Annotated in this window: 55 protein-coding genes and 1 other RNA gene; 13 read left to right on the plus strand and 43 right to left on the minus strand. The window is 72.8% G+C overall.

Features of this window, described 5'->3' with window-relative positions; genetic code table 11:
* Positions 1-136: 136 nt before the first annotated feature.
* The 4 genes from GV155_RS13930 to GV155_RS13945 all read right to left on the minus strand — a co-directional run bounded on the left by GV155_RS13930 (position 137) and on the right by GV155_RS13945 (position 4043).
* Positions 137-907: an SDR family NAD(P)-dependent oxidoreductase gene (locus GV155_RS13930; RefSeq protein ID WP_160008857.1), complete on the minus strand. Its 771-nt coding sequence runs from the start codon at positions 905-907 to the stop codon at positions 137-139.
* A gap of 91 nt (positions 908-998) precedes the next feature.
* Positions 999-1433, minus strand: a complete 435-nt coding sequence (locus GV155_RS13935; protein WP_160008859.1) for an HIT family protein — start codon at positions 1431-1433, stop codon at positions 999-1001.
* Positions 1430-2842 (minus strand): M15 family metallopeptidase, encoded by a 1413-nt coding sequence (locus tag GV155_RS13940; protein WP_160008861.1) that lies wholly within the window; start codon positions 2840-2842, stop codon positions 1430-1432. Before GV155_RS13940 ends, GV155_RS13935 begins: the two co-directional genes overlap by 4 nt.
* Positions 2843-2882: 40 nt before the next feature.
* Complete coding sequence (locus tag GV155_RS13945; RefSeq protein WP_160008863.1) at positions 2883-4043, minus strand: glycerophosphodiester phosphodiesterase; 1161 nt, start codon at positions 4041-4043, stop codon at positions 2883-2885.
* A gap of 66 nt (positions 4044-4109) precedes the next feature.
* On the opposite strand from GV155_RS13945, the gene GV155_RS13950 reads away from it, so the two are divergent.
* Positions 4110-4424, plus strand: a complete 315-nt coding sequence (locus GV155_RS13950) for a putative quinol monooxygenase (RefSeq protein ID WP_160008865.1) — start codon at positions 4110-4112, stop codon at positions 4422-4424.
* A 17-nt stretch (positions 4425-4441) separates the two neighbouring features.
* Here the strand turns inward: GV155_RS13950 and GV155_RS13955 are convergent, their stop codons facing one another.
* The 6 genes from GV155_RS13955 to GV155_RS13980 all read right to left on the minus strand — a co-directional run bounded on the left by GV155_RS13955 (position 4442) and on the right by GV155_RS13980 (position 10647).
* Entirely contained in the window at positions 4442-4870 is a 429-nt protein-coding gene (locus tag GV155_RS13955) for a VOC family protein (RefSeq protein WP_160008867.1), read from the minus strand.
* 35 nt (positions 4871-4905) lie between these two features.
* The gene (locus GV155_RS13960; protein WP_160008869.1) at positions 4906-5226 is read right to left on the minus strand and encodes a hypothetical protein; all 321 of its coding nucleotides are present in this window, start codon (positions 5224-5226) and stop codon (positions 4906-4908) included.
* A gap of 65 nt (positions 5227-5291) precedes the next feature.
* Complete coding sequence (locus GV155_RS13965; protein WP_201300172.1) at positions 5292-6584, minus strand: acyl-CoA dehydrogenase family protein; 1293 nt, start codon at positions 6582-6584, stop codon at positions 5292-5294.
* Positions 6577-7443, minus strand: coding sequence for a poly(3-hydroxyalkanoate) depolymerase (gene phaZ / locus GV155_RS13970; RefSeq protein WP_160008873.1), 867 nt, complete (start codon positions 7441-7443; stop codon positions 6577-6579). The genes GV155_RS13965 and phaZ overlap by 8 nt, the downstream gene beginning before the upstream one ends.
* Positions 7433-9151 carry a PHA/PHB synthase family protein gene (locus GV155_RS13975; protein WP_160008875.1) on the minus strand — a complete coding sequence of 573 codons (1719 nt, stop codon included), beginning with the start codon at positions 9149-9151 and terminating at the stop codon, positions 7433-7435. The genes phaZ and GV155_RS13975 overlap by 11 nt, the downstream gene beginning before the upstream one ends.
* Positions 9148-10647, minus strand: coding sequence for a long-chain-fatty-acid--CoA ligase (locus GV155_RS13980; RefSeq protein WP_160008877.1), 1500 nt, complete (start codon positions 10645-10647; stop codon positions 9148-9150). The genes GV155_RS13975 and GV155_RS13980 overlap by 4 nt, the downstream gene beginning before the upstream one ends.
* Before the next feature lie 111 nt (positions 10648-10758).
* On the opposite strand from GV155_RS13980, the gene GV155_RS13985 reads away from it, so the two are divergent.
* Genes GV155_RS13985 through GV155_RS14000 form a run of 4 tightly spaced genes read left to right on the plus strand, consistent with a single transcriptional unit; the run spans position 10759 to position 13781 of the window.
* Positions 10759-11589, plus strand: coding sequence for a class I SAM-dependent methyltransferase (locus GV155_RS13985; RefSeq protein WP_160008879.1), 831 nt, complete (start codon positions 10759-10761; stop codon positions 11587-11589).
* A complete protein-coding gene (locus GV155_RS13990) occupies positions 11586-12485 on the plus strand; it encodes a DUF3626 domain-containing protein (protein ID WP_160008881.1) in 900 nt (299 codons plus the stop codon). Before GV155_RS13985 ends, GV155_RS13990 begins: the two co-directional genes overlap by 4 nt.
* 7 nt (positions 12486-12492) lie before the next feature.
* Positions 12493-13218, plus strand: a complete 726-nt coding sequence (locus GV155_RS13995) for a transporter substrate-binding domain-containing protein (protein WP_160008883.1) — start codon at positions 12493-12495, stop codon at positions 13216-13218.
* Positions 13215-13781 carry an AAA family ATPase gene (locus GV155_RS14000; protein ID WP_160008885.1) on the plus strand — a complete coding sequence of 189 codons (567 nt, stop codon included), beginning with the start codon at positions 13215-13217 and terminating at the stop codon, positions 13779-13781. The genes GV155_RS13995 and GV155_RS14000 overlap by 4 nt, the downstream gene beginning before the upstream one ends.
* Positions 13782-13916: 135 nt before the next feature.
* On the opposite strand, the gene ssrA is transcribed toward GV155_RS14000, so the two are convergent.
* From ssrA to ftsE, 6 genes are all read right to left on the minus strand, one after another.
* Positions 13917-14286, minus strand: a transfer-messenger RNA (tmRNA) gene (gene ssrA, locus GV155_RS14005).
* 69 nt (positions 14287-14355) lie between these two features.
* Positions 14356-15411, minus strand: a complete 1056-nt coding sequence (locus tag GV155_RS14010) for an amidohydrolase family protein (RefSeq protein ID WP_236554329.1) — start codon at positions 15409-15411, stop codon at positions 14356-14358.
* 5 nt (positions 15412-15416) lie between these two features.
* Entirely contained in the window at positions 15417-15896 is a 480-nt protein-coding gene (gene smpB, locus GV155_RS14015; RefSeq protein ID WP_160008887.1) for an SsrA-binding protein SmpB, read from the minus strand.
* 48 nt (positions 15897-15944) lie between these two features.
* Positions 15945-17219: a M23 family metallopeptidase gene (locus tag GV155_RS14020; protein WP_160008889.1), complete on the minus strand. Its 1275-nt coding sequence runs from the start codon at positions 17217-17219 to the stop codon at positions 15945-15947.
* A gap of 57 nt (positions 17220-17276) precedes the next feature.
* Positions 17277-18188, minus strand: coding sequence for a permease-like cell division protein FtsX (ftsX, locus tag GV155_RS14025; protein WP_160008891.1), 912 nt, complete (start codon positions 18186-18188; stop codon positions 17277-17279).
* Between the two features lie 65 nt (positions 18189-18253).
* On the minus strand, positions 18254-18943 hold the full coding sequence (ftsE, locus tag GV155_RS14030; protein ID WP_160008893.1) for a cell division ATP-binding protein FtsE: 690 nt from the start codon (positions 18941-18943) through the stop codon (positions 18254-18256).
* An 86-nt stretch (positions 18944-19029) separates the two neighbouring features.
* On the opposite strand from ftsE, the gene GV155_RS14035 reads away from it, so the two are divergent.
* On the plus strand, positions 19030-19728 hold the full coding sequence (locus tag GV155_RS14035) for a hypothetical protein (protein ID WP_160008895.1): 699 nt from the start codon (positions 19030-19032) through the stop codon (positions 19726-19728).
* 1 nt (position 19729) lies between these two features.
* Here GV155_RS14035 and prfB read toward each other — a convergent pair whose 3' ends face one another.
* From prfB to GV155_RS14085, 10 genes are read right to left on the minus strand one after another with little or no spacing between them, the layout of a single operon-like run.
* Positions 19730-20845 carry a peptide chain release factor 2 gene (gene prfB, locus GV155_RS14040; RefSeq protein ID WP_160008897.1) on the minus strand — a complete coding sequence of 372 codons (1116 nt, stop codon included), beginning with the start codon at positions 20843-20845 and terminating at the stop codon, positions 19730-19732.
* Positions 20846-20880: 35 nt separating this feature from the next.
* Positions 20881-21984, minus strand: a complete 1104-nt coding sequence (locus tag GV155_RS14045) for an NAD(P)H-binding protein (RefSeq protein WP_160008899.1) — start codon at positions 21982-21984, stop codon at positions 20881-20883.
* Positions 21985-22024: 40 nt separating this feature from the next.
* Positions 22025-22561 (minus strand): CAP domain-containing protein, encoded by a 537-nt coding sequence (locus tag GV155_RS14050; protein WP_160008901.1) that lies wholly within the window; start codon positions 22559-22561, stop codon positions 22025-22027.
* A 10-nt stretch (positions 22562-22571) separates the two neighbouring features.
* Entirely contained in the window at positions 22572-23033 is a 462-nt protein-coding gene (locus tag GV155_RS14055; RefSeq protein WP_160008903.1) for a pilus assembly protein TadG-related protein, read from the minus strand.
* Positions 23030-23482, minus strand: a complete 453-nt coding sequence (locus GV155_RS14060) for a hypothetical protein (protein ID WP_160008905.1) — start codon at positions 23480-23482, stop codon at positions 23030-23032. The genes GV155_RS14055 and GV155_RS14060 overlap by 4 nt, the downstream gene beginning before the upstream one ends.
* Positions 23479-23871 (minus strand): TadE/TadG family type IV pilus assembly protein, encoded by a 393-nt coding sequence (locus GV155_RS14065; RefSeq protein ID WP_236554330.1) that lies wholly within the window; start codon positions 23869-23871, stop codon positions 23479-23481. The genes GV155_RS14060 and GV155_RS14065 overlap by 4 nt, the downstream gene beginning before the upstream one ends.
* 10 nt (positions 23872-23881) lie before the next feature.
* Complete coding sequence (locus GV155_RS14070) at positions 23882-24085, minus strand: hypothetical protein (RefSeq protein ID WP_160008907.1); 204 nt, start codon at positions 24083-24085, stop codon at positions 23882-23884.
* A gap of 47 nt (positions 24086-24132) precedes the next feature.
* Positions 24133-25074, minus strand: a complete 942-nt coding sequence (locus tag GV155_RS14075; RefSeq protein WP_160008909.1) for a type II secretion system F family protein — start codon at positions 25072-25074, stop codon at positions 24133-24135.
* On the minus strand, positions 25071-25925 hold the full coding sequence (locus GV155_RS14080) for a type II secretion system F family protein (protein ID WP_160008911.1): 855 nt from the start codon (positions 25923-25925) through the stop codon (positions 25071-25073). The genes GV155_RS14075 and GV155_RS14080 overlap by 4 nt, the downstream gene beginning before the upstream one ends.
* A gap of 33 nt (positions 25926-25958) precedes the next feature.
* Complete coding sequence (locus GV155_RS14085) at positions 25959-26570, minus strand: CpaF/VirB11 family protein (protein WP_236554331.1); 612 nt, start codon at positions 26568-26570, stop codon at positions 25959-25961.
* A gap of 19 nt (positions 26571-26589) precedes the next feature.
* Between GV155_RS14085 and GV155_RS14090 the strand changes: the two genes are divergently transcribed.
* Positions 26590-27993 carry a recombinase family protein gene (locus GV155_RS14090; RefSeq protein WP_160008913.1) on the plus strand — a complete coding sequence of 468 codons (1404 nt, stop codon included), beginning with the start codon at positions 26590-26592 and terminating at the stop codon, positions 27991-27993.
* Positions 27994-28178: 185 nt separating this feature from the next.
* On the opposite strand, the gene GV155_RS14095 is transcribed toward GV155_RS14090, so the two are convergent.
* The gene (locus GV155_RS14095; RefSeq protein ID WP_160008915.1) at positions 28179-28889 is read right to left on the minus strand and encodes a rolling circle replication-associated protein; all 711 of its coding nucleotides are present in this window, start codon (positions 28887-28889) and stop codon (positions 28179-28181) included.
* A gap of 496 nt (positions 28890-29385) precedes the next feature.
* Here GV155_RS14095 and GV155_RS14100 point away from each other — a divergent pair, with 496 nt between their 5' ends.
* The gene (locus GV155_RS14100; RefSeq protein ID WP_160008917.1) at positions 29386-30972 is read left to right on the plus strand and encodes a hypothetical protein; all 1587 of its coding nucleotides are present in this window, start codon (positions 29386-29388) and stop codon (positions 30970-30972) included.
* 45 nt (positions 30973-31017) lie between these two features.
* On the opposite strand, the gene GV155_RS14105 is transcribed toward GV155_RS14100, so the two are convergent.
* Positions 31018-31713, minus strand: coding sequence for an ATPase, T2SS/T4P/T4SS family (locus GV155_RS14105; protein ID WP_160008920.1), 696 nt, complete (start codon positions 31711-31713; stop codon positions 31018-31020).
* 182 nt (positions 31714-31895) lie between these two features.
* Between GV155_RS14105 and GV155_RS14110 the strand changes: the two genes are divergently transcribed.
* The gene (locus tag GV155_RS14110) at positions 31896-32675 is read left to right on the plus strand and encodes an isocitrate lyase/PEP mutase family protein (protein ID WP_160008922.1); all 780 of its coding nucleotides are present in this window, start codon (positions 31896-31898) and stop codon (positions 32673-32675) included.
* 67 nt (positions 32676-32742) lie between these two features.
* On the opposite strand, the gene GV155_RS14115 is transcribed toward GV155_RS14110, so the two are convergent.
* Positions 32743-32949, minus strand: coding sequence for a hypothetical protein (locus tag GV155_RS14115; RefSeq protein WP_160008924.1), 207 nt, complete (start codon positions 32947-32949; stop codon positions 32743-32745).
* A 111-nt stretch (positions 32950-33060) separates the two neighbouring features.
* Between GV155_RS14115 and GV155_RS14120 the strand changes: the two genes are divergently transcribed.
* Both GV155_RS14120 and GV155_RS14125 read left to right on the plus strand, forming a co-directional pair.
* Entirely contained in the window at positions 33061-34491 is a 1431-nt protein-coding gene (locus GV155_RS14120; protein ID WP_160008926.1) for a hypothetical protein, read from the plus strand.
* A gap of 22 nt (positions 34492-34513) precedes the next feature.
* Positions 34514-34882 carry a VOC family protein gene (locus tag GV155_RS14125; RefSeq protein ID WP_160008928.1) on the plus strand — a complete coding sequence of 123 codons (369 nt, stop codon included), beginning with the start codon at positions 34514-34516 and terminating at the stop codon, positions 34880-34882.
* Between the two features lie 19 nt (positions 34883-34901).
* Here GV155_RS14125 and GV155_RS14130 read toward each other — a convergent pair whose 3' ends face one another.
* From GV155_RS14130 to ligD (GV155_RS14160), 7 genes are all read right to left on the minus strand, one after another.
* Positions 34902-36278 carry an MFS transporter gene (locus GV155_RS14130; RefSeq protein WP_160008930.1) on the minus strand — a complete coding sequence of 459 codons (1377 nt, stop codon included), beginning with the start codon at positions 36276-36278 and terminating at the stop codon, positions 34902-34904.
* 19 nt (positions 36279-36297) lie between these two features.
* Positions 36298-37092 (minus strand): crotonase/enoyl-CoA hydratase family protein, encoded by a 795-nt coding sequence (locus GV155_RS14135; RefSeq protein WP_160008932.1) that lies wholly within the window; start codon positions 37090-37092, stop codon positions 36298-36300.
* Between the two features lie 38 nt (positions 37093-37130).
* Complete coding sequence (locus tag GV155_RS14140; RefSeq protein ID WP_160008934.1) at positions 37131-38363, minus strand: histidine kinase dimerization/phospho-acceptor domain-containing protein; 1233 nt, start codon at positions 38361-38363, stop codon at positions 37131-37133.
* Positions 38364-38375: 12 nt separating this feature from the next.
* The gene (locus tag GV155_RS14145) at positions 38376-39068 is read right to left on the minus strand and encodes a response regulator transcription factor (protein ID WP_160008936.1); all 693 of its coding nucleotides are present in this window, start codon (positions 39066-39068) and stop codon (positions 38376-38378) included.
* 42 nt (positions 39069-39110) lie between these two features.
* A complete protein-coding gene (locus GV155_RS14150; RefSeq protein ID WP_160008938.1) occupies positions 39111-39650 on the minus strand; it encodes a hypothetical protein in 540 nt (179 codons plus the stop codon).
* 187 nt (positions 39651-39837) lie between these two features.
* Positions 39838-40761: a non-homologous end-joining DNA ligase gene (gene ligD / locus GV155_RS14155; protein ID WP_236554332.1), complete on the minus strand. Its 924-nt coding sequence runs from the start codon at positions 40759-40761 to the stop codon at positions 39838-39840.
* Positions 40758-41732: a non-homologous end-joining DNA ligase gene (gene ligD / locus GV155_RS14160; protein WP_160008940.1), complete on the minus strand. Its 975-nt coding sequence runs from the start codon at positions 41730-41732 to the stop codon at positions 40758-40760. Before ligD (GV155_RS14160) ends, ligD (GV155_RS14155) begins: the two co-directional genes overlap by 4 nt.
* Positions 41733-41750: 18 nt before the next feature.
* Between ligD (GV155_RS14160) and ku the strand changes: the two genes are divergently transcribed.
* On the plus strand, positions 41751-42659 hold the full coding sequence (gene ku, locus GV155_RS14165) for a non-homologous end joining protein Ku (RefSeq protein ID WP_160008942.1): 909 nt from the start codon (positions 41751-41753) through the stop codon (positions 42657-42659).
* Between the two features lie 8 nt (positions 42660-42667).
* Here the strand turns inward: ku and GV155_RS14170 are convergent, their stop codons facing one another.
* Genes GV155_RS14170 through GV155_RS14180 form a run of 3 tightly spaced genes read right to left on the minus strand, consistent with a single transcriptional unit; the run spans position 42668 to position 51249 of the window.
* On the minus strand, positions 42668-44497 hold the full coding sequence (locus GV155_RS14170) for an ABC transporter ATP-binding protein (protein ID WP_160008944.1): 1830 nt from the start codon (positions 44495-44497) through the stop codon (positions 42668-42670).
* Entirely contained in the window at positions 44494-46296 is a 1803-nt protein-coding gene (locus GV155_RS14175) for an ABC transporter ATP-binding protein (RefSeq protein ID WP_160008946.1), read from the minus strand. The genes GV155_RS14170 and GV155_RS14175 overlap by 4 nt, the downstream gene beginning before the upstream one ends.
* A 54-nt stretch (positions 46297-46350) precedes the next feature.
* Positions 46351-51249 (minus strand): NAD-glutamate dehydrogenase, encoded by a 4899-nt coding sequence (locus GV155_RS14180; protein ID WP_160008948.1) that lies wholly within the window; start codon positions 51247-51249, stop codon positions 46351-46353.
* A 54-nt stretch (positions 51250-51303) separates the two neighbouring features.
* Between GV155_RS14180 and GV155_RS14185 the strand changes: the two genes are divergently transcribed.
* The gene (locus GV155_RS14185; protein WP_160008950.1) at positions 51304-51789 is read left to right on the plus strand and encodes a DUF2505 domain-containing protein; all 486 of its coding nucleotides are present in this window, start codon (positions 51304-51306) and stop codon (positions 51787-51789) included.
* Here GV155_RS14185 and GV155_RS14190 read toward each other — a convergent pair.
* Genes GV155_RS14190 through GV155_RS14205 form a run of 4 tightly spaced genes read right to left on the minus strand, consistent with a single transcriptional unit; the run spans position 51774 to position 55562 of the window.
* A complete protein-coding gene (locus GV155_RS14190; protein WP_160008952.1) occupies positions 51774-51986 on the minus strand; it encodes a hypothetical protein in 213 nt (70 codons plus the stop codon). The two genes, GV155_RS14185 and GV155_RS14190, sit on opposite strands and share 16 nt — an antisense overlap.
* Positions 51987-52039: 53 nt before the next feature.
* The gene (pruA, locus tag GV155_RS14195) at positions 52040-53668 is read right to left on the minus strand and encodes an L-glutamate gamma-semialdehyde dehydrogenase (protein ID WP_160008954.1); all 1629 of its coding nucleotides are present in this window, start codon (positions 53666-53668) and stop codon (positions 52040-52042) included.
* A 43-nt stretch (positions 53669-53711) separates the two neighbouring features.
* Positions 53712-54065, minus strand: coding sequence for a DUF6912 family protein (locus tag GV155_RS14200; RefSeq protein WP_160008956.1), 354 nt, complete (start codon positions 54063-54065; stop codon positions 53712-53714).
* A 3-nt stretch (positions 54066-54068) separates the two neighbouring features.
* The gene (locus tag GV155_RS14205) at positions 54069-55562 is read right to left on the minus strand and encodes a WS/DGAT/MGAT family O-acyltransferase (protein WP_160008958.1); all 1494 of its coding nucleotides are present in this window, start codon (positions 55560-55562) and stop codon (positions 54069-54071) included.
* Positions 55563-55634: the final 72 nt, after the last annotated feature.

The raw sequence follows: 55634 nt of genomic DNA on the forward strand, positions 1-55634 counted from the left end.
CGGGGGGCTCCGATCGGGTGGGGCGGGTCAGCCACCCCAGTGTGACCCGGCACCGGCCGAGCGCGCGCAGGCGCGCCCGGGCCGGTGCCAGGTGGGGCCGGGACGGGGGCCCGGCAGGCCCGACGACCGGTCGGGGTCAGCTGACGAGCTTGGCGCCGCCGTCGACGTAGATCGTCTGGCCGGTGATGTAGGAGGACTCGTCGCTGCACAGGAAGGCGACGGCCGCGGCGATGTCCTCGGGGAACCCGACGCGCTTGACCGGGTTGCGGTCGGCCGCGGCGGCGCGGAAGTCCTCGACGCTCATGCCGACGCGCGTGGCCGTGGCGTCGGTCATCTCCGAGGCGATGAAGCCGGGGGCGACGGCGTTGGCGTTCACGCCGTAGCGGCCGAGCTCGATGCCGAGGGTGCGCACGAAGCCCTGGATGCCCATCTTGGCGGCCGAGTAGTTGGCCTGGCCCCGGTTGCCGAGCGCCGAGACGCTGGACAGGCAGACGACCTTGCCGTACTTCTGCTCCACGAAGTGCGCCTGGGCGGCCTTCGTCATCAGGAACGCGCCCTTGAGGTGCACGTTCATCACCAGGTCCCAGTCCAGCTCGGACATCTTGAACAGCAGGTTGTCGCGGGTGATGCCGGCGTTGTTGACCAGGATGTGCAGCCCGCCGAGCTCGGCGACCGTCCGGGCCACCGCGGCGTCGACGGCGGCGGCGTCGCTGACGTCGCACCCGATCCCGACCGCGCTGGCGCCCTCGACCAGCGGCAGCCGGCCGGCCGCCTCGACGGCGGCGGCCTCGTCGAGGTCGACGATCGCGACCGAGGCGCCCTCCTCGGCGAAGCGGACGGCGGTGCCGAACCCGATCCCGCGGGCGGCTCCGGTGACGACGGCGACGCGCCCGTCGAATCGACCCATGATGTTCTCCTCCTGGTGCTGGGGGGCCCAGCTGGTGCTCCAGCCGGTGACGGGCGAGGTGACTGATCGGTAACCTCGACCGCGTCCGACCCTAGTCCCCGGCCCCGACCGGGCCGGCGAGGGTCTCGCGGAGCCGGGCGGCGTACGTCGGGGCCTCGCCGTCCTCGTACCGGGTCCGGGGCCAGAAGAACCCCCGCAGCCCGTCGCCCTTCGTGCGGGGCACGACGTGCAGGTGCAGGTGGGGCACCGACTGGCTGACGGTGTTGTTCATCGCCACGAAGCTGCCCTGCGCCCCGAGCCCGTCGACGACCGCGGTCGCCAGCCGCTGGGCGGCCTCCAGGAACGGGTCCCGCAGCGCCGCCGGCAGGTCGGGCAGCGTCGCGACGTGCGTGCGGGGCACCAGCAGCACGTGGCCCTTGAACACCGGGCGCCGGTCGAGGAAGCCGACCAGGTGGGGCTCGTCGAGCACCACGTCGGCCGGGGACTCCCCCGCCACCACCGCGCAGAAGACGCAGCCAGGGGTCACTCGCAGGCCACCGGTCCGCAGTCCGGCGTCGGCAGCGGCCGCGCCATCCCGGCCGGGCGGGCGTCGAAGTGGTGGTTGTCGCTGGTGCCGTAGGTCCAGCCCAGGCCGTGGGCCGCCAGCGTCGAGACCACCGGGTGCCGCGAGGAGCGCCAGGCCACCCGCGGGTGGGTGCGCGACTGCCACCAGGTGTTGGGCACGAGCCCGGTCGCCGAGCGGTACGGGTTCTCCCACGGGTTGATGTCGACCGACCGTCCGTACGAGTGCGGCGAGCGGACGCCGGGGCGGTTGACCACGTCGCGGCAGTTGAACGCGGAGGTGTTGTCGGCCGCCATCGAGGCGTGGTCGTCGGCACCGCGCACGCGCGCGGACCAGCCGAACCGGTCGACGCGGTACATCGCGCGAATCGGCAGCTTCTTGGCGTACATCGCGCCCAGGGCGCCCGCGACCCGGCCGGCGACGTCGGCGTTGAGGACCATCTCGCCGCGGCGGCGGTAGCCGGTGAAGTCCCAGTAGTTGACCCGCAGCAGCCGCAGCGAGGCCCGGCCGACGGGGCAGCCGGCGTGCCAGCTGCGACCGGTCATCTGGCCCCACACGCCGTCGGGGATGCGGGTCACGACCGGGTTGGCGCCGTCGCCCACGGCGCGGGGCTGCGACGGCAGGTCGATCCGCGGCCGGGGAGCCCCGGCCGGCAGGCGGACCGGCTCGCCCGGCGGCAGGTTGTCGACGGCGAGGACCCCGCTGCGGTCGGCACGCACCCAGACCTGGCCCGCGCCGCGCGCCTTCCACCGGGTGTCGACGCGCGGGGCGATCTCCAGCGAGACGTTGCCGTTCTCGCCCGTCGTGAGACGGCGGGCCGTGCGCCACGTCCCGCCGGCGTCGCGGCGCATCAGCACCACGCGGCCGGGGACGCCCTCGCCCTGCCGGGTGCGCCACTGGACCTGCAGGGTGGCGCTGCGCTCGTCGACCACGGAGTCCGGACCGAGGACCCGGAGCACGCTGTGCCGCCTGCGCAGCGTCACCTCCGTGGGCCCGGAGGCGGCCGCGGCCCGGACGGCGTCGCCGGCGTACGACGCCCGGAAGGCGTTGGTGCGCGGGGTGCGGTCCAGCACCTCCTCCAGCACGGCCTCCCCGCCCGCACCGGTGGTCAGCGTGGCGACCTCGCGCCAGTCGTCGGCGGTGCGGCGCTCCACGACGACGGGGGCGTCGGCGACCGGGGCGCCGGCGTCGTCGAGGAGGGTCGCCCGCAGCGTCGTGGCGGTGCCGGCGTAGGCCCGGCTGCCGCTCAGCGTGAGCGTCGTCGGCACCGGGTCCGCTGCGGCGGCCGGTGCGGCGGCGGCGCCCAGGGGGCCGGCGAGGGCCGCGACCAGCGCGGCGACGAGCAGGGACGTGCGGCGGGGGCGGGTCGTCACCGCAGCAGTGTGCCGCGTGCGACCCGCCCCCGGGGGGAGATCAGCGTGCGGCGACCCAGTTGTCGCGGGCGAAGACCGCGGAGTCCGGGTGGTCGGCGAAGACCGCGTCCACGCCGGCGTCGAGGAAGTCGGCCACCTCGGCGAAGACGTCGCCCTTGGCGTCCGGGCCCTCACCGCTGCGGTACTCGGTGGCCATGAACTGGTTCTCGTCGCGGATCGTGTAGACCACCACGCGCAGGCCCTGGCGGTGCGCCTTGCGCGGCAGCGCGGTCGGCTCGGCGCTCGAGCCGTCCTCCTGCCGCGGGATGACCATGGTCTTCTCCGGGCCGATCCAGTCGGCGTACGCCGCGACGCCGCGCAGCCCGGCGCGGGTGGTGAGGTCGGCGTAGGTCACGCCGGTCTCCTTCACCTGCTGGTCCCAGGGCGCACCGGTGGGGCTCATCAGCTGCTCGAGCGGGAGCTCGGTACGCCGGTCGAGCTGGCGTAGGTTGCTGACCTCGAAGGACTGGATCAAGATCCTTGACCGCTTGCCGTCCAGCCCGGCCTGGCGCAGGTCGCGCAGCATCGGCTCCTCGGGCGACAGGTCGAGGGAGTCGAAGTAGGTCGGGTGCTTGGTCTCGGGCGCGACACCGATCGTGCGGCCGGTCTCGCGGGAGAGCTTCTTGGCCAGGGCGAGGACCTCGTCGAAGGTCGGCACCCGGAAGCGACCGTCGTAGCGGGTGTTGTCGGGACGCACCGCCGGCAGCCGCTCGGTGGCGCGCAGGGTGCGCAGCTCGGCGAGGGTGAAGTCCTCGGTGAACCAGCCGTCGTACTCCACCCCGTCGATGGACTTGACCGTGCGCCGGTCGGCGAACTCCGGGTGCTCCTCGACGTCGGTGGTCTCGTTGATGAAGCTCTCGTGCCGGGCCACCAGGACACCGTCCTTGGTGGGCACGAGGTCGGGCTCGATGTAGTCGGCGCCGAGCTGCACGGCCAGGCGGTAAGCCGCCAGCGTGTGCTCGGGGCGGTAGCCCGAGGCGCCGCGGTGGCCGACGACCAGCGGCCGGGAGAGCTGCTCGATCCCGCGGCCGGGGCCCTCGGAGGGCGCCTGGCTGGCGGCGGGCGCCGCCGCCTGGGCCGGCGGGGCCAGCAGCGTGGCTGCCAGGGACAGCGGGACGAGCGGGAGCAGGAGCGCGCCGAGCGCACGGGTCCGAGAGGTCATGGTCCGATGAAACCTCGTCGAGGTGGACACGTGATGAACGACACGCACCCGGCGTACCCTCCGCACATGACCGAGAGCAGCGCGACCTCCGCCACCCTGCACGTGGTGGCCACCATCCCGATCCGCGCCGACGGCGTGGAGCTGGCCCGCACGGCCCTGGCCGAGCTGGCCACCGCGACGCAGGCCGAGGAGGGCTGCCTGTCCTATGCCGCGTACGAGTCCGGCGCGGCGCCGGGCCTGTTCGTCACCGTCGAGGAGTGGCGCGCCCAGGCCGACCTGGACCAGCACATGACCACGCCGCACATCGCGCGGGCGTTCGAGGTGCTGGGCCCGCACCTGGAGGGGGAGGTCGCGATCCACCCCCTCCAGCCGCTGGGCTGAGACTCAGATCCGGGCGGTCAGATCGGGGCGGTGAGCTCGAGGTTGATGTCGTCGGGGTCCTGGAAGGACAGGATCGCCAGGCCGGCGCCCTCCATGTCGATGATGTCGCCGTGCGCGATGCCGAGCTCGTCGAGGCCCTTGACGGCCGCCTCGAGGTCGTCGCGGGAGTCGACGGTGAAGCTGACGTGGTCGAGGCCGGTGGTGGTCGAGTCGAAGGTCTGCCCGCCGACCGGGCGCAGCCCGAAGAGGGCGCCGGACGGCGTGAGGTAGATGGTGCCGGCGTAGAACTTCTGCGGGTCCTCGGTGGCACCGGGCTCGTTGACCTCGTGGGACATGTCGATCTGCGCCGGCCACCCGAAGACGTCGTCGTAGAACTTCTTCGAGCGGGCGATGTCGGTGACGGTGAGCCGCACGTGGGCGTACCCGTTGCTGTTGATGATGGCCATGGCCCCATGCCTACCCGCACCGCCCGGGTGAGCGCTCACCCCGAGCGCAGCCGCGCGAGCACCACGTCGGCGTCGACCTCGCCGGGGTCCAGCACGACGGTGCGCCCGGCGCCGACCGCCGCGACCAGCGTGGTCGTGGCCGCTCCCCCGCCGGCGACGACGAGCAGGTCGGCCCCGCCGAGGTCGCGAGCACGCGCCGCCAGCAGCGCCACGTCGACCTCGTCGTCGACGGCACCCTGGACCGCCCAGGCAGCCACCCGGCCCTGCCGCACCAGCGTGGCGGTGCGCTCGGCGGCGGCGAGGTCCGGGTCGGCGCACAGCACCGCGGCGCCGGCCCGCGACAGCGCGACGGCCACCTCGTGGCCGGGCGACCCGCCGGCCCCGGTGACCAGGGCCAGCAGGTAGCGCAGCTCGAGCCGGCTCAGACGAAGGCGCTCTCGCCGGTGATCGCGCGGCCCACGATGAGGGTGTTGATCTCGCGGGTGCCCTCGTAGGAGTAGATCGCCTCGGCGTCCGCGACGAACCGGCCGACGTGGTGCTCGAGCAGGATGCCGTTGCCGCCGAGGACCTCGCGCGCCCAGCCGACGGTCTCGCGCATCTTGGCCGTGGCCTGCGCCTTGCACAGGCTGGCGTGCTCGTCGCGCAGCAGCCCGGCGTCCTGGAGCTGGGAGGCCCGGGTGTTCATCGCGGTGGCGGCGGTGACGTGGCCGAGCATCTTGACCAGGAGGTCCTGGACGAGCTGGAAGGAGGCGATCGGGCGGCCGAACTGCTCGCGCGCCTTGGTGTAGCGCAGGGCGTGCTCGAAGGCACCCCGCGCACAGCCGGCGGCCTGCCAGGCCACGCCCATCCGGGTCACGCGCAGCACGTCGGCGGTGCTGCGGAAGCTCTCGGCCTTCTGCAGCCGGTTCTCCTCGGGCACCCGGACGTCGCGCAGGTGGACCTCGGCGTTCTGGACCACGCGGAGCGCGATCTTGTCCTCCTGCTTGTCGAAGGTCATCCCCTCGGTGTCCTTCTCGACCACGAAGCCCTTGACCTGGCCGTCGTCCTCGTCGCGCGCCCAGATGATGACGAGGTCGGCGAAGGCGGCGTTGCCGATCCACTTCTTCTCCCCGTTGAGCACCCAGCCGTCGCCGTCCCGGCGTGCCGAGGTGGCCAGGCCGGCGGAGATCGCGGAGCCGACGTCGGGCTCGGTCAGGCCGAAGGCGCCGATCAGCTCCATCCGGGCCATCGCCGGCAGCCAGCGCTCGCGCTGCTCGTCGGAGCCGCAGAGCTGGATGGAGCCCATCGCCAGCCCGCCGTGGACCCCCATGAAGGTGCCGATGGACGGGTCGACGCGGGCCAGCTCCATGGCGACCATGCCGTCGACGAGCGCACCGCGGGCGGGGCAGCCGGGCCCGTCGTAGGCCAGGCCGGCGATGCCGAGGTCGGCGATGCCGGGCACGAGCTCGTGCGGGAAGGCCGCGCGGGTCCAGTAGTCGTTGATGACCGGCTCGACCTCGCGGTTCATGAACGCGCGGACCCGGCCGAGCAGGGCCCGGTCGTCGTCGGAGAGCAGCAGCTCGAAGCCCAGGAAGTCCGAGAACGGGGAGTCGGTGAGCTCGACGTCGGTCAGGTCGGGCGCGACCGGTGCCACCGACCCCGCGGGGCGGGCACCGGCGTCGGTGTCCGGGCCGGAGGTGGGGTCGCGGGGGTCGTCGGAGCGGGCGTCAGCCATGGGTCTCATTCTCGTCGAGGAAGGCGTCGACCACGGGCGCGAGCTGGTGGGCCTGGGTGATCAGGTCGAGGTGCCCGCCGCGGTAGACGTGGAGCCGGGCGCGCGGGATCAGCCGCGCCTGCAGCCGGGGGTTGGCGACCGGGATGATCGGGTCGTCGTCGCCGCCGAGGACCAGGGTCGGCTGCCGCAGCAGGCCCAGGAACGGCGTGCTGCTCCAGCCGGTCATCGCCAGCAGCTGGTAGTAGTAGCCGCGCTTGGGTCCGGCGCGGGTCGCGGCGTGCAGCAACGAGGCGCCGTGCGCCGGGTCGGTGCGCATGCTGCCGCCGTAGATGGTGCCGGCGACCTCGCGGGCGTACGCCGGGTCGCGGTGCCGACGGGGCGTCGACATGATGCGCAGCACCTTCGGCGAGGCCGGCACCATGAGCATGCCGGTGCCGGTGGCGACCAGCACCACGCGGCGGACCTTGCGCGGGGACTGCACGGCCAGCTGCTGGGCCAGGCCGCCGCCCCAGGAGATCCCCAGGACGTCGAAGCGTCGGTGCCCCAGGCGGCCCATCAGCGCGGTCACCCAGGACGAGAGGCCGGCGATGGTGTACGGCAGCGGCGGCAGCGCGGAGCCGCCGACGCCGGGGACGTCGAAGCGGACGACGCCGCGCTCGGGGTCGAGGTGGTCCACGAAGCCCTGGAGGCCCTCCAGGCTCAGCCCGATCCCGTTGCACAGCAGCAGCGGCGGGGCCTCGGTGTGGCGGCCGACGCCGGGTCGTACCGACACCCGGGCGGTGACGCCGCGCACCGTGATGTTGCGGACCCGGTCGGGGGCGGCCTGCGGCCGCTCGTCGGTCGTCGGCTCAGCGGTCATGGACGTAGGTCCCCGGAGCCTCGCAGAGGGGCTCGTGCTGCGCGGAGCCCAGTCGGCGGGGCTTGCCGCGCTCGTCGCCGCACCGCTCGGCCAGCCAGCCCGCGTAGTCGTCCCACCACGAGCCGGGCACCTGGTGCGCGCCGGCCAGCCAGTCCTGCGCCTCGGGCGGGTTCTGCTCGGCGGTGCGGAAGTTGGCCTTCGGGTTGCCCGGCGGGTTGACCATGGCGGCGATGTGGCCGCTGGTCGACAGCACGAACTTGCTGGTCCCGCCCAGCAGCTGGGTGGAGGCGTAGCAGGACTCCCACTGGCAGAGGTGGTCGGCGATGCCGGCCACGACGTAGCTGTCGGTGGTGACCTTCCCGAGGTCCACGGGCGTGTCGAGCATCGTGGCGGCGTTCGGCTCGACCAGGGCGTTGCGGAAGGCCAGGTCCATGAAGTCGCGGTGCATGCCCGCGCTCATCCGGACCGGGTCGGCGTTCCAGAACAGGATGTCGAACGCCTTCGGGGCGTGGCCCATCAGGTAGTTGTTGACCCAGTAGTTCCAGATCAGGTCGTTGGGCCGCAGCCACGCGAAGACCTCGGCCAGCACCCGGCCGTCGAGGTAGCCCTTCTCGGCCGAGGCCCGCGTGGAGGCGGCGGCGGCCTTGTGGGACAGCAGGGCGCTGGTGACGCCGGCGCGCTCCTGGTCCAGGACCGTGACCATCAGGCTGAAGGCGGCGACCCGGTCGAGCTTGCCGGTGGCCGCAAGGTGGCCCATCACCATCGAGGCGATCATCCCGCCCGAGCAGATGCCGAGCAGGGCGGTCTTGTCCTGGCGGCTGATCTGCTCGATGCCGTCGAGGGCGTCCAGGACGGCCTGGCCGTAGGTGTCGAGGTCCCACGCGGCGTGCCGGGCGTCGGGGTTGCGCCAGGAGATGCAGTAGACCTGCAGCCCGCTGCGCACGAGGTGCTCGATCATCGAGCGCTCCGCGGCGAGGTCCACGACGTAGTACTTGTTGATCGTCGGCGGGACGATGAGCAGCGGGACCTCGCGCACCTGGGGCGTCTGCGGCGAGTACTGGATGAGCTCGAAGACGTCGGTGCGCAGCACGACCGCCCCGGGGGTGACCGCGATGTCCTTGCCGACCTCGAAGGCGTCGGCCTCGACCATCGACGGCACGCGCGGTGCGGTGGCGAAGTCGCGCACGAGGCGCTTGCCGCCCTCCAGCAGGTTGCCGCCGCCGGTGTCGAGGGTGCGCTTGAGGACCTTGGGGTTGAGCGCGGGGTTGTTGGTCGGTGCCATCGCCTCGACCAGGTTGTCGGCCAGGAAGCCGATCCGGTGCCCGTCGCCCCAGTCGAGATCGGCGTCGTCGACCAGGCCGCGCACGGCCTGGCCCCAGGCCAGGTAGCCCTGCAGCGTCCGTCGGAACAGCGGGTTCTTGGCCCAGGCCTCGTCGGCCCAGCGGCGGTCCTTCGGCGCCGGGGCGAGCTCGGAGCGGCCGAGCCCGACCTTCGCCAGCTCGACGCCGAGCCCGGCGGTGCGGCCGACGACCTTGTGGGGGCGACGGGCCAGCCCGGCGGCGAACCGCACGCCGGACATGCCGGGCAGGAAGCGGCGGATCGGGCTGCGGCCGGCGTCGGCGAGCAGCAGGTCGAGCGGGGTGGAGAGCTCCTCGGCCAGGCTGCTGCCCTCGGCGGCCGCGGCCGCCTCCTCCTCGGTCGTGGTCATGACTGCTCCTCGGGGGCGGTGACCTCGCGGCGCAGGATCTTGCCGGTGGGGCCCTTGGGCAGGTCGTCGACGAGCCAGACCTTGCGGGGGTACTTGTAGGCGGCCAGGGCCTCCTTGGCGAAGGCCTGCAGCTCGTCCTCGGTGGCCGACTGCCCCTCCTTGAGGGCCACGGCGGCGCCGACCTCCTCACCGAGGTCGTCGTGCGGGAGGCCGATCACGGCCACCTCGGCGACGGCGTCGTGGCCGTACAGGACCTCCTCGACCTCGCGGGGGTAGACGTTGTAGCCGCCCCGGATGATGAGGTCCTTCTTGCGGTCGACGATGGTGAAGTAGCCCTCCTCGTCGACGGTGGCCATGTCGCCGGAGAGGAACCAGCCGTCCTGGATGGACTCGGCGGTGGCCTCCTCGCGACCCCAGTAGCCCTTCATCACGTTCTCGCCCTTGATCGCGATCTCGCCGACCTCGCCCTGGGCGACCTCCTGGCGCTCGTCGTCGACGACCTTCATCTCGACCCCGCGCACGGGCAGGCCGATGGTGCCGGGCTTGCGCTCCTTGCCGGGCTGGTTGAAGGAGGCGACCGGGGAGGTCTCGGAGAGCCCGTAGCCCTCGAGCACCATGCAGTCGAAGGTCTGCTCGAACTTCTTCATCACCTCGACCGGCATCGCCGAGCCGCCGGAGATGCAGGTGCGCAGGCTGGAGACGTCGTACGACTCCGCGTCGGGCGCGTGGAGCATCCCGGCGTACATCGTGGGGACGCCCTCGAAGACCGTGACCTGGTCGCGGCCGATGACCTCGAGCGCCTTGGTGGCGTCGAAGCGCGGGATCAGGGTGAGGCAGGAGCCGCTGCGCACGCTGGCGTTGAGCCCGCAGGTCAGCCCGAAGCAGTGGAAGAGCGGCAGGCACCCCATCACGACGTCCTCGGGACCGAGCTCGACGAGGGTCTCAGCGCTGGTGGCGGCGTTGCTGGTCATGTTGCCGTGCGTGAGCTCGGCGCCCTTGGGCTGGCCGGTCGTGCCGGAGGTGTAGAGCAGCACCATGGTGTCGTCGTCGTCGCGCTCGACGACCTCGTCGTCGGGCTCGAAGCCACCGAGCAGGCCGGTGAAGCCCTCGGGGTCGATGCTGACGCAGTCGATGCCGACCTCGGCCGCGGCCTTCGTGGCCTCCTCGGCCATCTGGTGCCAGGAGAAGACGATCGAGGCCCCGGAGTCCTCGAGGTAGTACTGCACCTCACGCGCCTTGAGCAGCGGGTTCATCGGCACCACCACGCAGCCGGCGGCCACGGCGCCGTAGAACAGCACCGGGAACGGCGGCACGTTCGGCAGCACCATCCCCACGCGGTCGCCCGGGCCGATCCCGCGGTCCTTGAGCATCGCCGTGACCCGGCGGGCTCCGTCGAGCAGGGTGTCGTAGTCGATCACGAGGTCGTCGAGCTTCACCGCCGGACGGCTCCCGTGCTCGGCGGCGGTGTCGGTCAGGGCCTGGGCCAGGTTGGTCACGGGGACCTCTCAGCGGATCGGGGACATCGTCCCGCTCAGACTAGGCCCCCTTGTGACACCGACCACAAGGGGTCGAAGGGGTGGCCCGCGGCCCTCGGTAGCCTCCGCGGCATGGCTGGCGGATGGTCGGGGGTGGCGCGGGCGTACGCCGCGACCTTCGCCGGGCTCTGCGCGGGCGCGCACGAGCCGCTGCTCGACGCGGCGCTGGTCGGGCCGGGCACCCGGGTGCTCGACGTCGGGTGCGGCCCCGGCGGGCTCGCCGCGGCCGCCACCGCGCGCGACGCGGACGTCACCGCCCTCGACCCGGACCCGGGGATGGTGGCGCTGGCCCGCTCGGCGGCGCCGACCGCGGCGGTCGAGGAGGGCGGCCTGCCCGACCTGCCGCTCGACGGGCTGCCGCACCGGGCCTACGACGCCGTCCTCGCCGCCTTCGTGCTGAACCACCTCCCGGACCCGCGGACGGGGCTGGCTGCGCTGGCCGGGGCCACGGCGCCCGGCGGGCGGGTCGCGGTGACGGTGTGGCCGTCGGGGGCCACGCCGCAGTCGCGGCTGTGGGAGCAGGTGGTGGCCGAGGCGGGAGCGGTGCCGCCGCCGGGGGTGCGCCTGGCGCCGGAGCTGGACTTCCCCCGCACGGTCGACGGCCTGGCCGCGGTCGTGGCCGGGTCGGGGCTCGCCGTCCTCGACGCCCGCCTGGTGGCGTGGACCCACGTCTGCGACCCGGGGATGGTCTGGGCGGGCGCCTCGGCCGGGATCGGCGGCCAGGGCGCGACGCTGCTCGCGCAGACGCCGGAGGTCCAGCGGCGGATGCGGGAGGCGTACGAGCGCCACGTCGCGGACCTGGTCGTCGACGGCCGCCTCCACCTCGCCACCACCGCCGTCCTCGTCACCGCCGAGATGACGCTCGCGGACAGCCGAGATGACGCTCGCGGCGCGTCGAGATGACGTTTCCGGACACCTCGAGCCCGTCGGTACGCGCGCTGGCGCACGTCGCGGCGAGGTCAAAGCCCGCCGCACCCCCGCTCGACCGCGGGCTGCGGGTGACGCTGAACCTCCACCCCGACCGCCGGGCCGTGCCGGGCGGACAGACCGTCCTCGAGTCCCTCGCCCACGACGGCGTCTACCGCTCCCAGTTCGAGACCGGGACCAGCAACGGTGGCCTCACCGCCCATCCCGGCGGAGACCGCTGGCGATGGGAGCAGAAGATCTTCGGTGGGGCGTACGACGCGGCGCCGGGCTCGGCGCGGCCCCGGTACGGCGCCCTCGACCACCCGGCGGGACCCGGACCCGGCGGAGCGCCGCGGTTCGGGTCGGCCTACCTGCGTCTTCGCGAGGCGGTCCTGGACCGTGCCACGTTCTGCTTCCCCGACTCGGCGCTGGACCCGACCGCTTTCGCCACCGCCACCCACTTCGACCTGTGGCCACTCGTCGACGCATGGGACGCGCGTCCGCTGACCGACGAGGTGGAGGCCGGTCCCGGCGGACGTCTCGACGGCTACGTCGAGGCCCAGGTGCACGGTCCGGTGCTGCTGGACGACGACGTCGAGGCGCTCGTCCTCGACCCCTGCTGGCGAGGCACCCCGACCGCACGACAGGCAGACCTGCTGGGGGTGCCCGTCGAGTGGCACGAGGGACGACGGCTGTCGGTCGAGGAGCTGGCTCGGCACCCGGCCTACCGCGGGCCCAGGACCGTGGAGGTCGGCCTCCGCGTCGCCCGGGACGGGCTCTTGGACGCCCGCGTGCTCGGGCAGGCGGTCGAGGCCGGCGTCGAGGACCCGCAGCAGCTCAAACGTCTCTGGCACCACGTCGCCCGGTGGGGCGTGGCTGCCGAACCGGGATGATGGGCCCATGACCTCACCCGAAGTGGCGGCCGTCGCCGCGGACCTCGCCCCGAGCGGCACGCTGCGCGCGTCGATCAACCTCGGCAACCCGGTGCTCGCCCACGGCACCCCTGAGGAGCCGGGCGGGGTGACCGTCGACCTGGCGCGCGCCCTCGGCGAGCGCCTTGGGCTGCCGGTCGACCTGCTCTGCTTCGATGCTGCCCGCAGGTCGCTCGAGGCGATGCAGGACGGACGCGCGGACCTGTGCTTCCTCGCCGTCGACCCGGCCCGCGCCGAGACCGTCGCCTTCACCGCGCCGTACGTGCTGATCGAGGGCGTCTACGTCGTCCCCGTCGACTCCCCCCTCGCCGGCGCCGACGAGGTCGACCACGCGGGCGTACGCGTCGGGGTCAAGCAGGGCTCCGCCTACGACCTCCACCTGACGCGCGCCCTCGAGCACGCCGAGATCGTCCGTGGCGCCGAGGGCACCACCGTCTACGTCGAGGAGTCGCTGGAGGTGGGCGCCGGCATCCGGCAGCCGGTCACCGCCTTCGTGGCCGACCACCCGGGCCACCGGCTGCTCGAGCCGGCCTTCATGCAGATCGAGCAGGCTGTCGGCACGACGCAGACCCGCACGGCGGCGACAGTCGACTTCCTGCGGACCTACGTCGAGGAGCAGAAGGCGAACGGCTTCGTCGCCGACGCGCTCGCCCGCGCCGGACGGGCGGACACCCAGGTCGCCCCGCCGGGGTGAGCCCTCACCGGTTGATCCACCTCAACGGTCCGCCCGGCGTGGGCAAGAGCGCGCTCGCGGCGCGGTACGCCGCCGACCACCCGGGCACCCTGAACTGCGAGATCGACGAGCTGCGCGGGTTCGTCGCAGGTGTCGAGGAGGACTTCGCCGGCGCCGGCGCGCTCATCAGGCCCGCCGCGGTGGCGATGATCTCGGCCTACCTCGAGCACAGCGGCGACGTGGTGCTCCCCCAGATGATCGCGAGCAGCGACGAGCTGGACAGGTTCCGTCGTGCGGCGACCGACCTCGGCTGCGCGCACGTGCACGTGGTGCTCACCGGCGACCCTGCCGACGTGGCCGCACGGTTCCGCGACCGGCCCACCGACCTGCTGCACCACCGGCTCGCAGCGAGGACCGTCGAGGCCGACGGCGGGGCGGCGGCGCTCGGGCGGTGGCAGGAGGCGATGGCCGGGCTGGTGGTGACTGAGCCGGGCACGATCCTGCTGCCCACGGCACCGGGGGACGTCGACGGGACGTACGCGGCCCTGCTCGCGGCCCTCCAGCCGATGGTCGACGAGGGCTGAGGGCGTGACCGGGCCCGGGAGGTCATCCGGACCGTGGACACGTCTGCTCGATCCGCATGACGTCCCGGCGAATGGTCCCCGTCCGGACGTGACGAAGGCCCCCGCCGGGGCGGGGGCCTTCTCAACAGAGGGCTGTCGTGGAGCTGGCGGGAATCGAACCCGCGTCCTCGAGCGTCGAACCAGGTCTTCTCCGGGTGCAGTCCGTGCTGTCGTTTTCTCGGCCCCGACGCTCGCACGAACACGTCGCCGACAGGCCCAGTCAGGTTTGAGTCCCGATCACCCGCCCTGACAGCAGGTGATCAGCAAGTCTCCTAGATGACGCCAGGTTCCGGGACGGAGACGGATGCCCGGTCTGACGCTTCGATCACTGCTCAGGCAGCGAGAGCGAAGGAACTGCGCTTAGAGTCGGCAGTTATAAGTTCCCAACGATCGTTTACGAGATGACGTTGGCTCCTCGACCCGCTTCCCCTGGGACGTACGTCCCAAGTCGAAACCGATCAGCCCCTCTTGAGTTGTGACTCCAGCATAGCCGCCCCACCCGGGGCCACGTCGACCTGATTGCGATGCGGCCCGCTCACCTGCTGCTGCCGACCCCGAACAGCGCCGCCCCGTTCTCCCAGCAGACCGCGCGCAGCCAGTCGTCGCCGAGACCGAGCCGCTCCAGGCTCTCCAGCTGGTGGGCGTAGGGGTAGGGGATCGTCGGGAAGTCGGTGCCCAGCAGGATCTTGCCGCCGAGGTCGCGCAGCGCGGGGACCAGGTGGTCGGGGAAGCGGCCGGCGGCCTCGTCGAAGAAGTCGGTGAAGACCATCGTGGTGTCCAGCCGCACCCGCTCGAAGCGCTCGGCGAGGGCGAAGAACCCGTCGTACTCCGGGGCTCCCATGTGGGCGACCACCACGGCCAGCCGCGGGAACCGCTCGAGGACCGCGCGCATCGGCTCCGGCCCGGTGAAGGCGTTCGCGACGGGGCCGGACCCCGCATGCACGACCACCGGCGTCCCCGCGTCCTCGAGCACGCCCCAGACGGGGTCGAGCAGGCGGTCGTCGAGGTGGAACTCGCCCACCTGCACGTGGACCTTGAACACCGCGATGCCGGCTCCGACCAGGTCGGCGACGTAGGCGCCGGCCTCCGGCTCGGGGAAGAACGTGCCGGACCACAGGCTCTCGGGCACCTCGCGCGCGAAGTCGCGTGCCCAGTCGTTGAGGAACCCCGCCACCCCGGGCTTGTGGGCGTAGGGCAACGTCGGGAACGCGCGGACGCCCATCGCCCGCAGCAGCGCGACCCGCTCCTCGACCGGGGCCCGGTAGCGGATCGGCCAGGGCCGCCCGATCTTCGGACCGGCCGCGTCGAAGACGGCGTACACGGCCTTCTCGATCGGCGGCGGCAGGAAGTGGGCGTGGACGTCGACCAGGCCCGGCAGGCCCAGACGTTCCCAGAACGCGCGGACCGGGGCGACGTCCTGGTCTCGTGACGCTCGCCGCGCTCGCTCCTCGACCACCGGGGGCTGCACTCGCTCCTCGACCACCGGGGGCTGCACTCGCTCCTCGACCACCGGGGGCTGCACTCGCTCCTCGACCACCGGGGACTGGGCTCGCTCCTCGACCACCGGGGGCTGCGCTCGCTCCTCGACCACCGGGGTCAGTCGTCCATCCCCTTGAGGCGACGCCCCAGGGCCTGGTCCTTCTCCCGGACGGCCTGCCGCTCCGCGAGCGCGTGCCGCTTGTCCCACGTCTTCTTGCCCTTGCCGAGCGCGATCTCGACCTTGGCGCGGCCGTTGAGGAAGTAGAGCGCCAGCGGGATGACCGTCAGGCCCTTCTCGCTCGCACGACGCTCGATCTTCTCGATCTCGCTGCGGTGCAGCAGCAGCTTGCGCTTGCGGCGGGCGGCGTGGTTGGTCCACGTTCCCTGCGTGTACTCCGGGATGTGCACCCCGTGCAGCCAGGCCTCGTCCCGCTCGATGTCGACGAAGCCGTCGACCAGCGAGGCGCGGCCCATCCGCAGCGACTTCACCTCGGTGCCCTGCAGCACCATCCCGGCCTCGAAGGTGTCCTCGATGAGGTAGTCGTGCCGCGCCTTCTTGTTCTGCGCGACCATCTGCCGCCCCGTCTCCTTGGCCATGCCCCCATCCTCCCAGGCACGGTCAATCCGGTTGCCCCGAGGTGGCCCCTACAGGTACTCCATCGGGTCGACGGCGGTGCCGTTCTCCAGCAGCGTGAAGTGCAGGTGGCAGCCCGTGGACCAGCCCGTGTCACCGACGTACCCGAGGGTCTGGCCCTGCGAGACCTGCTGGCCCACGCCGACGGTGTAGCTCGACGCGTGGTTGTAGACCGCGGTGAGGTTGACGCCGTTGACGTTGCCCAGCGAGACGTAGAGGCGGTTGCCGTAGACGTCGGAGGAGTAGCTGGAGATGACGGTGCCGTCGGCCATGGCCGACAGCGGGGCGCCACAGCCGGGGGCGAAGTCGGTGCCGTCGTGCAGGCCGTAGTAGCCGTAGATCGGGTGCGTGCGGTACCCGTACGGCGAGGTGACGGGCCCGCCGGAGGGCATCGTGAAGAGGCCCGTCGTCTCGCCGGTGTAGCCGGTCCCGGCCCGCTCGGCGGCGCGCTGGGCGGCGAGGATCTTCTCGCGGACGTCGGCCTCCTGGCGCTCGAGCTGCACCAGCGCCTTCTGGTCCTTGGCCCGGGCGGCCAGCGCGGCCTGCTTGGCCGACCGGTTGGTACGCACGAGCTCCAGCACCTGGTCGCGCGCGGTGACGGCGCGGTCGCGCAGCACCCGCATCCGCTCGACGGTGCGCGCGGCCTCGGCCTGCTGGGCGGCGACCAGGTCGGTGGCCTCGGACACCTCGGCCTCGGTGGCCTCGAGGCGGTCCTCGGCGGCCTGGACGTCGTCGTACGCCGTGGTCTGGCGCCCCACGATGAGCTGCTCGGCCTGCTGCTCGGCCTCGATGTCCTCCAGCGAGCCGGCGGACAGGAAGGACGACAGCGTCCGCAGACCGGGGTCGCCCGCGCCCTGGTAGATCGAGGTGATCGTGTCGGTGGCCTCGTTGCGGGTCTCGACGACCTCGAGCCGACCGACGATCAGTGCGGCCTCCGCCGCGGCCAGGCGCTCCTCGGAGGCAGCCAGCTCGACGCGCAGCTCGGCGTTGCGGTCCTCGGCCTCGGCGACCTCGCCCTCGAGGCGGGTCAGCCGCTCACGGGCGTCGGTGAGGCGGTCCGTGGCGGCGTCGAGCGCGGCGTTCGCCCGCTGGGCGCGGTCGCTGGCCTCGTCGATGCCGTTCCGCGTGGCCTCGATCCGGTCCTGGAGGTCCTGCTGCCGGTCCCGCAGGCCCTCGGCCGAGGCCGGGGACGTCGAGGACAGGGTCGTGCCCAGACCACACGTGAGCGCGGCAGCCAGGGTGGCTGCTGCGACACGGCGACCAGGAGCGCTGGGGAAGGAGCGCACGTGTTCCGCCTTCGGCGTTTCGGGGAAGAGAAGCGACTCGAAGGTAGAGCCTGAGGGTCAGACTTTGATGTATTTGCGGGTCAGCAGGAGTGTCGGCAGCAGCGTCAGCGCCGGCCCGAGGACGGCGACCACGACCACGGCGACGCCCCACTCGCTCCACCCCACCCACGGGATGAACGTCAGGTCCTGCGCGACACCGTCGGTGATGCCGAACTTCAGGAAGCTCGCCAGCGCCCCGGCGGCCAGCCCGACCCCGATCACCGCCGTCACCAGCGCCTCCATCAGGAACGGCAGCGCGATGTAGAGCGTGGACGCGCCGACCAGGCGCATGATGCCGATCTCCTTGCGCCGGGCGAAGGCCGCCAACCGGATCGTGTTGGCCACCAGCAGCAGCGCCGCGGCCACCAGCAGCGCCGCGGTCCCCCAGGCCGCGATCGTCAGCACGTCGATGGAGTCGAGGATCGGGCCGACCGAGTCGCGCAGGTCCTGGACCTGCGACACCCCGTCCAGGCCGGTCACGGCGCTGGTCACGCCCGCGAACTCGTTGGGGTCCTGCAGCGTGATCCGCACCGACTGCGCCATGTCCTCCTCGGTCAGCAGGGGGTTCGGGCCCGAAAACGTCTCCTCGCCGTAGAGCTCCTTGACCTTCTCGAAGGCCTCCGCCTTGCTCTCCAGCTGGTAGCCGGAGACCTCGGGGTTGTCGGCGACCGTGGTCACGACCTGGTCCAGCTGCGGGTCGGTGACCTCGGACTGGCAGGCCGGGTTCTCGTCGCCGTCGCGGCACAGGTAGACGGTGATCTGGAGCTGGTTGCCCCACTGCTCGGTCGCGCGGTCGGCCTGCTGGGCCAGCAGCGTCCCGAGCCCGACGAGGGTGAGCGAGACGAAGAGGGTCAGCACGACGGCGATGTGCATCGAGACGTTGCGACGCAGCCCCTGACGGAGCTCGGTGAAGATGTAGCGCAGCTGCATGAGGGGGGTGGCTCCTGGGTCTGGCGGGGGCGGTGCGGGATCCGTCGGGGTACGGCCGGGGCGGCTCAGCCCGCGGCGCCGTACCCGCCCTCGACCTGGTCGCGGAGGAGGCGGCCGCCACCGAGCTCGACCACGCGCTTGCGCATGTGGTCGACCACGCCGGAGTCGTGGGTGGCCATGACGACGGTGGTGCCGGTCTGGTTGATCCGTTCCAGCAGCTTCATGACCTCCACCGAGCTGGTGGGGTCGAGGTTGCCGGTCGGCTCGTCGGCGATCAGGATCATCGGTCGGTTGACGAAGGCCCGGGCGATCGCCACCCGCTGCTGCTCGCCGCCGGAGAGCTCGTCGGGCAGCCGGTCGCCCTTGCCGGACAGGCCGACCAGCTCGAGGGTCTCCGGGACGACCTGACGGATCTCGCTGCGCGACTTGCCGATCACCTGCAGGGCGAAGGCGACGTTCTCCGAGACGTTCTTGTTCTGCAGCAGGCGGAAGTCCTGGAAGACCGTCCCGATCTGGCGGCGCAGCCGCGGGACCTTCCAGCCAGCGAGGCGGTTGATCTCCTTGCCGGCGACGTAGACGCGCCCCGACGTGGGCCGGGTCTCGCGCAGCACCAGGCGCAGGGCGGTGGACTTCCCGGAGCCCGAGGCACCGACCAGGAAGACGAACTCGCCCTTCTCGATGTCGACGGTGACCCCGTCGAGGGCAGGCGCTCCCGGGCCGGGGTAGGTCTTGGTGACCTTCTCGAATCGAATCACGTAGATCGAATATAGGTGCTAGGACCAGCCCCGCGGGGACCCCGGCCGCGCGGTGCGGCCCCGGCCCGACCCGTAGGCTTCCGGCCGTGCTTCCCACCGACCCCGTCCGCCGCCGCCGCGTCGGCCTGGCGCTGGTCGGCGTCCTGGTGCTCGTCGTCGTGGTCGCGCTGGTCGGCGTCACCCTCGGCCGGGGCGGCGACGACGACGCGGGTGGCGGGTCCGCCGCCCCCTCCCCCACCGACACCGGCACGCCGCTCGAGGACGTCGACACGACCACGCTCACGGTCGCCCGCGAGCCGTTCTGCGAGGCCGTGGAACCGGCCTCGGTGCTGCGCGCGCTGGCGCTGACGACCGAGGACACCGACCGGGTCGACGCCGTGGCCTGGGAGAACGGTCAGAAGACCGCGCTCGAGCCCGGTCTGCGCGACGTCGCCCACGAGCACGGCTGCTCCTGGCAGGGCCCCGGCGGCGTCCGCGCCCGGGCCTGGGTGTTCGCGCCGCCGACCACGGTCGCCGAGGCCCGCGCCCTGCGCTCCTCGACGACCGGGACCGAGGGCTGCTCGCCCGCGGCGGGCGCCCCGGCGTACGGGACCCCGACGGTGGCCGCCGACTGCCAGGACGGGCCCCGCCGGGAGCAGGTGCTGGCCGGGCTGTTCGGCGACGCGTGGCTCACCTGCACCCTGGCCGCGCCGCGTTCCGGCGACGAGGCCCCGACCCGCGAGGAGCTCGCGGCCCGGGCCTCGACCTGGTGCGCGGCCGTGGCCGGGGCGGCGTCCTCCGGGTAGCTCAGGCGTCGGCGACGACGGCGCCGCGGCGCCAGCGGATGCCGGCCTCGAGGAAGCCGTCGAGGTCGCCGTCGAGGACCTGGCTGGGGTTGCCGGCCTCGAAGCCCGTGCGCAGGTCCTTGACGACCTGGTACGGGTTCAGCACGTAGTTGCGCATCTGGTCGCCCCAGCTGGCCTGGGCGTCGCCGCGCATGCCGTCGAGGTGCGCCTTCTCCTCGGCCTTCTTGCGGGCCAGCAGCTTGGCCTTGAGCACCACCATGGCGCTGGCCTTGTTCTGCAGCTGGCTCTTCTCGTTCTGGCAGGACACGACGGTGCCGGTCGGCAGGTGCGTCAGGCGCACGGCGGAGTCGGTCGTGTTGACCGACTGGCCGCCGGGACCGCCGGAGCGGTAGACGTCGACGCGGATCTCCTCGTCGGGCACGTCGATCTCGTCGGTCTGCTCGAGCACCGGCACGACCTCGACCGCGGCGAAGGAGGTCTGGCGGCGGCCCTGGTTGTCGAAGGGGCTGATCCGGACCAGGCGGTGGGTGCCGGCCTCGACCGAGAGCGTGCCGTAGGTGTAGGGCGCGTGGACGGCGAAGGTGGCCGACTTGAGCCCGGCCTCCTCGGCGTAGGAGGTCTCGAAGACCTCGACCGGGTACTTGTGCTGCTCGGCCCAGCGCGTGTACATCCGCATCAGCATCTCGGCGAAGTCGGCGGCGTCGACCCCGCCCGCGCCGGAGCGGATGGTGACCAGGGCCTCGCGGACGTCGTACTCGCCCGAGAGCAGGGTGCGGACCTCGAGGGACTCGACGGCGTCGCGGACCTTGCCGAGCTCGCGCTCGGCCTCGGCCATCGAGTCGGCGTCGCCCTCCTCCTGGCCGAGCTCGACGAGCGCGCCGAGGTCCTCGATCCGGGCGTTGAGCTCGTCGAACCGGTCGACCTGGCCCTGCAGGTGGGAGAGCTGGCCGGTCACACGGGTGGCGTTGGCCTGGTCGTCCCAGAGGTCGGGCGCGGCGACCTGCTCACCGAGGTCACGGATCTCGCGGCGCATGTCGTCGATGTCGAGCGCCTGCTCGATGGTCCGCATCGTCGCGGTGAGGGTCTTGAACGCAGAGTCGAAGTCGGGGCCAGCCACGTCAGGGGACTCTACCCGCGCCGCAGCGCGCCGGTTCAGCCGAGCAGGCGCGCCAGTCGGCGGGCGGGGTTGAGACCGGTGGCCGCACCCGCGCGCACCACGGCGGGCACCGGCAGGGACAGCCCGGTGAGCTTCTCGAGCAGCAGCCGCCGGTCGGTCCAGGCGGCGTCACCGTCGAGGAGCGCCTCGGCCGGACGGCCGGTGCCGCCGGGGCGGTCGGGGTGCAGCGACTGCTCGACCGCGACGGCCAGCGGCGTCTGCGCGGTGGGCAGCACCCAGTGCCGGTCGGGCGCACAGACCATGTCGTGGCGCAGGCTCTCGACCAGCGAGGCGACCGTCGAGGACGGCGCGGTGAGCAGCAGCGGGGCCGCCCGGGCCACCAGCGCGGTGGGGACCAGGGGGATGCGGAGGCGTACGCGGAAGAGCCCGGCGGCGGCGCAGAACATGGCCAGGAAGTCGGTGTAGCGCAGGATGTCGGGCCCGCCGACGTCGACCGAGCCCTCGATCTCGTCGTGCTCCAGGGCGTGGACCAGCATCGTGAGGGTGTCGCTGACCGCGATCGGCTGCACCTCATGGTCGAGCCAGGTCGGGACGGGCTGCACCAGCAGCAGCGAGGAGATCTGGCGGATGATCTCGAAGGAGGTCGACCCGGCCCCGACGACGACGCCGGCGCGCATGGACAGCGTCGAGCAGGAGGCCCCGTCGAGGATCTCCTCGACCTCCAGGCGCGAGGACAGGTGGGCCGAGAGGTGCTCCCGGGCGATGTCGGGGACCAGGCCGGACAGGTAGACGACCCGCTCCACACCGGCCTCGTCGACGGCCTCGCGCATGGCGTGGGCGGCGACGCGGTCGCGGTCGGTGAAGTCGGCGCGGTCCAGGCCGTGCACGAGGTAGCAGACGGCGTCGACGCCCTCGACCGCCGCGCGCACGTCGGCCGGCTCGGTGGCCTGCATGACCCGCCACTCCACCCGGTCCTCCCAGGGGAAGGCGCCCGGCTTGGGCGGGGAGGACGCGGTCGCGACCACGGTGTGGCCGCGGTCGAGCAGGGCGGGGACGAGGCGGGAGCCGACGTACCCCCGGGCGCCCGTCACCAGGATCGTGCGGGGGCTCTCGGGAAGCGGGGCGGGGTTCTGGCTCACGGTCGCGACGGTAGCCGTGGGACGCGGCCCGGCCGGGTGGTCAGGCGCGGCGTCCGAAGACCTGGGCGGCGTACCAGGTGCCGTCGCCGTCCTTCGCGGCGGCGACGGCGACACGGCGGAAGGTCGGGTTGAGGATGTTGGCGCGGTGGCCCTCGGAGCCCATCCAGCCGCGGACGACCGCGCGGCCGGAGGTGTAGCCGACCGCGACGTTCTCCCCGACGGCGTTCATCCCGCAGTCCCGCAGCACCGGGCCGAGGTCCTGGTGGAACATCCGCTCCTGCTGGGCCATGTCGCGGGCGTGGGAGCGCGCCTTGCGCTGCAGGCAGGCCTGGCCGTGCAGGCGGGCACGGTCGTGGTCGGCGCGGGCGGCGTTGGTGGCCGTCACGGCGGCACGGGCGTACCGGTCGGCGGGCGCGGCGTCGGCGGCCGGCGTGGCAGCGAGCAGGCCGGCGGTGAGGGCCGTGGTCAGCGCGGAGGCGGCGAGGAGGGGGCGGAGGGGTGGGGGGCATGGGACGACCGTAGGACGGGGGCGGCCCGTCGACGTGTGGATCAGGTGCACCGGGTAGAGGCGATCCACACATCGAGCCTCAGTCCTCCGGGTCGACCACCGCCGACCCCGTCGAGCCGACGGACGGGGCGGCGGGTGCGCCGGGGAAGTCCAGCGGCAGGTCCAGCGGGGCGCTGAGCCGCACGGTGACGGTGGTGGCGTCGACGGAGACGACGTAGGCCAGGCCGGGATAGCGACCTCGGGCACCGACCTGGTCGAGGTACGCCCCCACCGCCTGCCGGGCGCGGTCGGCGGTGACCTCGAGGCTGCCCTCGACCGGCACGCCCTGGGTGTAGACCTCCTCGCCCTCCGCGGCGAGGTCGGCGCCCTGGAGCGCGGCACCGTCGGCGAGGGTGTCGAGGCCCTGGCGCTGGACGTAGGCCGCGGTGGAGTCGACCGCGACCGCGATCACCAGCAGCAGGATCGTGGCGAAGCCGATCACCATCACGATCGTCGCGCCCCGCTCGTCACCGCCGCGGGTCGCCGTGGGCCGGAGCCTCATCCGACCTCCTGGAACTGCCCGACCGGGACGGTGTGGGTGGCGTCGAGGCCGAACGACGGTCGGCCCGAGCCGAGCACGTCGGGCAGCAGCGGCAGCGCGACCTCGGAGGCGACGTGGACGGTGATGACCGAGGTGCCGGCGTGGCAGTCGTCGGGGTACGGCTGGCAGGTCACCGTCACCTCCATCGGCGCGTCCGCCATCCCCTGGTCGGCCAGCGCCTGCCGGGCCGCGGCGCTGGCCCGCTCGGCGCCGGTCGCGTCGTCGGGAGCCAGGGCGTACGCCCGCCCGGCCGCCCGGGCGGCCGCCAACGTCCCGAAGGCCCCGGCCTGCACCTCCCCGATCGAGACCACCACCCAGATCAGCGGGAGCAGCAGGAGCGTGCCGAGCCAGACCAGCTCGACCATGGCGTTCCCCCGGTCGTCCGCCCTCCTCGTCACGGGCCGGGTCACGGCAGCTCCTCGACCGCACGCCCGCTGACCGTGAGCCCGACGGACGGCCCGAGCAGGCCCAGCGCCGGCACCTCGGCGCTGACCACGACCTCGACCCCGGGAGCGCCCCCGACGGTCGTCGGCCGGGCGCGGACGTCGCGGGCGTACCTCGCGGCCAGCGCGCCGTCGATCTGGCGGCGGGTCAGGGCCACGCCGTCCTCAGGGCCGCGGTCGACGGTGGCGGCGTACCGGGCCCCCTCCGAAGCGGCTGCGGCCAGCGTGTTGCGGACCAGCATCACCAGGGCCACCTGGACCACGCCGAGCACCATCGGCACGAGCACGACCAGCACCAGGACGAAGTCGACGACCGCGGAGCCGCGCTCGCGCCCTCCCCGACGACGTCGCAGCACCGGCCCGGGCCTACCGCACCGAGCTGAGCGCGTTGCGCAGCATCTGCGACAGCTCGGTGCGCAGCAGCGGGGTCAGCACGGCCACCACCCCGGCGGACATCACCGTGACCATCACCCAGCCGGGGACGTCCCCGCGCTCGTCGCGCCCCCGTCCCGGCTGCGGCGCCACGAGCGCGAGGTGGAGCCGGACCAGGAGCAGCAGGATCGGTGTCATCGGAGTTCCTCTGGGTGGGGGTCGGGTGGTGGGGTCAGGTGGTGGGGTCAGGTCGTCAGCGACAGGCCGACGAAGCCCGGCCAGAACGCGAAGACGATGGTCACGGGCAGCACGAGGAAGACGACCGGGGCCATCATCAGGACCTCCCGGCGCGACGCCGCCTCGATCAGCTCCCGGCGACCGGCCTCCCGGACGTCGGCGGCCTGGGCGTGCAGGACGTCGGCCAGCGGGGTGCCGCGCTCGACGGCGACGGCGACGCCCTGGGCGAAGCGCGCCACCAGCGGCAGCCCGCTGGACGCGGCCATGCCGTCGAACGCCACGCCCACGGGTTCGCCGGTGCGGACCGAGGCCAGCACCCGCGCCAGGTCGGCGGAGAGCTCCCCGCCGCTGCGGCGCACGACCCGGTCGAGCGCGGCGACCGGGCCCTCGCCCGCGGCGACGGCCAGCGCGAGCAGCTCGGCGACCGTGGGGAACTCGGCCAGGATGCGGCGCTCGCGGGCCGTGACCTGGGCGGTCAGCCGACGGTCGCGCACCACGACCCCGCCGACGAACGCCGCGACGCAGAGCGTGACCAGCACCAGCGGGTCGCCCCGGCCGGTGACGGTGACCAGCACGCCGTACGCCGCCGCGAGCGCGAAGCCCGTCAGCCCCCAGAGGACCTGCTCGACGCGGAAGTCGTGGACGCCGCGGTCCGACCCGCACCGCCGGAGCCGCCACTGCACCGACGACGAGCCGCCGAGGACCTTGTCGACGGTCCGTGCGGCTGACCCCAGGACCGGTCCGAACACGCCGGTGACGACCGATGTCGGGTCGCCGTCGCCGCCGAGGGGGAGGCCGGTGGAACGTCTAGCCAGGGGGAGGTCCCGGACGTACGGGAGCACGCGGACCGCGACCTGCGTGCGGCGCAGGACCAGCACCCGCCCGAGGACCACCACCAGCCCGAGCCCCGCTCCGAGCCCGCAGACCGCACCCCACGCCGCGGGCGTCATGCCAGGATCCGCCGCTCGACGGGGAGCCGGCCGATGCGCATCATCACGCGGTACGCCACGACGCAGGTCGCGGCGCCGCCGACCAGGATCACCACGCCGGCGGCCGACGAGAAGCGCTGGATGACCTCCGGACGACCGCTCATGAGGATCAGCACGACCCACGGCGCGCCGACTGCCAGCCGAGCACCGTTGACCGACCAGGACTGCCGCGACTCGAGCTCGGAACGGGTGCGCAGGTCGTCGCGGAGGTAGCCGGACAGGTTGCGCAGCAGCCGGCCGAGCTCTCCCCCGCCGACCTCGCGGGCGACGCGGAGGCCCTCGACGACACGGTCACCGACGGGGTCCGCGAGGCGGTCCTTCAGCCGGTCCAGGGACTCCCCGAACCGGCCGGTGACCTGGTAGTCCAGCGCGAACGCGTCGAAGGCCGGGCGGAGGGGCTCGGGCCCCCGCACCGCGAGCGCGCCGAGCGCGTCGGGCAGGGAGAGACCGGCGCGGACCGCGGAGGCCAGGTTGTCCACCGCCTCGGGCCAGACCTCGGCGAAGTCGCGCTGGCGCCGCCGTCCGCGGCTGCCGACCACGGCGATCGGCGCGTAGGTCGCCATGGCCGCGAACACCAGAGCGACGGGGAGGGTGCCGGCGACCGCCTGGACCGCCACCGCCACCAGCGCCCCGCAGGCCAGGCACAGCCCGACGAGGGACCGCACCGACACGTCAGCCAGACCGGCCCGGGCCAGCAGGACACCCAGGCGCGAGGTCCGGGCGACGGCCGGCCGAGGCCGGCGGGGCAGGAAGAACGCCGACCACACCAGCACCAGGCCGAGCCCGGCGCCGATCCCGACCAGCGCTCCCACGTCTGCTCCCCCGTCCCCGTGCGCCGGCCGCGCTCAGCGCTCGGCCAGGAGCCGGTCGAGGTCGAGCCCCGCCCGCGCGAACAGCTCCGGACGTGGCGGGCGGCCGCTGCTGCGGCGCAGCTCGCCACCCTCGCGGACGAAGAGGGTCTCGGTCTCGATCACGTCGTTCTCGGCGCGACCCGGCACGCCGACGACCTCGTTCACCCGGCGTACGCCCTGCGCGTCCATGGACAGGTGCACGACCAGGTCGATCGACGCCGCGACGGTCGGGACGACGAACCGGGCCGAGATGTTCTCCCCCGCCAGCAGCGGGAGCGTGCACGCCTTGACCAGCGCCTCGCGGGCGCTGTTGGCGTGGATGGTGCACATGCCCGGGAGGCCAGCGTTGAGCGCGAGCAGCAGGTCCAGGCACTCCTCGGCGCGCACCTCCCCCACGATGATCCGGGAGGGCCGCATCCGCAGCGCCTCCTTGACCAGGTCCCGCAACCTGATCTCCCCGGTGCCCTCGAGCCCGGACTGACGGGTCTGGAGCGGCACCCAGTCCGGGTGGGGGAAGCGCAGCTCGAAGACCTCCTCGGCCGAGATCACCCGCTCCCCGCCCGGGATCGCGGCGGCGAGGCAGTTCAGCATGGTGGTCTTGCCCACGGTGTCTTAATGTCACCCCATGCCCGAACGCCGTGCCGTCGCCATCTACGCCCGCATCTCCCAAGACCGCGACGGACAGCAGCTCGGCGTTCGACGACAACTCAGCGACTGCCGCGCGGAGGCAGATCGTCTCGGATGGACCGTCGCTGAGGAGTACGTCGACGATGACATCAGTGCCTACTCAGGCAAGGCCAGACCCGCCTATCAGCGCATGCTCGAAGACCTCGACGCGGGACACATAGACGCGGTGATGGCATGGCACGTGGACCGCCTCTATCGGCGCCCGAGCGAGCTCGAGCAGTTCATCTCCGCTTGCGAAAGAGCCAGAGTCTCCGACCTGCACACCGTGTCCGGCTCCTTCGACCTGGCCACGGGTGACGGGATGCTCGTCGCAAGGATGCTCGCCGCTGTCGCCGCAAACGAAAGCGACAGCAAGCGACGACGCGGGAAGCGAAAGATGCAAGAGATCGCAGAGGCTGGCCAGCCCCACGGTGGCGGCACCCGACCGTTCGGGTTCTTGCCCGACCGGGTGACCCACGACCAGACAGAGGCTGAGGTCATCCGTCAGATTGCTGAGCGGGTCCTGGCAGGAGAGAGCCTGCCATCGGTGGGCCGCTGGATGGACGCCAACGACATTCGAACCGTGACCGGGAAGCAGTGGCGAACCCCAGTCATTCGCGGCCTACTTCTTAACCGTCGTATCTGCGGCGAACGCGTCCATAACGGCAAAGTGATGGGCCCCGCGGCCTGGGAACCCATCATCAGCACCGAGACGGCCGACGCCCTGCACCGACTGCTGACCGCCCCCGAGCGCCGGACCAACCGAGCCGCACGCAACTACCTCCTGTCGGGCATGTGTCGCTGCGCAAAGTGCGGCAACAAGATGGTTTCGTCTCGCCGGTATGAGACCCGCCGCTACATCTGCCGATCAGGACTCGACGGTGGTAGCGGCTGCGGCAGCATCACCGTCACGGCCGAGCCGGTGGAACTGATCGTCGCGAGGGCCACACTGATGCGTCTCGACAGTCGCGAGCTGCAAGACGCCCTAGCAGGGCGAGTGCGGGACGACGCGCAAGCCGCATCGCTGTACGACAAGATCGCCGCCGACGAAGGCAAGCTCGTTGAGCTAGCCGGACTATGGGCCAGCGACGACATGACCACCGATGGCTGGAAGCGGGCCAAGGCCATCATCGAACAGCGGCTCACAGAGAACCGACAGAGACTCTCCCGCCTATCCGGCACGCGGCAACTCGACGCCTACCTCGGGCAAGGCGGAGCGCTCCAGGCCCAGTGGTCCGGGCTCAACCTCGATCGCCAACGAGCCATCGTCAAAGTCTTGGTCGACCACGTGGTCATCAACCCGGGCGTCATCGGCGCCCGTTCGGTTGCCGTCGAGCGCGTACGTCCCGTGTGGCGGTTCTGATGGTCGCGTCCGCCTGGGCGCCGGACTCGCGCTGCCGCGCTTGGGTCCGCCCCCCAGCCTGTCCGCTCCCAGCAGGACCGCCACCCGGGTGACCGCGCCCGGATCGGTGACGAGTACCGGGATCCCCTGAGACGCACAGGTGGACTCGACCAGTGCACGAACCTGGTCCTCCCACTCCGGTGAGGTCATGTCCAACGCACCGCGATCGCAGGGGGCGCGAACCACTCTTCGGCCTCGGAGGAGTTCCACAGCCACGACGGGAACGCGCCCTCGAAGTACGCGGTCGACTTCTCCACTACGTCCTGAGCGGATGTGCCCCAGATCGGGATGCGCTCGGGCTGAAACCCCTGGGCAACGTCATAGCGATGACGGTTCGCGATGCGAACATCCGAGAACGACTTACCCAGGTACTTCGACAGATACCCCGCCGCAACACGCGCCTCGCCAAGGCGGCCCGCACCGACCGGCACGTCGTCGATGCGCCTCATGTCGACGATGCCCCGACCCCAGACCTGCGCGACCAGACTCTTCCTCACGTAGCGGTTCACCGCGAAGTGCAGATGGAACCGCGAGCCGTCTGCATGGAACTCCGGGACCCACGCGTACGGCATCGGCGCACCGCCGAGTTCAGAGCGAAGCTGGCGAAAGAACTCCCCCGCGTGCTGTCGGACCTCGGACGGATCCGTGCAGAACGGTGGTGCGTACGTCAGGGTCCCGAAGCGGTTCAGCCCGTTGGCGACGCAGTACCGCCGCAGTTGACCGCGTGCGCGACGAGCAGCCTCAGCACGGGAACGTTCCGGGTTTGGGACACCGCCGGCGCCACCACCTGAGTCGCGCCGGCGTTTAGGCACGAAGCAGCCACCACCTTCCCGGGCGGCCGGGCAGATGAGCAACATCCAGCCCGACCGCACGGCGGGTTCACGAATGGTTGCTGAGACAACAGACGACACAGAGGTGGACCTTCAAGAGAGGGCGGGCGAGGACAGAAGCCCCCGGTCTGTTCCCGCGTTCTCACCTCTAGGACGCCGTTGACCCTGGTCACTAAAGCGGCCTACTTGGGGGCAGCCGCTGCGGGTTTGCCAACGCGCGCAATCTCTTGTCTGACAGACGACCTTGGTCGCCGTCATCCGTCTGCTCGGAGCATCGCCCACCCGACCCGCCGCTGTCAGCGAAACACCGAAACCGACCCGAGCTTGGCTCGGATCGGTACGGCGGCGCCCGCTCCCCCACGCGGGAAGAAGCACCCCGCGCGGGGCCCCTGCGGACCCGAGAAGCCGCCGCCTTGTGGTCGCTGGCCCCAGCGAGTTCTGTTGCTAAATCAAGTCAAGGGCGGCCCGCAGTGCCGCATAGAGTCACCCTGGCCATCCAACTCTCGAAGCAGCGGGGACCCCTATGGAACAGCGACGCACCGAGGCTCTGGAGCTCCTCACGAGCGAGACTCACACCTTCATTGAGACCCTTCACGCTCTACGTGGCCTCAAGGAAGTCACACACCCGCAGGCAATGACTCTCGACGAAGATCCTCGCTGGACAAAAGCAATATCACGACAAGCGTCGCTGATCGACGCCACTAAGCAGCGTTCTTACTTGGCAACCATGAAAGCCGCGTGGCCATTCACCATCTCAATTCTAAATGGCGGGGCGCACACGTTTACCAATCTATCCGCGGACAAGACCCTCGACTGGCAACCGGTTGACCGATTCGCCATCGTCCCAGATGAACACCGAGACGAACTAAGGGAGCAGCTGTCCGACGTTGGCAATGAAATCGACGGCCAACCAGACTTCGAGCTCCAGCAAGCCAGCAACGGAAACTACCGAGTCAAAATCGAAGACCCGGAGATTTACTACTACTTCTGGCAAGCCGTAGAGGAACTGGAGAAAGGCGTCGCTACGCCGACACATTCCGCTCTTCTGATGCGGTCAATTCTCACAATGGCAGTGAGTGCCTTCGAGGTATTCGTCTCAAACGTCTACCGATCGTTCCTGCTCTGCAATCCCGGAGCTGCGGACAACTCGGACAGCAAGACCTTTTCGCTCAGCGACCTGTACGGTTTCGGAACGGTACAAGACGCTATCGCCGAAAGCATTTTCCAGCAGGCGGACTCGTTCAGTCGCAAGGGCGTGCGAGCGTGGACCCAGTGGTTCAAGGGTAAGCCGCTTGAGGTCGACCTCGCTGGACTGGCGCATGATTGGGGTAGGACTCAGGAAATTTTCGAACGCCGCAACGTCGTCGTCCACAACGGATCGAAGACAACCCGACAGTACCTTCACAATGTCGACAGCGGTCTGACTGAAAATCTCACTGAGGGCTCACCGCTAGATATTGAGCCGGATTATGTCGAAGAGGCGCTAGAGCGACTAATTACGCTCGGAGTCCTAGTTGGCTACAAGGTTCGCGTGAGAATGTTCCAGAAAGACAATGCGGCCGCCATCTCGACCTGGATTCAGAACGAGCAGTTCGAACTGCTTTTGAAGTCACACTTCAATGCCGTCGACAAGATCTCCGAGTCGTCGGGTGACGCTGTCCTGAAGGACATGGACCGAAACCTACTTCGAGTCAATGGTTGGATCGCCAGAATGCGATTGAACGGTGTGGAAACTGGTCGCAAAGAAATTGAGAAATGGGACACCTCTGCACTGTCAGACAGTTTCCGTGCTGCGCGCAACATCCTTCTTCGGAGAGACGAGGCGGCCGTCTCTGCGATCAGAGAGTTGATCAAGTCTGACGACCTCAGCATCGAGGACGTTCGGGAGTGGCCGCTGTTCTACTGGCTCCGCGAGGACGGGAAGCTAGACGGCCTTTTCACAGAATTTGAGGACTCCAGAACGACACCGGAACCACGAATGGAGATCGTGACGGTAGATCCGGACCTGGATTCAACGCTCCCGGCCAGCAGTGGCGCTGTTGACCCTGACACCGACTCAACCGCGTTGCCTGGGGACGACGCTCCAGGCGACACCCGCTCGAAAGACTGACCGCTCTCGCGAATGGACTCGACGCGCAAGGACCCGGGGGGTGTCCTAAGAGTTGGTCGGGTTGCCCGCCTGCGTCCCTCCGGCGACCAAGACGTTCAGACCGGCCCGCACCGAGGCGTCCAGGAACGCCGCCGCCTGGGGCGTCAGGCTGCCGAGCTCGACGAGGTCGGCCAGCCGCGTCGCGCGGAGCACGAACTTGCGGACGTTGACCGCGCTGAACCCCCGGGAGATCCCCTCCAGCACCACGTGCAGGCGGTGGCCCTCGGGCAGCATCGCGTCCACGAACGGACGGCTGACGTCGATCCGACGACCCGAGCTCTTCAGCATGCGCTCCACGAGCTCGGTCACCTGGGCGGCGGTGAGCACGAGGTTGGTCAGCTCGTGGCGACCGTGGCGGGCGATGAAGACCCGGCTCGGGTCGTTGATCCAGATCTCCTCGACCTCGGGGTCGTCGAGCAGGGCCTGGAGCGGACCGAAGCCCGCGACCCGGGCCACGATCTCGCCGACCATGGCCTCGGGATCGGCCACCGGCACGACCCGACCGGTCAGGCTGCGCTCGTCGTGGGCGCGGACCACCTCAGCAGCGATGTGGCGTACGGCGCCCGCGTCGCGCTGGGGGTCGACGCCCTCGCGGCGCACCACCACGCGGACCTGCTCGTCGAGCTCGTCGACCAGGGCGGCGTGGCCCCCGGCGCGGCGCACACCGTTCCCGGAGTACGGCACGGACTGTGCCAGCGCCATCGTCCCTCCCGTGCCGGGCGGTCCCGACCGGACCGAACGTAGGCACCGGAGCGGGTCGCTGGGGAGTCCCAGGATCGGATCTGTGGAGAACCCGGGTAGTTCCACCGACCCACCGGTCACTCGGGTCCCGTGCGCCCCACGCCTGGCACGGACCAGCTGGACGGCCGTGCCAGCATCGCTGCATGACCGACACCGCTGCCAAGGCCACCGAGCTCCTCCGCCTGCACCGCGACCCTGCGCTGCTCACCGTCGTCAACGTCTGGGACGTCATCAGCGCGACCGTCGTCGCCGACGTCGAGGGCACCGCCGCGCTGGCCACCGCCAGCCACTCCATCGCCGCCTCCCACGGCTACGAGGACGGCGAGAACATCCCGCTCGACGAGATGATCGACGCCATCGGCCGCATCGCTGCCGCCACCGACCTCCCGGTCACCGCCGACCTCGAGGGCGGGTACGGCGACGCCGCCGAGGCCGCCCGTCGTGCGATCGGCGCCGGCATCGTGGGTGCCAACCTCGAGGACCAGATGAAGCCGCTCGAGCAGGCCGTGGACCAGGTCGCCCAGGTGATGCGGGCCGCCGAGGCCGCGGGCGTGCCCGACTTCGTGCTGAACGCCCGCACCGACGCGTTCGTGAAGGCCGGCGACCGGCCCCGCGCGGACGTGCTGGCCGACGCCGTCGAGCGCTGCCAGGCGTACCTCGCCGCGGGCGCACCGGTCGTCTTCGTGCCCGGCGTCCTGTCCGAGGACGAGGTGACCACCCTGGTCGACGCGCTCGGCCCGCAGCGGCTGACGCTGATCGGGATCCCCGGCAACCTGCCGCTGGCCCGCCTCGAGGAGCTCGGCGTCGCCCGCGTCTCCTACGGCCCGCTCTCCCAGCGCGTCGCGCTCACCGCGCTGGCCGAGCTCGTCGAGGCCGTGCACGCCGGTGGCGGCGTGCCGGAGGGCACCCGACCCCTCAACTGATCCGCTACACGACGCAGACGACCCCTGCCCCGGCCGGCGCCGGAGCAGGGGTCGTTCGAGTGTGGGGTCAGGCGTGGCCGCCCTGCGGCCCGTCCACCTCGTAGTTGCTGTTGCTGTCGTCGGGCTCGACCGCGTTCTCCGCGGCCTCCTCGCTGATCTCGGCGCCGCTCACCGGGGCGCCGGCGGCGGTGCCGCCCGCGGGGACCTCGGGGGTCTCGGTGCTCTCGGTGCCGTGGGGCTCGTCGGTCGCGTTGATCGTCTCGTGGTCGCTCATGAGCGCCAACGTACGCAGGCCGCCCGGGTGGGTCACCCACCCCGGTACGGCCTGTCCACAGATTCTTATCGACTCTTGTCGTTCGAACATGTGTTCTAGTATAGTGAGGTCATGTCCACCACGGTCACGCTGCCGGTCCCGATCGAGGACCTCGACGCCACCGGCGTCCTGCACCGGACCGAGACAGCCCTGCAGACCCGGCGCGCTGCCGAGGTCGAGGACCTCCTCCTGGCCCTGCACTGGGCCGACCTCCACGCCGCCGACCCCAGAAGGGGCCCGGACAGCGCCCGCGTCTGGGGCGGCGAGGACCGCCTGGTCGACCTCGGCGGGGACGGCACCCCACGGGTCCAGGAGCTCTGCCTTCCCGAGCTCGCCACCGCCCGCCGCGTCCACACCCTCTCCGCGAGGGCGGTCGTGGCCGACGCCCTCGACCTGCGTCACCGCCTCCCGGCCACCTGGGCGGTCGTCCAGGCCGGTCACTGCGAGGTCTGGGTCGCGCGCCGCGTCGCGGCCATGTCCCGCCGGCTCGACCAGACCCAGGTCGGGATCGTCGACGCCGCGGTGGCCGACTCCATCGCCGGCGACTCCCCGTCCCGGGTCCTGGAGCTCGCCGAGGCCAAGGTGATCGAGGCCGACCTGGCCGCCCACGCCGCCAGGTTGGAAGCCGAGGCCCGCCGCCGCCTCGTCGCGGTCAGCCGGACCGACAAGTTCGGCTCGCGCAACCTGTTCGCCCGGATGGAGCCCGGAGACGTCGTCTGGGTCGACGCCATGGTCGACCGGATCGCCGACATCCTCGCCACCCGCCCTGACCTGGTCGCCGACGCCGTCGCTGGCAGCGACAGGACCCTCGACAAGCAGGCGCTCCGGGCCCTGGCCCTGGGCTGGTTGGCCCACCCCGCCGCCGTCCTGGACCTCCTCGACAACCCCACCGCACCAGGCGGGCCCGTCGAAGACCAGGAGCAGCGGCCCGAGCCGCGGCGCCGTACCGCCCAGGCCGTGGTCTACGTCCACCTCCACCAAGCCGCCTGCGAGGGCACCGACGCGGTCGCGCGGGTCGAGGACCTCGGGCCCACCCTCCTGGCCCAGGTGGTCGCGCTCCTACGCCACGCCCACGTCAGCCTCCGTCCCGTGATCGACCTCCACGCCGAAGGCAGCACCAGCAGCTATGAGTTCCCCGAGTCCATCCGCGAACGCGCCCGCCTTCGCAGCCTCGTCGAGGCCTTCCCCCACGCCACCCGGTCCTCACGCCGCACCGACATGGACCACCCCGTCCCGTACGACCCCGACGGGCCACCCGGCCAGACCCGCGACACCAACGCAGCACCCCTGACCCGCACCCACCACCGCGCCAAGACCCACGCCGGCTGGACAGTCCGCCAACACGGGCTGGACCGTCACTACTGGCGCACGCCCCACGGCCTCTACCGAGAGACCGGACCCGCCGGCACCAGAGTCATCGACGAGACCACCTACCACCGCGCCGTCAAACGCATCGCCCTCGACCGCGCCCTCGACGCCATCGAGAAGTCGTTGCGACCGTGAGGCTCCCGGCCTACGGTCGCGCATGGCCATCGCCCGCTACCCGACCACCGTCCTCGACTGCGCCGACCCCGGCACGCTCGCCCGCTTCTACGCCGCGATGCTCGACTGGACCGTCGTGGAGGACGCCGACGACGCCGGCGGCTGGTTCGAGGCGCGCGCCGAGAACGGCCAGTGCCTCTGCTTCCAGCACGCAGAGCACTACCGCGCCCCCGCCTGGCCGGGCCAGGACGTGCCCCAGCAGATGCACCTCGACGTCGTGGTCGACGACCTCGACACCGCCGAGGCCGCCGTCCTGGAGCTCGGCGCGACGAAGCACGCCCACCAGCCGGGCACGTCGTTCCGGGTCTTCCTCGACCCGGCGGGGCACCCGTTCTGCCTCTGCTCGTCCTGAGCCCGGCCGACAGAAGGGCTCAGGCCCGCCGCGACACCGCCACCGCCACCAGCGAGACCGCGAAGGCGACCACCAGCACGCCCACGAACGCCCCGCGGTCGGCGGCGGTGCCGATCGCGGTGAAGACCAGCCCGACCACCGCGACCGCGACGGCCGCGCCGACGGAGTCACTGATGGTGATCGCCGACGTCGCCGTGCCGCGCTCCTGCACCGCGGTCCGCTTCAGCACCGCCGAGGTGATCCGGGGGAACATCAGGCCCATCCCGGCCGAGGCGACCAGCCACCCCGCGCCGACCAGCAGGCCCGGCAGCGCCAGCGTGGCGATGACCAGGATCATCGCCACCCCGACCGCCAGCAGGACCGAGCCGATCCGCAGCGCGGCCTCGTCGGGCAGGCGCTCGCCCAGCCGGCCCTGCACCTGCGAGGCCGCGGCCCAGCTGAGCGTGGCCACGGTAAGCACCAGCCCGCTGACCCAGGTCGCGGCGTCGTACTGCTCCTGGAGCAGGTAGGGCAGGTAGGACTCGCTGGCGAAGAACGCGCCCGCCACCAGCCCACGGAGCCCGATCACCGACGGCAGCCCGCGCGCGGCGCGCAGGGTCCCGCGCGGGAGCAGGGGGCGTACGGCGACCAGCGCGGCGGCCACGGCGACCAGGGCCGTCACCGCCCGCAGCACCCCGGACAGCGACCCCGCCAGGTTGAGCGCCACCACCGCGGTCGCGACCGCCACGGCGAGGAGGAGCCGCCCGGTCCCCCCGGGCCCGGCCACCGCCGCGGCGTCGGGGTCGGCGGCCTCCGGCGGCGGCACGTGCCGCAGCGTCGGGACCAGCAGCGACAGCGCGGCGGCGGCGACCAGGACCACGCCGAGGAAGACCCACCGCCATCCAAGGGTGTCGGCCACGACCCCGGCCAGGAACGGCCCGACGAGCCCGGGCAGCACCCACGCGGCGGCGAACAGCCCGAGGATGCGGGGGCGGTCGACCTGGGCGTAGACCTGCGCCACGAGGACGTACAGCGACACGATCAGGCCGCCGAGGCCGAGTCCCTGGGCGAAGCGGCCGAGGACCAGCCAGGTCATCGTCGGCGCCAGCCCGGCCGCGACCAGACCGACCGCGAACAGTGCGACCGAGGCCAGCAGGGGCCGCACCGCGCCGCGGCGGTCGGCCCAGGACCCGGCCGCGACCATGCCGACGACGCTGGCCGCGAGCGTGGCCGAGAAGGCCACCGCGAAGAGGTCCCGACCGTCGAGGTCGGCGGCCACCGTCGGCATCACGGTCGCCACCGCGAGGGCCTCGAAGGCGGCCAGGAAGACCAGCGCGACCGCGCCCACGGTCGCCCCGCGGTAGACCGGGTCGAGCAGCGGGGTGGTGCGGTCCCCCGCGAGGTCCTCGGTCGTCACCGGACCACGGTAGGTCGCCTCAGCGACCGGTCCAGCGCGGGGCCCGCTTCTCCGCGAACGCCGCCGACCCCTCCTGGGCGTCGTCGCTCAGGAAGACGGGCCGGGTGAGCTCGTCCTGGCGCTCCCACGCCTCGTCGAAGGTCCAGTCCGCCGCCTCCCGGGCGACCTGCTGGGTCACCCGGACCGCCAGCGGCCCGTTGACCGCGATCCGCCCCGCCAGCTCGAGCGCGCCCAGCAGCGCGCCGCCCTCCTCGGTGACCCGGTTGACCAGGCCGAGCGCCTCGGCACGCTCGGCGTCGATCGGGTCGCCGGTGAAGAGCATCTCCAGCGCCACCGCCCTCGGGATCCGCTGCGGCAGCAGCACCGCGGCCCCGGCCGCGGCCACGAGGCCGCGCTTGACCTCGGGCACGCCGAAGCGGGCCGTGCGCGCCGCGACCACGAGGTCGCAGGCCAGGACCAGCTCGAACCCGCCGGCCACCGCCCACCCCTCGACGGCCGCGATCATCGGCTTGCGCGCCGGCCGGGCGGTCAGGCCGCCGAACCCGCGGCCGGGCAGCATCGGGGTCTCCCCGCGCAGGAACGCCTTCAGGTCCATGCCCGCGCAGAAGGTGCCGCCGGCCCCGGTCAGCACCCCGGCGCGCAGGTGGTCGCCCGCCTCGAGCCGGTCCACCGCCGCTGCCAGCGCCTGCGCGGTCGCGGCGTCCACGGCGTTCCTCGCCTGCGGCCGGTTCAAGGTGACCACGAGGACGCCGCCCTCACGCTCCTCGACCAGCACCGGGCCCTCTGCCACGTCGTCGGCCACGTCGTCCACCATCTCGTCTCCCTCGCTCGACTGCGCCCCGACCATCCCGGTCAGCGCGGCGGCAGCAGCACGCTGACGCCGTCCCCCCCGGGTCGGCCCTCCATCCGACCACCTAGGGACCGCACGAGCGACCTCGCCTGCTCCAGACGGTCCGTGGGGTCCTGCGGTCCCGCGCCCTCGGGCGGCGGCGGGCGGACCCCGGACACCTCTAGCCGGACCACGGACGAGGCGGCTCCCACCAGCACCAGGCGTACGGCACCCGCTCCCGCACCGTCGGCCCGCGCCTCGTCCCGGGCCTGCTCCAGCAGCACGTCCAGGACGAACTCGACCGGGCCGGGTGTCAGCGTCAGGTCCAGGTCGCCCTCCACCGCGGCGGAGAAGCCGCGGCCGAGCCCGAGCAGGCCGTCGGCCCACTGCTGGGCCAGCGAGGCGGCCAGCTCCCGCAGCGGCACCTCCGCGCCCGACATCAGCGCCCCGCGGCGGGTCATCCCGACCAGGTCGGCCACGACGGTGTCGAGCTCGTCGACGGAGGCCTGGCACCGACGGGTGGCGTCGGTGGCGTCGGCGTCGAGCCGGGAGTGGGCGAGCTCGTCGAGGCTCAGCCGCAGGCTGGTCAGCGGGGTCCGCAGGACGTGGGAGGCGTGCACCGAGAACTGCTGCTCCCGACCCATCCTGTCGCGCAGCGCCGCGGCGCTGGCCTCGAGCGCGGCGGCCACCGCCCGCGCCTCCGGCACCCGGGACCGCGGCAGGTCCAGGTCGAAGCGACCGCGGCCGAGCATGGCCGCCGCCGCCGCCAGGCGCGTGAAGGGGCGCGCGAACCACCGGGCCATCAGCCACCCGGCGGCGGCCGCACCCAGGACGGCGAGCAGGAGGGTCGCCGTCAGCGGCGCGGAGTCGACGGCCAGCACCGCCCGCCAGCCCGCGGCGGACTCCACCACCCGGACGGTGAGGTCCCCGGAGGAGGCCGACGCCACGACGGGCCGGTACCGCCCCTCGCCGCCCTCGAACTCCGGGCCGGTCGCTACCGCGTCCAGGACGCCGCCCCGGCGCACCTCGAAGCGCTCGCTGTCGTCGACCGCGTCGGCGAGCGCCGCCGAGTCGATCGGGCTGCCGGCGGCGTCGGCGGACTGCACCAGGCCCAGCAGGAGCCGGGCCTGGGAGGTGGCGTGCCCGGCGTCGTGGGCGCGCAGGTTCGCGAGCAGGTTGACGTTGCGGACGAAGCCGAGGACGGCGACCAGCAGCAGGACGAGGGCGACGAAGCCGAGGACGAGCCGTCGGGTCACGCCCCGGTCCTCCTAGACATCGTGTCCGCTGCCCTCCAGGCGGAAGCCGACCCCGCGCACGGCCACGACCCGTTCGGGCACCTTGACCTGCTCCAGCTTCTGCCGCAGCCGACCGATCGTGACGTCGAGGGTCTTCGTCGAGCCGTACCAGTTCTCGTCCCACACGTCGGCCATCAACTTGTCGCGGGAGACCACCTTGTCGCGGTTGGTCAGGAGGACCTCGAGGACGTCGAACTCCTTGCCGGTCAGGGGGACCTCGGCCTCGCGGTAGAAGACGCGGCGGGCGCCGGCGTCCATCCGGAGCCCGTCGACGACCACCACCGGGGTCGGACCGGTGCTGGTGCGGCGCAGCAGCGCCCGTACGCGTGCCTGCAGCTCGGCCAGGCCGAAGGGCTTGGCGAGGTAGTCGTCGGCGCCGTAGTCGAGGCCCACCACGCGGTCGAGCTCACCGGCGCGGGCGGTGACGATCATGATCGCGCCCTCGAAGGCGAGCTCCCGGGCCTTGCGACACACCTCGAGGCCGTCCATGTCCGGCAGACCCAGGTCCAGGATGACGACCTCGGCCGCGTTCGTGCGGAGCTCCTCGAGGGCCTTCTCGCCGCTGTCGACCCAGGTGACGTCGTACCCTTCGCGCTCCAGCGTCCGGACGAGGGGGAAGGCGATGTCCTCCTCGTCCTCGACGACCAGGACACGCGCTGCGCTCATAGGTGGGGAGCGTACCGGCGGTGCGCCCTCCCGGAGGACGAATCAGCCCTGCTCGGCCCAGTGGGGCGTCCAGGCGGGCATCCCCACGTCCCTGCGGGGTGCCGGGGCCCGCCAGGAGTCGCGGAGGAACACCACGCAGAGCGCGAGCCCGCCGAGCAGCGCCACCAGCGCCAGCGCCGGGGTGTAGACGCCTCCCAGGAAGGGGTAGCCGACCAGCGGGACGGCCAGGACGAGCCGGGCCACGGTGGTGCGGTCGCCGATCGGGAGCTCGTCGTCGTCGACACGGACAGCGACGCCCGCGGTGCCCGCCTCGACCACGGCACCCGACACCAGTCCGCTGGTGCCGGCACGCGCGAAGGTGACGACGTCGCCCTCCTCGAGGTCCCCGAGCGGCACAACACGGGCCAGCACGACCGAGCCACGAGGCGCGTCGCCGGCGTGGGAGGTCATCACGTAGCGCTCCAGCCCGAAGGCGGCCGGCACCAGCACCAGCAGGAACACCGGCGCGATCACCAGCACCGTCAGCGTCGTCCGGGCACCCCAGGACCACGGGCGACGGCGAGGGACGGGCGCGAGCTCCATCGGACACTGCTCCGGGTCGGGGTGGGCGAGGTGGTCCGCACTCCCCCCGGGGCAGACCTGCTCAGGCTAGGCCCCCCGTGACCCCCGCGCACCTCGTTCCGGACTCGTCCACGACACGAAGTCCCTACGGCGAGACACGGTTCGGTAACAGCGTCGGCCGCCGTCACCGTCACCGTCAATGTCACCGTCACCGGGCCAGGAGGTCGCCGTGGTCGGCGACCCGCGCCAGCACCTCGTCGGGACCCAGCTGGTCCAGGGCCAACGGGTCCTCGGCGCCGGCCTCGACCTCGGCCCAGGTGACCGGCGCGGCCACCCGGGGCCGGTCGCGACCGCGCAGCGAGTAGGGCGCGACCGTGGTCTTCGACGCGGCGTTCTGCGACCAGTCCAGGAAGACCTTCCCGCCGCGTCGGGCCTTGGTCATCGTCGCGGTCACCAGCCGTGGGTGCGCGGCGGCCAGGTCGTCGGCGACCTCCTTGGCCAGCGCCGTCACCGCGTCCGAGGGACGGCGCGACGGCAGGTCGGCGTAGAGGTGCAGGCCCTTGCTCCCGCTGAGCACGGGCCGCACGGCGAGGTCGTGGCCGGCCAGGGCCTCGGCGACCAGGAGCGCCACCCGGCAGCACTCCCCCAGCCCGGCGGGCTCCCCGGGGTCCAGGTCGATCACCAGGCGGTCGGCGTTGCGCGGGCGGCCGTTGCGCCCGACCCGCCACTGGTGCACGTGCAGCTCCAGCGCCGCCAGGTTCGCCATCCAGGTCAGCGTGGCGAGGTCGTCGACCACCGGGAAGACGAGGGTGTCGCCGTGACGGGAGGCCCCGCGGGACCCGGAGGTCGGCACCGTCACCGTCCGCACCCAGGACGGGGCACCGCGCGGCACGTTCTTCTCGTAGAAGCTCTCGTGGCCCACGCCGTGCGGCCACCGGATCCGGGTCACGGCCCGGTCGCGCAGGTGCGGCAGCATCACCGGCGCGACCTGCGCGTAGTAGTTCAGCACCTCGCCCTTGGTGAAGCCGGTGACCGGGTACATCACCTTGTCGAGGCTGCTCAGGGTCAGCGTCCGCCCGTCGACCTCGACCCGGACCTCCTCGCGGGGAGGGTCGGTGGCGCGCGGGCTCACGACTGCCCGGCCCGGTCGTCAGCGGCCAGGTCGTCGGGGCCGAGGTCGGTGCGCACCCCTTGGAACGAAGGCTGCCGGAGCCGGGCGTACCCGGCGCCGTGGGTGTCGAGGTCGACCACCAGCACCGGGTCGACCCAGTGCGTGCCGCGGGCGTCGACGCGGGGCACCTCGTCGTCGAACGGGCTGGTCGAGCGCGCCAGCGGGGCCACCAGCGCGGCGAGCTCCGCGCTCCGCCGCCCGCTGATCCCGCTGCCCACCCGCCCGCGGTAGGACAGCCCGTCCGGGGTCGGCTCGCCGACCAGCAGGGCGGCCAGCGGGCCGTCGGCGCCGCTGCCCTCCTGCGGGCGCCAGCCCCCGACGACGTACGAGCCCCGGTGCCGGTGCGCCCGCTTCAGCCAGTGCGGGCTGCGCCGCTCGAAGGCGTAGCGGGAGTCGCGGCGCTTGCTCACCACGCCCTCCAGGCCCTGGGTGCGGGTGGCCTCCATCAGCATCGCCCCGTCGTCGTAGGCCGCCGGCACCTGCCACCCGGTGGCACCGAGCCCGTCCGGGCCGGCGAGGTCCTCCAGGCGCGCGCGACGCTCGGCCCAGGCCAGCCCCGTGAGGTCGTCGCCGTCGAGGGCGAGCAGGTCGAAGACCATGAACGTGGCCGGCACGCGGTCGGCCAGCGCGGCCGCCGTGGTCGCGCGGCGCACGTGCATCCGCTCCTGCAGGGTGCGGAAGTCGGGCAGCCCACGCTCGTTCAGCGCGATCACCTCGCCGTCGACCAGCAGGTCGCGGCCCGGCATCGGGCTCACCGAGAGGTCCGGCCAGGCCACGGTGACCTCGTTGTCGTTGCGGCTGGTCATCCGGACGGCGTCGCCGAGGCCGGCGTCGCCGCGCGCGAGGACCCGGACACCGTCCCACTTCACCTCGTGGGCCCACCGCTCGCCGGAGGGCACCTCCGTGGTCGGGGTGGCGAGCATGGGGCGCATGGGGTCATCCTTGACCCCATGCGGGCGATCTGGAAGGGCGCGGTCTCCTTCGGGCTGGTCAGCGTGCCGGTCAAGCTGTACGCCGCCACGGAGAGCCACGACGTCTCCTTCCGGCAGGTCCACGCCTCCGACGGGGGCCGGATCCGCTACCAGCGGGTCTGCTCGGTCGACGGCGAGGAGGTGCCGTACTCCGAGATCGCCAAGGGCTTCGAGACCGAGGACGGCGAGATGGTCGTCCTCGACGAGGACGACCTCGAGTCGCTGCCCTCGACCAGCTCCCGCGAGATCGCGGTCGAGAAGTTCGTCCCCAGCGACCAGATCGACCCGATGCTCTTCGAGAAGTCCTACTACCTGGAGCCGGAGAAGAGCGGGGCCAAGCCGTACGCCCTGCTCCGCCAGGCCCTGGTCGAGGCCGACCGGATGGCCGTGGTCACCGTCGCCCTGCGGCAGCGGACCTCGATCGCGGTGCTGCGCGTGCGCGACGACGTGATCGTGCTCCAGACCATGATGTGGCCCGACGAGGTCCGCACGCCCGACTTCTCCGTCGAGCCCGGCGACGTCAAGGACTCCGAGACGAAGATGGCCACGATGCTGGTCGAGACCCTGGCCGGCGACTTCGACGCCTCCGACTTCGAGGACGACTACGCCGGGGCGGTCAAGGCGATGGTCAAGGCCAAGATCGAGGGCGGCGAGATCAAGCGCACCCCCACCTCGACGAAGTCCTCCGGCGAGGTCGTCGACCTGCTCGCGGCCCTCCAGCGCTCGGTCGAGGCGGCGAAGAGCTCGCGCGGCGAGGAGCCGGCGACGAAGAAGACCGCCCCCACGAAGGCCGCCGCCACGAAGACGCCCGCGAAGAAGACCGCTGCTAAGAAGACGCCGGCGAAGAAGGCTGCGAAGAAGAAGCCGGCCGCCAAGAAGGCGAGCTGACCCGGCCCTCAGGCCAGGGACTCCTCCCACGCCGCGTGCAGGCCTGCGAAGCGCCCGCCCTCGGTGGCCACCAGCTCGGCCGGGGTGCCGTCCTCGACGACCCGACCGTGCTCCATCACGAGCACCCGGTCGGCGATCTCCACCGTGGAGAGACGGTGCGCGATGATCACCGCGGTCCGACCGGCGAGCACGGTGCGCAGCGCGTGCTGCACGAGCCGCTCCGACGGCACGTCCAGCGACGAGGTGGCCTCGTCCAGGATCAGCACGGCGGGGTCGGCCAGGAACGCCCGGGCGAAGGCGACGAGCTGGCGCTGGCCGGCGCTGAGACGACCACCGCGGTTGGCCACGTCGGTCTCGTACCCCTGGGGCAGGGCGGTGATGAAGTCGTGCGCGCCGAGCGCGGTGGTGGCGGCGACGACGTCCTCCATCGAGGCGTCCGGCCGGCCGAAGCGGATGTTGTCGGCGACGGTGCCGGAGAACAGGTAGTTCTCCTGCGTCACCATCACCACCGCGCGGCGCAGGTCGTCGGAGGTCAGGGTGCGCAGGTCCTGCCCGTCGAGGAGGACCGCGCCGCCGGTGGGGTCGTAGAAGCGGGTCGCGAGCTTGGCCAGGGTGGTCTTCCCGGCACCGGTGGTGCCGACCAGGGCCAGCGTCTGGCCCGCCGGCACGGTGAGGTCCAGGCCGGGCAGGACCGGCCGGTCGGCGACGTAGGCGAAGCGGACGTCCTCGAAGCGCAGCTCGCCCCGGGCCGCCCCCAGCGGGTGCGGGCGCTCGGGCTCGGGCACGTCCGGCTCCTCACGCAGCACCCCGGCCAGCTTGTCGAGGGCCGCCGAGGCCGACTGGAAGGTGTTGTAGAACTGCGAGATCTCCTGCATCGGCTCGAAGAACTGGCGCAGGTAGAGCAGGAAGGCGGCCAGCACGCCCACGGTGACCTCGCCCTGGAAGGCGAGGTACCCGCCGTACAGCAGGGTGATCCCGATCGTGAGGTTGCCGATCAGCTTGATGCCGGGCATGAACACCGCGACCAGCCGGAAGGCGTGCAGGCTGGCGCGGCGGTACTGGTCGTTGACGTCGTCGAAGATCTCCTGGTTGCGCGGCTCCCGGCGGAACGCCTGGACCGCCTTCACCCCGCCCATCGACTCCACGAAGTGCACGATGACCAGCGCGATCTTCTCGCGGGTACGGGTGTAGCTGCGCGCGGAGGCCTTGCGGAACCAGTTGGTCAGCAGGAACAGGAACGGCCCGCACAGCAGCGCCACCGCGCCGAGCTCGAGGTCGAGGAACAGCAGCAGCCCGGCCGTGCCGACCAGCGTGAAGGCGGCCGTGACCAGGCCGTCGAAGCCGGTCTCGAGCATCTCGTAGATCGCGTCGACGTCGGAGGTCTGCCGGGAGATGACCCGGCCGGAGGTGTAGGAGTCGTGGAAGGCGGGGCTGAGGGCCTGGAAGTGCCGGAACACCCGCCGCCGCAGCTCGTAGAGCATGTCCTGCCCGATCGTCCCGGACCGGACGAGGAACAGGTTGCGGGCCACGGCCTGCAGGATCGTGGAGGCCAGCACCAGCCCGACCACCTCGGCCAGCGGGACGAGGTTCCCGCTCTCCTGGATCGGCGGGATGCCGGAGTCGATGCCCACCTTGACCAGGTACGGGATCGCCAGCCGGCCGACGTTCTCGACGACGACGATCCCGATCAGCACCCACAGCGCCTTCTTGTACGGCGCCAGCAGCTCGCGCAGCAGGTCGCCGGCGCCGCCGGTGAAGCTGATCCCGCGACCGCGCTCGGCGGCCTCCTCGGCGTCGACCTCGGCCACGCCCCGCCAGTCGGCGGACGACCCGCTCATGCGCGGGCCCCGGCGTGCTCGGTGGGGTGGACCGGCTCGGCGTCGGCGGCCAGCAGCTCGCGGTAGGCCGGGACCGTCGCCAGCAGCTCGCGGTGGTCCCCGACATGGGTGATCCGGCCGTCCTGGAGCAGGGCGACCCGGTCGGCGAGGAGCACCGTCGAGGCGCGGTGCGCGACCACGAGACCGGTCGTCGAGGCCAGCACCCGCTGCAGCGCCTCCTCCACCAGCTGCTCGGTGTGCACGTCGAGCGCGGACAGCGTGTCGTCGAGGACGAGCACCGCCGGCCGGGCCAGCACGGCCCGGGCCAGGGCGAGCCGCTGGCGCTGCCCCCCGGACAGCGCCATGCCCTGCTCGCCGATCCGGGTGTCGAGGCCCCAGGGCAGGTCGTGCACGAAGCCGGCCTGGGCGATCTCGAGCGCGTCGGCGATGTCCGCCTCGGAGGCGTCGGCGCGGCCGAGGGTCAGGTTCTCCCGGGCGCTCATCGAGAACAGCGTGGGCTCCTCGAAGGCGGTCGCGACCAGGCTCCGCAGGTGGGTCAGCTCCAGGTCGCGGACGTCGACGCCGTCCAGGGTGACCCGCCCGCCGGTGACGTCGTAGAGGCGCGGGACGAGGGCGGTCAGCACGCTCTTGCCCGACCCGGTGGCGCCGACCAGCGCCACGGTCTCCCCCGGTGCGAGGTCGAGGTCGACCCCGCGCAGCACCGGCTCGTCGGGCGCGTCGGGGAACGCGAAGTCGACGTTCTCGAGGCGCAGGTGGCCGCGCGGCTCGGCGATCACCCGGTCCCCGCCGACGATGTCGGGACGGGTGTCGAAGATCTCCAGGATCCGGGCGGCCGCGGTCATCGCCTCCTGCGCCATGGCCAGGATGACGCCGAGCGAGGCGACCGGCCACACCAGCGAGAGGAGCAGCGTGATGAAGGCGACCAGCTCGCCCGGGGTCAGCTGTCCGTACCCGACGCCGATGGCGCCGAGGCCCAGGACGGCGACCACGGCGAGGTTCGGGATCCCCTCCAGGAAGGTCCAGAACTTCGCGGCCAGCCGGACCTTCTCCATGCTGGTGGCGCGCAGCCGGTCGGCCGAGGCCTCGTACTGCCGGGCGACGTGCTCGCTGCGGCCGAAGGACTTGATCACCCGGACCCCGACCGCGCCCTCCTCGGCCAGGGTGGCCAGGTCGCCCTGCTCGTCCTGCACGCGACGCGAGATCACGACGTAGGTCCGCTCGAAGCGCATCGAGAGCACCACGATCGGCACCGCCGCGGCGGCGACGACCAGGCCGAGGGGCCAGTACATGACCAGCAGCACGGCCGTGGTCGCCACCAGCTGCAGCACGTTGACGACCAGGAAGATCATCCCGAAGCCGCTGAACCGGCGCAGGGCGGCGAGGTCGGTGGTCGCGCGAGAGAGGAGCTGGCCCGACTGCCACTGGGTGTGGAAGGACATCGGCAGCTGCTGGAGGCGGTCGTAGAGGTCGCGGCGCATCGCGCTCTCGATGCTGAGCACGGCGCTGGACTGGATCCAGCGGCGCCAGAAGACCAGCGCGGCCTCGAGCACGCCGAGCCCGATCGCCAGCAGGCCCAGCGGCAGCAGCATGCCGATCTCGCCGTCGGTGACCGGGCCGTCGATGATCGCGCGCGTCACCAGCGGGATCGTGATGGCCAGGCCGACGCCCACCAGCGAGACGGTCAGCATCACCGCCAGCGTCGTGGCGTGCGGGCGCAGGTAGGAGCGGAGGCGCCACAGGGAGTGGACGCCGGCGGGCGGCTGGGTGGCGGGGACGACCCCCGCGGAACTGGTTGACATCGGCAACCCTGAGCCTAGGTGGGGCCACCGACACCGCGCGAATCCGTCGCCGCCTCAGGCCCGCAGGCTGCGCACCGTCCGCAGCGCCACCGACATCCGGGCCAGGTCGGCCTGGTCGTCGGAGCAGATCCGGCGCAGCGTGCCCGTGGCCCGCTCGACCGCGGTCGGGCGGTGCTCCTCCCAGGCCGCGATCCGGGCGGCCGCGCCCTCGCCGGCCGCGGTCTCCCGCAGCACGGAGAGGGTGAGCTCGTCGTGCACGGCGTGCAGGTCGTCGCGCAGCGCGGCCCGCGCCATCGTCTCCCACTCGTCGCGCCGCGGCAGGGCGAGGATCCGACCGACCAGCGCGGGCAGACCGAGCCGCTCGCCGAGGGTGAAGTGCACCCGGGCGACGTCCTCGGCCTCGAGCCCCTCGCTCTCGGCCGTGGCCACCACGCCGAGCAGCTGGTACGCCGGCCCGAGCACCGCGACCCGCTCCGCGAGGTCCTCGGCCACCCCGGCGTCGACGAGCTCCCCGCGGCGACGTTCGAACCCGGCCAGCTCCGCGCCGGTGAGCAGCTCGGGCAGCCGGGCCATCACCCGCGGCACCACGCCGGCGAAGGTCGCCGCCACCGCGGTGGTGTCCAGCGGCTCGTGGCGCCGGCTGACCAGCCACCGCGAGGCCCGCTCGACCAGGGTGCGCATCTCGACCCGCATCCGGGTCTGCACCGTCGCGTCCAGCCGGTTGTCGAGCGCGGCCACGTCGTCGCGCAGCGGCCGGGACCCGACGATCTCGCGCGCCACGAAGTTGGCGCGGACGAGGTCGGCGGCGCTGGCGCCGGTCTCGGCCTCCAGGCGCGGCCAGTAGGTCAGCCCGGCGACGTCGACGAGGTCGTTGACCACCCGGGTCACCACGATCTCGCGGCGCAGCGGGTGCGCGCGCACCGCCGCGGGGTGCTCGTCGCGGATCCTGGTCGGGAAGTACTCCACCAGGTCCTGCTCGAACCACGGGTCGTCCGGGACGTCGGAGGCGAGCAGCTCGTGGGCCAGCACGATCTTGGTCCAGGCCAGCAGTACGGCCAGCTCGGGCGTGGTCAGGCCCTCCCGCCGCTCGAGGCGGCGCCGGACCTCGCGCCGCGACGGCAGGCCCTCGATCTGCCGGTCCAGGGCGCCGGCGGCCTCCAGCCGCTTCATCCAGGTCTCGTGCACGTGGAGCAACGACGGCGCGTGGGCCGCGGCGTTGGCCAGGGCGAGGTTCTGCTCGGCGTTGTCGTGCAGCACCAGCGCGGCGACCTCGTCGGTCATCGAGGCCAGGGTGGCGTTGCGCTGCTTCTGGGTCAGGTCGCCGTCGGCGACCACGCGGTCCAGCAGGATCTTGAGGTTGACCTCGTGGTCGGAGGTGTCGACGCCGGCGGAGTTGTCGATGAAGTCGGTGTTGATCCGGCCGCCCTCGCCGCCCGCGCCGCGCAGGGCGTACTCGACCCGACCGGCCTGGGTGAGCCCGAGGTTCCCGCCCTCGCCGACGCAGCGGGCGCGCACCGCGCGACCGTCGACGCGGATCGCGTCGTTGGCCTTGTCGCCGACCTCGGCGTGGGTCTCGTCGGCGGCCTTGACGTAGGTGCCGATGCCGCCGTTCCAGAGCAGGTCGACCGGGGCGGCCAGGATCGCGCTGATCAGCGCGGCCGGGGTCAGCGAGGTGACCCCGTCACCCAGGCCCAGCGCGCGCCGGACCTGCGGGCTGACCGGCACCGACTTGCGGTCGCGGGACCAGACGCCACCGCCCTCGGAGATCAGCGAGGTGTCGTAGTCGGCCCAGCTGGACCGCGGCAGGTCGAAGAGCCGCCGCCGCTCGGCGAAGGAGGTCGCCGCGTCGGGGTCGGGGTCGAGGAAGACGTGGCGGTGGTCGAAGGCGGCCACCAGCCGGATGTGCTCGGAGCAGAGCATCCCGTTGCCGAAGACGTCGCCGGACATGTCGCCGATCCCGACGCAGGTGAAGTCCTCGCTCTGGCAGTCGATGCCCCGCTCGCGGAAGTGCCGCTGGACCGAGACCCAGGCACCGCGCGCGGTGATCCCCATGGCCTTGTGGTCGTAGCCGACCGACCCGCCGCTGGCGAAGGCGTCCCCGAGCCAGAACCCGCGGGCGACCGCGATCTCGTTGGCGAGGTCGGAGAAGGTCGCGGTGCCCTTGTCGGCGGCCACCACCAGGTAGGAGTCGTCCTCGTCGTGGCGCACCACGTCGCGCGGCGGGACGGTGGCGCCGTCCACGCGGTCGTCGGTGACGCTGAGCAGGCCGGTGATGAAGGTGCGGTAGCAGGCCTGCCCCTCGGCCAGCCAGGCCTCGCGGTCGGCCGGGTCCGGCAGCTGCTTGGCGAAGAACCCGCCCTTCGCACCCACCGGCACGATCACGGTGTTCTTGACCATCTGGGCCTTCACCAGGCCCAGCACCTCGGTGCGGAAGTCGTCGCGGCGGTCCGACCAGCGCAGGCCGCCCCGGGCCACCGGCCCGAAGCGCAGGTGCACGCCCTCGACCCGGGGGGAGTAGACGAAGATCTCGAACAGCGGGCGCGGGTCGGGCAGGTCGGGCAGTCCCGCCGGGCTCAGCTTGAGCACGACGTCGCCGGACGGGGTGCCGGAGGCGTCGGTCTGGAACCAGCTGGTGCGCAGCGTGGCCCGCACGTGGGCGAGGTAGGAGCGCAGGATGCGGTCCTGGTCGAGGCTCGCGACGTCCTCCAGCGCGGCCTCGATCCGGGACTCCAGGTCCTCGCAGCGCGCGGTGCGGCGGGGGTCGTCGGCCGCGCCGAGGGCGGGGTCGAAGCGCGCCTCGAACAGCGCGACCAGCAGCCGCGCCAGCCCGGGCTCGGCGAGCAGCGCCTCCTCGATGTAGTCGAGCGCGAAGGGCGCCTGCCCCTGGCGCATGTACTTCGCGTAGGCCCGCAGCACCGCCACCTGCCGCCACCCGAGCCCGGCGGCGAGGACCAGCGCGTTGAACCCGTCGGTCTCGCACACGCCGTCCCAGACAGCACGCACCGCGTCGGTGAACAGCAGGCGCGCGTCGTCGGGCAGCGCCTCGCGGTGGCGCAGGCCGAACTCGTAGACGTGCGAGGGGCGGTCGAGGCCGATCAGCGCGTACGGCCGCTCGTCGACGACCTCGACGCCCATCGAGGACAGCGTCGGCAGCACGTGGGACAGCGACAGCGGCTCGCCCACGCGGAACACCTTGAGCCGGGCCTCCCCCGGGCCGGCGTCCAGCGGCTCGTGCAGGACCAGGTCGCGCCCGCCGTCGCCGGAGCCGTCACCCGCGACGGCCTCGAGCCGGCCGAGGTCGAGCGAGGCGGTCCGCGGCGAGAAGTCCTCCTTGTACGCCTCCGGCCACGCGTCGGCGTACCGACGACCGAGCCGCGAGCCGGCGTCCTCGCCGTACTCGGTCAGCACGGCGGCGACGAAGTCGTCGCGCCAGGACCGCGACGCCTCGCCCAGGCGCCGCTCCAGCTCGACGGTCTCGATCTCGGGGATCGTCGCGCCCGCCGGCATGTGCGCCACGAAGTGCACCCGCGCGGTGGTCGACTCGTTGATCCGCACCGTGAACTCCACCGAGTCGGCACCCAGGTGCTGCTGGAGGATCTCGGCGAACCGCTGCCGCACCGCGGTGTTGTAGCGGTCGCGCGGGAGGTAGACCAGCACGGAGACGTAGCGCCCGTAGGTGTCACGGCGCACGAACAGCCGCAGCGCCCGCCGCTCCCGGGCGTGCATCGCGGCCTCGACCAACGGGGCGAGCTCGTCGACGTCGGTGTGGAAGAGCTCGTCGCGCGGGTACGTCTCGAGGGTGTCCATCAGGGCCTTGCCGGCGTGGCTGCGCCGGTCGAAGCCGCTGCGTGCGAGCACCGCGGCCGCCTTCTCCCGCACCAACGGGATCCGCAGCAGCGACTCGGTGTAGGCCGCGCTCGAGAACAGCCCGATGAAGCGCCGCTCCCCGGTGACCTCGCCGGCGGCGTCGAAGGTCTTGACGCCGACGTAGTCGAGGTAGGCCGGGCGGTGCACGGTGGCCCGGGAGTTGGCCTTGGCCAGGACCAGCAGGGTCCGCTCGCGGGCGCGCTCGCGCACCGCCCCGGGCAGCCGGCCCGTCGCCCGGGTCACGTCGGGGTCGTCGCGCAGCACCCCGAGCCCGGTGCCCGGACGGGCGCGGAGCACGTCCTCCTCCACGCCGTCGATCTCGGCGGTGTCGAGGTCGTACTCCCGGTAGCCCAGGAAGGTGAAGTGCTCGTCGCCCAGCCAGGCCAGCAGCTCGCGGGCCGAGCGGACGTCCTCGGCCGGGAGCCCGGCGGGCGGGTCCTGGTCGAGCTCGTCGACGATGGCCCGGATCCGGGCGTTCATCTTGTCCCAGTCCTCGACCGACTCGCGCACGTCGCGCAGCACCCGCTGCACGTGCTCGGCGATCTCGGCCGGGTCGTCGTCGTCGCGCAGCCGGTCGATCTCGACGTGCATCCACGACTCGCGCACCGCCCCGGGCGCGGCCCCGACGGAGCCGTCCTCGACGGGGGCGAGCTCCTGCAGCGCACCGGTGACGTCGCGCACCGCGTCGTAGACCGGGTGCACCACGAGGTGCACCTCGCGCAGCTGCCGGGACAGCTCCATCGTCAGCGAGTCGACCAGGAAGGGCATGTCGTCGACGACGACCTCGACCACCGAGTGGCCCGCCGCCGACCAGCCCTGGTCGCCCGGGGTCGGGGTCGACACCCGGACCTCGGCGGTGCCCTGCGGCCGCTGCAGCGCGGCGCGGTGGTGGGAGGCGAAGGCGCCGTAGAGGTCGGCGTCACCGCGGTCGACGAGGTCCTCGGCGGTGACGTGGCGGTAGTAGGCCCGCAGCAGCGCGTCCAGCCGCTCGCGCGGCGGCCCCCCGCTGCCCTTGCCGTGCCTCGCCAGCCCGACCGCCTGGTCGAGGAGCTGTTCCTTGTCGGGCTCGTGCGTCGCCGTTGACACGCCACGAACCCTAAGGCATGCCCCGACCCTGACGGCTGGTCCATGATGTGCGCCATGACGAAGCGGATCACCCACGACCTGACCTACGACGCGCCCCTGGAGGCCGTCGCCGCGATGCTCGGCGACAAGGCCTTCCGGGAGGAGGTCTGCGAGGCCCAGCACGTGCTCTCGCACGACGTCACGGTCACCTCGCCCGGCAGCGGGCCCAAGGTCGTCACCATCGACCAGAAGCAGAGCGCCGCGAGCCTGCCGTCGTTCGCGAAGAAGATCGTGGGCGACTCGATCCACATCGTGCAGGAGGAGGACTGGACCAGCTCCTCCGAGGCCGCCGTCACCGTGGTCATCCCCGGCAAGCCGGGCGAGATGAAGGGCACCGCGCGGCTGAGCGAGTCCGGCGGCGTGACCACCGAGACCGTCACGCTGGACATCAAGGTCTCGATCCCGCTGGTGGGCGGCAAGGTCGAGGGCCTCGTCGCCGACATGCTGCTCAGGGCGTTGAAGACCGAGAACCGCGTCGGGCGGGACTACCTGTCCCGCTGACCGTCCCGCTGGGCCGGCCGGGCCTGCTCGGGCGGCACGCCCTCGCGGACGCCCTCGGGGGCGTCGTCCGCGGCGTCCTGGCGTCGTCGCACGACGATCACGACCCCGAGCAGCAGGAACGGCCCGAAGGCGAGCAGGAGCGTGAGCGCCTGCTCGACCGGGTGGAGGCTGCCGAGGTGCAGCGGGAGGACCGTCATGGTGCTCCCATCATGCCCCGGCGCCCCCGCCCGTCGGACGACCAGGTCGTGGGTCAGCCCATGTGCGGGTAGCGGTGGTCGGTCGGCGCCACGAAGGTCTCCTTGATCGACCGCGGCGAGGTCCAGCGCATCAGGTTCGACGGGGCGCCGGCCTTGTCGTTGGTGCCCGAGGCGCGGGCGCCGCCGAACGGCTGCTGGCCGACCACGGCGCCGGTCGGCTTGTCGTTGACGTAGAAGTTGCCGGCCGTGAACCGCAGCTCGCGCTGCACCCACTCGATCGCGCGCCGGTCGCGGGCGATCACGGCGCCGGTCAGGGCGTACGGGGCGCTGGACTCCATGCCCCGCACGACCCGCTCGAAGTCGGCGTCCTCGTAGACGTGCACGGCCAGGATCGGCCCGAAGTACTCGGTCGTGAACATCTCGTCGGTCGGGTCCGAGCCCTCGACGAGGGTGGGCCGCACGAAGTACCCGGTCGAGTCGTCGGTCGTCCCACCGGCGACCACGTCGAGGCCGTCGGTGGCGTGGGCACGCTCGAGCGCGGTGCGGTGCTTGGCGAAGGCCCGCTCGTCGATGACGGCGCCCATGAAGTGCGACAGGTCGGTCACGTCGCCCACGGACAGCGCCTCGGTGTCGGCGACCAGCCGGTCCTTGACCTGCGCCCAGACCGAGCGGGGGACGTAGGCCCGGGAGGCCGCCGAGCACTTCTGGCCCTGGAACTCGAAGGCGCCGCGCAGCATCGCGACCCGCAGCACGTCGGGGTCGGCGGAGGGGTGCGCGACGATGAAGTCCTTGCCGCCGGTCTCGCCGACGATGCGCGGGTACGACCGGTAGCCGGCGATGTTCGCCCCGACCTGCTGCCACAGGTGCTGGAAGGTCGGGGTGGAGCCGGTGAAGTGGATCCCGGCCAGGTCCCGGTGCGCCAGCGCGACCTCGGAGACGTCGAGACCGTCACCGGGCAGCATGTTGATGACGCCGGGCGGCATCCCGGCCTCCTCGAGCAGCTGCATGGTCAGCGACGCCGCCAGCTGCTGGGTGGGTGAGGGCTTCCACAGCACGGTGTTGCCCATCAGCGCCGGGGCCGTGGGCAGGTTGCCGGCGATCGCGGTGAAGTTGAACGGCGTGATCGCGTAGACGAAGCCCTCGAGGGGGCGGTGGTCGCTGCGGTTCCAGACGCCGGGGCTGTTCGCGATCGGCTGGTCGGCGACGATCTGGCGCGCGAAGTGGACGTTGAAGCGCCAGAAGTCGATCAGCTCGCAGGCGGCGTCGATCTCGGCCTGGAAGGCGGTCTTGGACTGTCCGAGCATGGTCGCGGCGTTGATCCGCTGGCGCCAGGGCCCGGCGAGCAGGTCGGCGGCCTTCAGGATCACCGCGCAGCGGGCGTCCAGCGACATCGCCCGCCACTCCGGGGCGGCGTCGGCGGCCGCGGCCACGGCGGCCTCGGCGTCGGCGGTGCTCGCGCTGCGGATGGTGCCGAGCAGGTGCTGGTGGTCGTGCGGCTGCACGACGCGGATCTCGCGGCCGCCACCTGTCCGCCGCTCGCCGCCGACGACGGCCGACAGGTCGTGCTCGGTGCCCTCCAGCTCGACCAGGGCGGCCTCGAGCCCGGCGCGCTCGGGCGAGCCCGGTGCGTAGGTCAGGTTGGGCTCGTTGACGGGGGCCGGCGGGTGGGTCGTCGCGTCCATGGTCGCGATGCTGTCACCCGGGCCGACCGCTTGTCGAAGCGGCTCAGAGCTCGCCGCGCAGCAGGAAGGGGACCTCCTGGGTGGCGAACCAACCGAGGTCGTCGTCGACGTCGGCGTGCGCGCGGGTGTCGACGTGGACCGCCTGCACCCGCCGCATCGGCACCGCGCCGTCGGGGTCCTCACCCTCGCCGAGCTCGGCCACCAGCACGGTGCGCCGCCCGCCGGCCTCGCCCCGCGCCTCGAGCAGCGCGGCGGAGGCGTCCGCGGCCTCGATCAGCGCGGCGTACTCCTGCTCCTCGTCCTCGGGCGCGGTCAGCCGCCCCTCGCCGGGCGGCACCTCGCCGGCGGCGTGCGCCGCCGCGAGGTCGGCCAGGGTGCTGGGGATCCAGACGCGCACGCTTCAGTCCTCCTGCTCGGTCGTGCCGGTCGGGCTGGTCGTGCCGGGCGTCCGGGCCCTCCGCCCGCGCGCCGCGCGTGGCCGTGCGTCGCCCGAGGCGTCGACGAGCTCCTGGAGGGCCTCCAGGACGCAGCTGCCGAGCACGTCCGCGTCGGGGATCGCGTCCCGGTCGGCGGTGATGCCGTAGGTGACGCCGCCGTCGTAGGACGTGACGGCGATGGCCAGGCGCTGCTCGGGCAGCAGCGGCGGGACGGGGTAGGAGGCCACCAGGCGGGCGCCCGCGGCGTACACCGGGCTCTGCGGGCCCGGAGCGTTGGTGACGCACAGCGCGAAGCCGCGGCGCACCTCCTGGGCCGCCACCCGTGCGCCGACGGCGTGGAAGGTGGTGGGCGCGAAGCCGGCGATCCCGGCCAGGCGGTCCGCGGCCACGCTCTTGCCGGTGGCGTGGTGGGCGGCGAACGAGTACGACACCTGGTGCAGCCGGACCACCGGGCTGACCTCGCCCACCGGGAGGTCGACCTCGTGCACCGAGATCTGGCTGCCCAGCGAGGTCGCCTCGAGGTCCTCGTCGATCACCGAGACCGGGACGACGGCCCGGACGTGGCGGGTCGTGGGCAGCGCCTCGCCGCGCGTCATCAGCCAGGCCCGCAGGCCGCCGGCGATCGCGGCCAGGATGACGTCGTTGACGGTGCCGCCGTGGGCGTCGCGGACGAGGCGGTAGTCGGAGAGCCGGGTGTCGAGGGTGACCACGCGGCGCTGCTGCGACAGCGGCCCCTCGAGCACGGTCGGTCGGACGGGACGGCGACCCGTCAGCGCGCCGACGACCCCCCGGGCGCGCCGGCCGGCGCTCTCGGCGGTCAGGGCGACCCGGCCCGAGGTGCTGCTCACCGTGCCGATCAGCGTCTGCGGGTCGGTGACGGTGTCGCGCAGGGCCTCGGTCAGCAGCCCCACCGGGCTGCGACGACGGGGACGCCACGGGTCGACGTCGTCGGCCCCGCCGGCCGGGTCGGAACCGGTGGAGCCGGGCAGGCCGTCGAGCAGGACCTGACCGAGGTCGACGGTGTCGATGCCGTCGACGAGGGCCTGGTGGCACTTCAGCAGGACGGCGACCTGACCGCCCTCGAGGCCCTCCACGAAGTAGATCTCCCACAGCGGGCGGGAGCGGTCGAGCGGTCGGGAGACGATCCGGGCGACCAGCTCGCGCAGCTGGTCGCGGCTGCCGGGGCGCGGCAGGGCGGAGCGGCGCACGTGGTAGCCGAGGTCGAAGCCGACGTCGTCGACCCAGACCGGGTTCGCCAGGCCGCCGGGCACGCCCTGGACCCGCTGCCGGAACCGCGGGACGAAGGCGATCCGGTCACGCACCAGGGCCACGAACCGGTCGTGGTCGAAGCCGGAGGAGCCCGGGTCGAGGATGTCGACGGTCGTGGTGTGCCGCGGGGTCGCCAGGTCCTCCCCCATCAGGAACGCCAGGTCCCGTGCTCGCAGCCGTTCGCTCACCCTCGCCCACCCATGCTGTGCCCGCCCCCGTCGTCCGTGCCTGGTCCGCCCCTCGCCGTCCGGCTTGGCGCT

Origin of the sequence: Nocardioides sp. AX2bis (genome assembly GCF_902506435.1) — a bacterium.
Classification (GTDB): Bacteria; Actinomycetota; Actinomycetes; order Propionibacteriales; family Nocardioidaceae; genus Nocardioides.

What these genes read in the sequence shown, in the direction of transcription:
- GV155_RS14170 (WP_160008944.1), bottom strand. Translation starts at nt 44,497, where the DNA reads ATGAGCGGGTCGTCCGCCGACTGGCGGGGCGTGGCCGAGGTCGACGCC.
- GV155_RS13950 (WP_160008865.1), top strand. Translation starts at nt 4,110, where the DNA reads ATGACCGAGAGCAGCGCGACCTCCGCCACCCTGCACGTGGTGGCCACC.
- GV155_RS13930 (WP_160008857.1), bottom strand. Translation starts at nt 907, where the DNA reads ATGGGTCGATTCGACGGGCGCGTCGCCGTCGTCACCGGAGCCGCCCGC.
- GV155_RS14120 (WP_160008926.1), top strand. Translation starts at nt 33,061, where the DNA reads ATGTCCACCACGGTCACGCTGCCGGTCCCGATCGAGGACCTCGACGCC.
- GV155_RS14125 (WP_160008928.1), top strand. Translation starts at nt 34,514, where the DNA reads ATGGCCATCGCCCGCTACCCGACCACCGTCCTCGACTGCGCCGACCCC.
- GV155_RS13995 (WP_160008883.1), top strand. Translation starts at nt 12,493, where the DNA reads ATGACCTCACCCGAAGTGGCGGCCGTCGCCGCGGACCTCGCCCCGAGC.
- GV155_RS13985 (WP_160008879.1), top strand. Translation starts at nt 10,759, where the DNA reads ATGGCTGGCGGATGGTCGGGGGTGGCGCGGGCGTACGCCGCGACCTTC.
- GV155_RS14095 (WP_160008915.1), bottom strand. Translation starts at nt 28,889, where the DNA reads ATGTTGCTCATCTGCCCGGCCGCCCGGGAAGGTGGTGGCTGCTTCGTG.
- GV155_RS14185 (WP_160008950.1), top strand. Translation starts at nt 51,304, where the DNA reads ATGACGAAGCGGATCACCCACGACCTGACCTACGACGCGCCCCTGGAG.
- GV155_RS13955 (WP_160008867.1), bottom strand. Translation starts at nt 4,870, where the DNA reads ATGGCCATCATCAACAGCAACGGGTACGCCCACGTGCGGCTCACCGTC.
- GV155_RS14110 (WP_160008922.1), top strand. Translation starts at nt 31,896, where the DNA reads ATGACCGACACCGCTGCCAAGGCCACCGAGCTCCTCCGCCTGCACCGC.
- GV155_RS14150 (WP_160008938.1), bottom strand. Translation starts at nt 39,650, where the DNA reads ATGGAGCTCGCGCCCGTCCCTCGCCGTCGCCCGTGGTCCTGGGGTGCC.
- smpB (WP_160008887.1), bottom strand. Translation starts at nt 15,896, where the DNA reads ATGGCCAAGGAGACGGGGCGGCAGATGGTCGCGCAGAACAAGAAGGCG.
- GV155_RS13945 (WP_160008863.1), bottom strand. Translation starts at nt 4,043, where the DNA reads ATGACCTCTCGGACCCGTGCGCTCGGCGCGCTCCTGCTCCCGCTCGTC.
- GV155_RS13965 (WP_201300172.1), bottom strand. Translation starts at nt 6,584, where the DNA reads ATGGCTGACGCCCGCTCCGACGACCCCCGCGACCCCACCTCCGGCCCG.
- ftsX (WP_160008891.1), bottom strand. Translation starts at nt 18,188, where the DNA reads ATGCAGCTGCGCTACATCTTCACCGAGCTCCGTCAGGGGCTGCGTCGC.
- GV155_RS14075 (WP_160008909.1), bottom strand. Translation starts at nt 25,074, where the DNA reads ATGACGCCCGCGGCGTGGGGTGCGGTCTGCGGGCTCGGAGCGGGGCTC.
- GV155_RS14105 (WP_160008920.1), bottom strand. Translation starts at nt 31,713, where the DNA reads ATGGCGCTGGCACAGTCCGTGCCGTACTCCGGGAACGGTGTGCGCCGC.
- GV155_RS14115 (WP_160008924.1), bottom strand. Translation starts at nt 32,949, where the DNA reads ATGAGCGACCACGAGACGATCAACGCGACCGACGAGCCCCACGGCACC.
- GV155_RS14100 (WP_160008917.1), top strand. Translation starts at nt 29,386, where the DNA reads ATGGAACAGCGACGCACCGAGGCTCTGGAGCTCCTCACGAGCGAGACT.
- pruA (WP_160008954.1), bottom strand. Translation starts at nt 53,668, where the DNA reads ATGGACGCGACGACCCACCCGCCGGCCCCCGTCAACGAGCCCAACCTG.
- GV155_RS13990 (WP_160008881.1), top strand. Translation starts at nt 11,586, where the DNA reads ATGACGTTTCCGGACACCTCGAGCCCGTCGGTACGCGCGCTGGCGCAC.
- GV155_RS14190 (WP_160008952.1), bottom strand. Translation starts at nt 51,986, where the DNA reads ATGACGGTCCTCCCGCTGCACCTCGGCAGCCTCCACCCGGTCGAGCAG.
- GV155_RS13975 (WP_160008875.1), bottom strand. Translation starts at nt 9,151, where the DNA reads ATGACCACGACCGAGGAGGAGGCGGCCGCGGCCGCCGAGGGCAGCAGC.
- GV155_RS14090 (WP_160008913.1), top strand. Translation starts at nt 26,590, where the DNA reads ATGCCCGAACGCCGTGCCGTCGCCATCTACGCCCGCATCTCCCAAGAC.
- phaZ (WP_160008873.1), bottom strand. Translation starts at nt 7,443, where the DNA reads ATGACCGCTGAGCCGACGACCGACGAGCGGCCGCAGGCCGCCCCCGAC.
- GV155_RS14055 (WP_160008903.1), bottom strand. Translation starts at nt 23,033, where the DNA reads ATGAGGCTCCGGCCCACGGCGACCCGCGGCGGTGACGAGCGGGGCGCG.
- GV155_RS14135 (WP_160008932.1), bottom strand. Translation starts at nt 37,092, where the DNA reads ATGGTGGACGACGTGGCCGACGACGTGGCAGAGGGCCCGGTGCTGGTC.
- ku (WP_160008942.1), top strand. Translation starts at nt 41,751, where the DNA reads ATGCGGGCGATCTGGAAGGGCGCGGTCTCCTTCGGGCTGGTCAGCGTG.
- GV155_RS14145 (WP_160008936.1), bottom strand. Translation starts at nt 39,068, where the DNA reads ATGAGCGCAGCGCGTGTCCTGGTCGTCGAGGACGAGGAGGACATCGCC.
- GV155_RS14175 (WP_160008946.1), bottom strand. Translation starts at nt 46,296, where the DNA reads ATGTCAACCAGTTCCGCGGGGGTCGTCCCCGCCACCCAGCCGCCCGCC.
- GV155_RS14070 (WP_160008907.1), bottom strand. Translation starts at nt 24,085, where the DNA reads ATGACACCGATCCTGCTGCTCCTGGTCCGGCTCCACCTCGCGCTCGTG.
- ligD (WP_160008940.1), bottom strand. Translation starts at nt 41,732, where the DNA reads ATGCGCCCCATGCTCGCCACCCCGACCACGGAGGTGCCCTCCGGCGAG.